The sequence below is a fragment of the Chryseobacterium hilariae genome (genome assembly GCF_051400735.1).
Lineage (GTDB): Bacteria > Bacteroidota > Bacteroidia > Flavobacteriales > Weeksellaceae > Chryseobacterium.
Genome location: NZ_JBLFFJ010000004.1, coordinates 1 through 57,671, shown reverse-complemented (window position 1 = coordinate 57,671; position 57,671 = coordinate 1). Strand labels below are relative to the sequence as shown.

General features: G+C 37.6%; 51 protein-coding genes (1 of these 51 running past the window's edge). 27 read left to right on the top strand and 24 right to left on the bottom strand.

Translation table 11 applies throughout. The annotated features are described in order from the left end of the window. Positions 1–466, top strand: partial view of a flexirubin biosynthesis putative acyl-CoA ligase FlxY gene (gene flxY, locus ACMGDK_RS12775; RefSeq protein ID WP_436808315.1) — the final stretch only. Its footprint begins 827 nt before the window's first position; 466 of the gene's 1,293 nt are visible here — the last part of the coding sequence; its start codon lies off the left edge, out of view; the stop codon is at positions 464–466. A 199-nt stretch (positions 467–665) separates the two neighbouring features. After that, positions 666–1,274 carry a hypothetical protein gene (locus tag ACMGDK_RS12770; RefSeq protein ID WP_436808314.1) on the top strand — a complete coding sequence of 203 codons (609 nt, stop codon included), beginning with the start codon at positions 666–668 and terminating at the stop codon, positions 1,272–1,274. Positions 1,275–1,311: 37 nt separating this feature from the next. Here the strand turns inward: ACMGDK_RS12770 and ACMGDK_RS12765 are convergent, their stop codons facing one another. After that, complete coding sequence (locus ACMGDK_RS12765; protein ID WP_436808313.1) at positions 1,312–2,562, bottom strand: NAD(P)/FAD-dependent oxidoreductase; 1,251 nt, start codon at positions 2,560–2,562, stop codon at positions 1,312–1,314. 97 nt (positions 2,563–2,659) lie between these two features. Here ACMGDK_RS12765 and flxA point away from each other — a divergent pair, with 97 nt between their 5' ends. The 8 genes from flxA to ACMGDK_RS12725 all read left to right on the top strand — a co-directional run bounded on the left by flxA (position 2,660) and on the right by ACMGDK_RS12725 (position 11,292). Beyond that, positions 2,660–4,180 (top strand): flexirubin biosynthesis tyrosine ammonia-lyase FlxA, encoded by a 1,521-nt coding sequence (flxA, locus tag ACMGDK_RS12760; RefSeq protein ID WP_436808312.1) that lies wholly within the window; start codon positions 2,660–2,662, stop codon positions 4,178–4,180. 77 nt (positions 4,181–4,257) lie between these two features. Beyond that, complete coding sequence (flxB, locus tag ACMGDK_RS12755) at positions 4,258–4,989, top strand: flexirubin biosynthesis SDR family reductase FlxB (protein ID WP_111958631.1); 732 nt, start codon at positions 4,258–4,260, stop codon at positions 4,987–4,989. Positions 4,990–5,082: 93 nt separating this feature from the next. Beyond that, positions 5,083–6,303 (top strand): beta-ketoacyl-[acyl-carrier-protein] synthase family protein, encoded by a 1,221-nt coding sequence (locus ACMGDK_RS12750; RefSeq protein WP_436808311.1) that lies wholly within the window; start codon positions 5,083–5,085, stop codon positions 6,301–6,303. Positions 6,304–6,307: 4 nt separating this feature from the next. After that, entirely contained in the window at positions 6,308–6,562 is a 255-nt protein-coding gene (locus tag ACMGDK_RS12745; protein ID WP_034727052.1) for an acyl carrier protein, read from the top strand. A gap of 124 nt (positions 6,563–6,686) precedes the next feature. After that, on the top strand, positions 6,687–7,571 hold the full coding sequence (locus tag ACMGDK_RS12740; RefSeq protein WP_436808310.1) for a lysophospholipid acyltransferase family protein: 885 nt from the start codon (positions 6,687–6,689) through the stop codon (positions 7,569–7,571). A gap of 154 nt (positions 7,572–7,725) precedes the next feature. After that, positions 7,726–9,261 carry a phytoene desaturase family protein gene (locus ACMGDK_RS12735; RefSeq protein WP_436808309.1) on the top strand — a complete coding sequence of 512 codons (1,536 nt, stop codon included), beginning with the start codon at positions 7,726–7,728 and terminating at the stop codon, positions 9,259–9,261. Beyond that, positions 9,248–10,930, top strand: coding sequence for a C45 family autoproteolytic acyltransferase/hydrolase (locus ACMGDK_RS12730; RefSeq protein WP_436808308.1), 1,683 nt, complete (start codon positions 9,248–9,250; stop codon positions 10,928–10,930). The genes ACMGDK_RS12735 and ACMGDK_RS12730 overlap by 14 nt, the downstream gene beginning before the upstream one ends. Next, positions 10,927–11,292, top strand: coding sequence for a DUF1648 domain-containing protein (locus tag ACMGDK_RS12725; protein WP_436808307.1), 366 nt, complete (start codon positions 10,927–10,929; stop codon positions 11,290–11,292). The genes ACMGDK_RS12730 and ACMGDK_RS12725 overlap by 4 nt, the downstream gene beginning before the upstream one ends. A 26-nt stretch (positions 11,293–11,318) precedes the next feature. Here the strand turns inward: ACMGDK_RS12725 and ACMGDK_RS12720 are convergent, their stop codons facing one another. From ACMGDK_RS12720 to DarG, 17 genes are all read right to left on the bottom strand, one after another. Then, positions 11,319–12,491 carry a DUF2062 domain-containing protein gene (locus ACMGDK_RS12720; RefSeq protein WP_436808306.1) on the bottom strand — a complete coding sequence of 391 codons (1,173 nt, stop codon included), beginning with the start codon at positions 12,489–12,491 and terminating at the stop codon, positions 11,319–11,321. 4 nt (positions 12,492–12,495) lie between these two features. Then, positions 12,496–12,972 carry a restriction endonuclease subunit S domain-containing protein gene (locus ACMGDK_RS12715; RefSeq protein ID WP_223557680.1) on the bottom strand — a complete coding sequence of 159 codons (477 nt, stop codon included), beginning with the start codon at positions 12,970–12,972 and terminating at the stop codon, positions 12,496–12,498. Continuing rightward, entirely contained in the window at positions 12,969–13,349 is a 381-nt protein-coding gene (locus ACMGDK_RS12710) for an ApeI family dehydratase (RefSeq protein WP_436808305.1), read from the bottom strand. The genes ACMGDK_RS12715 and ACMGDK_RS12710 overlap by 4 nt, the downstream gene beginning before the upstream one ends. A 4-nt stretch (positions 13,350–13,353) precedes the next feature. After that, positions 13,354–13,956, bottom strand: a complete 603-nt coding sequence (locus ACMGDK_RS12705) for a porin family protein (RefSeq protein ID WP_436808304.1) — start codon at positions 13,954–13,956, stop codon at positions 13,354–13,356. A gap of 1 nt (position 13,957) precedes the next feature. Continuing rightward, positions 13,958–14,599, bottom strand: coding sequence for a flexirubin biosynthesis protein LolB2 (gene lolB2 / locus ACMGDK_RS12700; RefSeq protein WP_436808303.1), 642 nt, complete (start codon positions 14,597–14,599; stop codon positions 13,958–13,960). Beyond that, a complete protein-coding gene (gene lolA2 / locus ACMGDK_RS12695; protein WP_436808302.1) occupies positions 14,565–15,191 on the bottom strand; it encodes a flexirubin biosynthesis/transport protein LolA2 in 627 nt (208 codons plus the stop codon). Before lolA2 ends, lolB2 begins: the two co-directional genes overlap by 35 nt. Beyond that, a complete protein-coding gene (locus tag ACMGDK_RS12690) occupies positions 15,184–15,939 on the bottom strand; it encodes a polysaccharide deacetylase family protein (RefSeq protein WP_436808301.1) in 756 nt (251 codons plus the stop codon). The genes lolA2 and ACMGDK_RS12690 overlap by 8 nt, the downstream gene beginning before the upstream one ends. Positions 15,940–15,999: 60 nt before the next feature. After that, the gene (locus ACMGDK_RS12685; RefSeq protein WP_436808300.1) at positions 16,000–17,061 is read right to left on the bottom strand and encodes a beta-ketoacyl synthase N-terminal-like domain-containing protein; all 1,062 of its coding nucleotides are present in this window, start codon (positions 17,059–17,061) and stop codon (positions 16,000–16,002) included. Continuing rightward, positions 17,058–18,257: a beta-ketoacyl-[acyl-carrier-protein] synthase family protein gene (locus tag ACMGDK_RS12680; protein WP_436808299.1), complete on the bottom strand. Its 1,200-nt coding sequence runs from the start codon at positions 18,255–18,257 to the stop codon at positions 17,058–17,060. The genes ACMGDK_RS12685 and ACMGDK_RS12680 overlap by 4 nt, the downstream gene beginning before the upstream one ends. Before the next feature lie 83 nt (positions 18,258–18,340). Then, the gene (locus ACMGDK_RS12675; RefSeq protein ID WP_111958661.1) at positions 18,341–18,598 is read right to left on the bottom strand and encodes a phosphopantetheine-binding protein; all 258 of its coding nucleotides are present in this window, start codon (positions 18,596–18,598) and stop codon (positions 18,341–18,343) included. A 114-nt stretch (positions 18,599–18,712) separates the two neighbouring features. Next, positions 18,713–19,255, bottom strand: a complete 543-nt coding sequence (locus ACMGDK_RS12670) for a 3-oxoacyl-ACP synthase (protein WP_436808298.1) — start codon at positions 19,253–19,255, stop codon at positions 18,713–18,715. A gap of 7 nt (positions 19,256–19,262) precedes the next feature. Next, positions 19,263–20,396, bottom strand: a complete 1,134-nt coding sequence (locus tag ACMGDK_RS12665) for a beta-ketoacyl synthase N-terminal-like domain-containing protein (protein ID WP_436808297.1) — start codon at positions 20,394–20,396, stop codon at positions 19,263–19,265. Then, entirely contained in the window at positions 20,396–20,821 is a 426-nt protein-coding gene (locus tag ACMGDK_RS12660; RefSeq protein WP_436808296.1) for an acyl-CoA thioesterase, read from the bottom strand. Before ACMGDK_RS12660 ends, ACMGDK_RS12665 begins: the two co-directional genes overlap by 1 nt. Continuing rightward, positions 20,811–22,079: an ABC transporter permease gene (locus ACMGDK_RS12655; protein ID WP_436808295.1), complete on the bottom strand. Its 1,269-nt coding sequence runs from the start codon at positions 22,077–22,079 to the stop codon at positions 20,811–20,813. The genes ACMGDK_RS12660 and ACMGDK_RS12655 overlap by 11 nt, the downstream gene beginning before the upstream one ends. Next, positions 22,066–22,824: an ABC transporter ATP-binding protein gene (locus ACMGDK_RS12650; RefSeq protein ID WP_436808294.1), complete on the bottom strand. Its 759-nt coding sequence runs from the start codon at positions 22,822–22,824 to the stop codon at positions 22,066–22,068. Before ACMGDK_RS12650 ends, ACMGDK_RS12655 begins: the two co-directional genes overlap by 14 nt. Before the next feature lies 1 nt (position 22,825). Next, positions 22,826–23,821, bottom strand: a complete 996-nt coding sequence (darH, locus tag ACMGDK_RS12645) for a BtrH-related acyltransferase DarH (protein ID WP_436808293.1) — start codon at positions 23,819–23,821, stop codon at positions 22,826–22,828. A gap of 65 nt (positions 23,822–23,886) precedes the next feature. After that, entirely contained in the window at positions 23,887–24,294 is a 408-nt protein-coding gene (DarG, locus tag ACMGDK_RS12640) for a flexirubin biosynthesis protein DarG (protein WP_436808292.1), read from the bottom strand. Positions 24,295–24,508: 214 nt separating this feature from the next. Between DarG and ACMGDK_RS12635 the strand changes: the two genes are divergently transcribed. Beyond that, positions 24,509–27,421, top strand: coding sequence for a M16 family metallopeptidase (locus ACMGDK_RS12635; RefSeq protein WP_436808291.1), 2,913 nt, complete (start codon positions 24,509–24,511; stop codon positions 27,419–27,421). Positions 27,422–27,494: 73 nt separating this feature from the next. On the opposite strand, the gene ACMGDK_RS12630 is transcribed toward ACMGDK_RS12635, so the two are convergent. The 6 genes from ACMGDK_RS12630 to ACMGDK_RS12605 all read right to left on the bottom strand — a co-directional run bounded on the left by ACMGDK_RS12630 (position 27,495) and on the right by ACMGDK_RS12605 (position 34,527). Next, entirely contained in the window at positions 27,495–27,764 is a 270-nt protein-coding gene (locus ACMGDK_RS12630) for a hypothetical protein (protein ID WP_223557668.1), read from the bottom strand. A 130-nt stretch (positions 27,765–27,894) separates the two neighbouring features. Next, positions 27,895–28,338, bottom strand: coding sequence for a hotdog family protein (locus ACMGDK_RS12625; RefSeq protein WP_436808290.1), 444 nt, complete (start codon positions 28,336–28,338; stop codon positions 27,895–27,897). Between the two features lie 5 nt (positions 28,339–28,343). Then, entirely contained in the window at positions 28,344–28,775 is a 432-nt protein-coding gene (locus tag ACMGDK_RS12620) for a hotdog family protein (protein ID WP_436808289.1), read from the bottom strand. Continuing rightward, complete coding sequence (darB, locus tag ACMGDK_RS12615) at positions 28,775–29,914, bottom strand: dialkylresorcinol biosynthesis protein DarB (RefSeq protein ID WP_436808288.1); 1,140 nt, start codon at positions 29,912–29,914, stop codon at positions 28,775–28,777. Before darB ends, ACMGDK_RS12620 begins: the two co-directional genes overlap by 1 nt. Before the next feature lies 1 nt (position 29,915). Next, on the bottom strand, positions 29,916–30,830 hold the full coding sequence (locus ACMGDK_RS12610; protein ID WP_436808287.1) for an EVE domain-containing protein: 915 nt from the start codon (positions 30,828–30,830) through the stop codon (positions 29,916–29,918). A gap of 43 nt (positions 30,831–30,873) precedes the next feature. After that, positions 30,874–34,527 (bottom strand): MMPL family transporter, encoded by a 3,654-nt coding sequence (locus tag ACMGDK_RS12605; RefSeq protein WP_436808286.1) that lies wholly within the window; start codon positions 34,525–34,527, stop codon positions 30,874–30,876. 328 nt (positions 34,528–34,855) lie between these two features. Between ACMGDK_RS12605 and ACMGDK_RS12600 the strand changes: the two genes are divergently transcribed. From ACMGDK_RS12600 to ACMGDK_RS12525, 16 genes are all read left to right on the top strand, one after another. Then, entirely contained in the window at positions 34,856–35,995 is a 1,140-nt protein-coding gene (locus tag ACMGDK_RS12600) for an EpsG family protein (RefSeq protein WP_436808285.1), read from the top strand. Positions 35,996–36,277: 282 nt separating this feature from the next. Beyond that, a complete protein-coding gene (locus tag ACMGDK_RS12595) occupies positions 36,278–39,706 on the top strand; it encodes a T9SS type A sorting domain-containing protein (protein WP_436808284.1) in 3,429 nt (1,142 codons plus the stop codon). Between the two features lie 265 nt (positions 39,707–39,971). Further along, positions 39,972–42,530: a type I DNA topoisomerase gene (gene topA, locus ACMGDK_RS12590; RefSeq protein ID WP_436808283.1), complete on the top strand. Its 2,559-nt coding sequence runs from the start codon at positions 39,972–39,974 to the stop codon at positions 42,528–42,530. 158 nt (positions 42,531–42,688) lie between these two features. Then, positions 42,689–43,756, top strand: a complete 1,068-nt coding sequence (locus ACMGDK_RS12585) for a formimidoylglutamase (RefSeq protein ID WP_436808282.1) — start codon at positions 42,689–42,691, stop codon at positions 43,754–43,756. A gap of 205 nt (positions 43,757–43,961) precedes the next feature. Beyond that, the gene (locus ACMGDK_RS12580) at positions 43,962–44,948 is read left to right on the top strand and encodes a glycosyltransferase family 2 protein (RefSeq protein ID WP_436808281.1); all 987 of its coding nucleotides are present in this window, start codon (positions 43,962–43,964) and stop codon (positions 44,946–44,948) included. 116 nt (positions 44,949–45,064) lie between these two features. Continuing rightward, positions 45,065–46,192 carry a glycosyltransferase family 4 protein gene (locus ACMGDK_RS12575; protein WP_436808280.1) on the top strand — a complete coding sequence of 376 codons (1,128 nt, stop codon included), beginning with the start codon at positions 45,065–45,067 and terminating at the stop codon, positions 46,190–46,192. 28 nt (positions 46,193–46,220) lie between these two features. Continuing rightward, positions 46,221–47,075, top strand: coding sequence for a polysaccharide biosynthesis/export family protein (locus ACMGDK_RS12570; protein WP_436808279.1), 855 nt, complete (start codon positions 46,221–46,223; stop codon positions 47,073–47,075). A gap of 2 nt (positions 47,076–47,077) precedes the next feature. Next, positions 47,078–49,576, top strand: a complete 2,499-nt coding sequence (locus ACMGDK_RS12565) for an exopolysaccharide transport family protein (RefSeq protein WP_436808278.1) — start codon at positions 47,078–47,080, stop codon at positions 49,574–49,576. A 213-nt stretch (positions 49,577–49,789) separates the two neighbouring features. Further along, positions 49,790–50,680, top strand: a complete 891-nt coding sequence (porG, locus tag ACMGDK_RS12560) for a type IX secretion system protein PorG (protein ID WP_436808277.1) — start codon at positions 49,790–49,792, stop codon at positions 50,678–50,680. Positions 50,681–50,685: 5 nt separating this feature from the next. Continuing rightward, entirely contained in the window at positions 50,686–51,435 is a 750-nt protein-coding gene (gene uppS / locus ACMGDK_RS12555) for an undecaprenyl pyrophosphate synthase (protein ID WP_436808276.1), read from the top strand. Positions 51,436–51,462: 27 nt separating this feature from the next. Then, positions 51,463–54,000, top strand: coding sequence for an outer membrane protein assembly factor BamA (bamA, locus tag ACMGDK_RS12550; RefSeq protein WP_436808275.1), 2,538 nt, complete (start codon positions 51,463–51,465; stop codon positions 53,998–54,000). A gap of 9 nt (positions 54,001–54,009) precedes the next feature. Next, positions 54,010–54,570, top strand: coding sequence for an OmpH/Skp family outer membrane protein (locus ACMGDK_RS12545; protein ID WP_436808274.1), 561 nt, complete (start codon positions 54,010–54,012; stop codon positions 54,568–54,570). A 67-nt stretch (positions 54,571–54,637) separates the two neighbouring features. Next, on the top strand, positions 54,638–55,141 hold the full coding sequence (locus ACMGDK_RS12540; RefSeq protein WP_436808273.1) for an OmpH/Skp family outer membrane protein: 504 nt from the start codon (positions 54,638–54,640) through the stop codon (positions 55,139–55,141). Between the two features lie 64 nt (positions 55,142–55,205). Beyond that, positions 55,206–55,691: an acyl-CoA thioesterase gene (locus ACMGDK_RS12535; RefSeq protein WP_436808272.1), complete on the top strand. Its 486-nt coding sequence runs from the start codon at positions 55,206–55,208 to the stop codon at positions 55,689–55,691. A 70-nt stretch (positions 55,692–55,761) separates the two neighbouring features. Next, positions 55,762–56,625 carry a dTDP-4-dehydrorhamnose reductase gene (rfbD, locus tag ACMGDK_RS12530; RefSeq protein WP_436808271.1) on the top strand — a complete coding sequence of 288 codons (864 nt, stop codon included), beginning with the start codon at positions 55,762–55,764 and terminating at the stop codon, positions 56,623–56,625. 1 nt (position 56,626) lies between these two features. Next, positions 56,627–57,310: a hypothetical protein gene (locus tag ACMGDK_RS12525; RefSeq protein ID WP_436808270.1), complete on the top strand. Its 684-nt coding sequence runs from the start codon at positions 56,627–56,629 to the stop codon at positions 57,308–57,310. Positions 57,311–57,671 lie beyond the last annotated feature (361 nt).

Here is a 57,671-nt window from a genome sequence, read left to right as displayed (position 1 = left end):
TGTGCAGGAAGGAGAGAACGGCGAGCTGACGATCACCACTTTAGGTGTTGAGGCTGTTCCTTTGCTGCGTTTTAAAACAGGAGATATTGTAAAAGCGCATTACGAGCCTTGCAGCTGTGGAAGAAATACCATGAGGCTTGGTCCCGTTGTCGGAAGAAAACAGCAGATGATCAAGTACAAAGGAACAACGCTGTATCCGCCTGCCATGAATGATATTCTAAATGATTTCAATACTATTTTATGCTATCAGATCGTGATTCAGTCTAATGAAATCGGATTGGATGAAATTATCATCAAACTAAGCACAGAACAGGATCAGGAAACCTTCGTTAATGAAGTTCGTGATCATTTCCGGGCTAAACTGAGGGTGAGCCCTAAAATTGAAATCGTAGATTTTGATATTCTGTCCAAAACTGTTTTTAATCCCAACAGCAGAAAGCCAATCACATTTATAGATTTAAGATAGTAAGAACAAAATTATGAAAAAAAAATTAGCAACCGGCGATAATGTGATAGAAGTTCCAGACCATCATGAAAGGATTGCAGAATGTATGCAAAGACTTTAGAAATGTTGGCTCTGAAAGCAAACCACTACAAAGAAAAAAAGTAATAATTGATTGCTTTTTTATAATATATTTGAAACTTTAATTTTTAAAGAAAATATAATGATGAAAAAACTATTATTTCTATTGTTGGTAGCCATTACAACAACAGCTTTTGCTCAGAATCAAATTAACTTTGAATCAGGAAACTTTGATTTCTTAAAAGACCAGACTGAAGTTAATGTTCAGCTGAAATTTGATAATGCTGTTTATCAGGAGAAAAATTTCACAGAAGCACAATATCTTGAAAACAGGGAAAAAGATATTGTCGCTAAAAAGAATGAAGCTGGTTGGAAAAACTGGATTTTTCAATGGGGGAAATTTAAAGCTTCAGAGTATTTGGATTATTTCTTTAAGGGAATTAACAGCAAATCGAAAAAAATAACTTTCAAAAATGATGTAAAGGCAAAATATACTTTAATTATTGATGCAAAGTGGATTTATGCAGGCTGGTACGGTGGAATGATCGGATCACAGGAAGCGAAATTAACATCGGACATGATGTTTGTGGAAACCGACAACCCTTCAAAGGTAGTTATGAAATTACATGCCGACAAAATTCAAGGAAAGAAGATGAATAAAGATTTTTCCTGGGAATACGGAAGAATTGCAGCAGCATATGAAGTTACGGGAAAGAAGTTAGGTGCGGAAATTAAAAAAACGATTAAATAAAACAAAAAGCGGTCTGAAAATTTTCAGACCGCTTTTTTTATGGTTGTTCCTGCTGCCTCTCCATTTTGATGAGGTTCGCAAGATTTTTAATAACTGTATCGTGCTTTTTTACAAAAGGATTGTCTTTATTCCAGACATAGCCTGCTAAAACCGCACATATTTTCCTTTTTACATCTTCATTTTCAGGCCTGTGGAAAAACAATTCCTGAAGATTTCCGGTATACCATTCCTTTACATAAGTCGTGAAAACATCTACTCCGTAAAGAATATAATCTGTGTATTCTTTCTGCCAGTCGATTTTTTCTCCGTTAAGCTGTCTTAAAGCCAATTTTGCTGCAAGCATTCCCGATTCTGTGGCAAATGCCATTCCCGATGAGAAAACAGGATCAAGGAACTCAGAAGCGTTTCCGGTAAGGGCATATCCGTCACCAAACAGCTGCTTTACCGAACAAGAATAATCTTTCAGGTGTCTTGGCTCAAAAATAAAATCTACATTGCCAAAACGTTTTACATAATAATCAGAAAGGGAAATAGCTTTCCTTAATGCTTCCGTTACATCCCCATTTTCAGATAATTTTTCAATATATTCTGTAGGGCCTACGATGCCGACACTCGTGTTTCCGTTAGAAAAAGGAATAACCCACAGCCAAACTTCAGTTTCAATGATATCAAAAGAAATTAAAGTTCCTTCCTGACCTTCTTCTCGGTTAATATCTTCTACATGAGAGAAAATAGCAGAATGCGGAGACAGTTTTGAAGGTTTTTCAAGATCAAGCAGTCTTGGCAGTACTCTTCCGTAGCCGCTTGAGTCGATCACAAATTTAGAATGGATCTCTTTCGTTTCACCATCTTTATTTCTTACGGTGGTTATAGAATCTGTACCATTGAATTGAATACCAATAACTTCCGTTTCGAATTCCAGATCAATGCCTTTATTGATAACTTCCTGAGCCAGAGTATTGTCAAAATCAGCTCTCGGAACCTGCCAGGTCCAGTCCCAGCCTTCCCCGAACTTGTCACTAAAATCAAAAATGCAGACTTCATTGCCTCGTAAAAAACGTGCTCCCAGCTTTTTTTCAAAGCCCATTTTATCCAAAGCCGGGAAAAGTCCGGCTTCATCAAAATGATCCATTACCCTGGGAATTAAGCTTTCACCAACAACGAGTCTGGGGAATTTTGTCTTCTCGACAACTTTCACGTTGACATTGTTCTTCTTTAAGTATGAAGAAGATACGCATCCGGAAGGCCCAGCACCGATTACGAGAACATCAACAAATTCTTTGCTCATCTTGATTTTTTATTTTAATAATAACTTCTATCTTTGCCGCAAAATTAGTGACAATTAATTAATATTTTACAAAATTAGCAACTATTACTTTTAATTGATGAAAATAAATAACTTTTTAGAACTGAAGGATTTTCAAAAAATTATCATTGAAAACGAAAAAATTGAACTGAATGAATCACTTTTGGACAGAGTGGAAGAAAGTTTTCAGTTTTTAAAGGAATTTTCGAAAAATAAAGTAATATATGGTGTCAATACCGGCTTCGGGCCGATGGCCCAGTTCAAAATAAGTGACGAAGATACCCACCAGCTTCAGTATAACCTGATCAGAAGCCACTCTTCGGGAATCGGAAACCCATTGCCTGCCCAGGAAGTAAAAGCCTGTATGCTGGCAAGACTCAATACACTTTCCCTTGGAAATTCAGGGGTACACCAGTCTGTTATTCATTTACTTAAAGAATTGATCAACAGAGATATTACACCGCTTATTTTTGAACACGGAGGAGTAGGTGCAAGTGGTGATTTAGTTCAGCTTGCCCACCTTGCTTTGGTTTTAATCGGGGAAGGTGAAGTTTTTTACAAAGGAGAAAGAAAAGCAACAAAAGAAGTTTTTGAGGCAGAAGGATTAGAACCGATCACAGTGGAAATCCGTGAAGGACTTGCCTTAATGAACGGAACTTCTGTAATGTCCGGAATAGGAATTGTTAATGCATATAAAGCCAATCAGTTAACGGATATTTCAATCAGGCTTTCCTGTGCGATTAATGAGATTGTTCAGGCTTATGATGACCATTTATCAGAAGCTTTGAACGGTACAAAAAAGCATTATGGTCAACAGAAAGTAGCCGAAAGAATGCGTGCTCATTTGGCAGACAGCAAACTGATCAGAAAAAGAGAGGACCATCTTTATACTCACTTTGAAGAGCAGGAAAAAGTATTTAAAGAAAAAGTTCAGGAATATTATTCATTAAGATGCGTTCCACAGATCTTAGGTCCTGTTTTGGATACTTTGGAATATACTGAGAATGTTCTTGAAAACGAGATCAATTCAGCGAATGACAATCCGATCATCAATGTAAAAGACAAGCATGTATACCACGGCGGAAATTTCCACGGAGATTATATTTCATTGGAAATGGATAAGCTGAAAATTGTTGTTACCAAACTTACGATGCTTGCAGAAAGGCAGTTGAACTACCTTTTAAATGCAAAGATCAACGAAATTTTGCCTCCTTTTGTAAATTTAGGTAAATTAGGCTTCAATTTCGGAATGCAGGGTGTTCAGTTCACGGCAACATCTACAACGGCGGAAAGTCAGATGCTTTCAAATTCCATGTATGTGCACAGTATACCTAACAATAATGATAATCAGGATATTGTAAGCATGGGAACCAATGCAGCAGTGATCTGCAGAAAAGTAATAGAGAACGCATTTGAAGTACTGGCTATTGAAGCCATTACCATCATCCAGGCTGTTGAATATCTTGGATTTCAGGATAAAGTTTCGTCTTCTACCAAAGAGCTGTACGACGAGATCAGAAAGATTATTCCTGCATTCTCTGATGATATGGTGATGTATCCGTATCTGGAGGAAGTGAAAAAGTATTTAAAGGCAATGTAATTATCAGTGATAATGAATTGTTATACACTTGAGGATTAAATTAACGGAAAAAACTAAAACTAAATAAACACTAACACATGAAATGTGCAATTGTCACAGGCGGCTCCAGGGGAATTGGAAGAGCGGTCTGTATAAAACTGGCGGAAGAAAAAAACTATCATATACTCATCAACTACGCTTCAAACGAGGCAGCGGCTAAAGAAACTTTGGCTAAAGTGCAGGAATTGGGAGCTACAGGAGAGATCCTTAAATTTGATGTAGCCAATGCTGAAGAAAGCTTGAATGTTTTGACGCAATGGCAGGATAATAATCCTGATGCTATTGTTGAGGTGATCGTGAACAACGCCGGAATTACAAGAGACGGATTATTCATGTGGATGCAGAGTGAAGATTGGAATAGTGTGATTAATACAAGTCTGAATGGTTTTTTCAACGTAACTAATTTCTTTATCCAGAAACTTCTTCGTAATAAATACGGAAGAATCATCAATATGGTTTCCGTTTCCGGAGTAAAAGGAACAGCGGGACAAACCAATTATTCTGCAGCAAAAGGAGCCTTAGTAGGTGCTACAAAAGCTTTGGCTCAGGAAGTTGCGAAAAGAAATATTACGGTAAATGCAGTAGCTCCGGGATTCATCAGAACAGATATGACCCAGGATTTTAATGAAGATGAGCTTAAAGCGATGATCCCGGCCAACAGATTTGGGGAAGCAGAAGAAGTGGCAGATTTAGTAGCGTTTTTAGCTTCAAGAAAAGCCTCATACATTACTGGGGAAATAGTAAATATAAACGGAGGAATCTACTCTTAACAATATAGCAATGTACCAGTGTAACAATGTTGTGAAATCTCAATAATATTATTACATTGTTAAACTAATACATTGTTAAATTAATAAAAACTCATGGAAAATAGGGTTGTAATTACCGGAATGGGAATTTATTCTTGCATCGGGACCTCTTTGGAAGAAGTCAGAGAATCCCTATATCAAGGAAAATCCGGTATTGCTTTAGTACAGGAAAGAAAAGAATTCGGGTTCAGGTCAGGCCTTACAGGAGTAGTGCCCAAACCGGATCTTAAAAACCTACTCAACAGACGTCAGCGTGTAAGCATGGGTGAGGAAAGCGAATATGCTTACCTTGCGACCAGTGATGCGCTTAAACAGGCCGGTATAGACCAGGATTTCCTGGACAGCCATGAAGTAGGCATTTTATATGGAAACGACAGCGTTTCTCAGGCAGTAGTAGAATCTATCGATATTGCCAGAGAAAAGAAAGATACCACATTGATGGGGTCGGGAGCGATCTTCAAATCAATGAACTCTACCGTAACGATGAACCTTTCAACTATCTTTAAGCTGAAAGGAATTAATCTTACCATCAGTGCAGCGTGTGCCAGCGGTTCACATTCATTAGGACTTGCTTATATGATGATCAGGAACGGTTTTCAGGATATGATCATCTGTGGAGGAGCCCAGGAAACCAACAAATATTCAATGGCGAGCTTTGACGGGCTCGGTGTTTTCTCTGTAAGGGAAGACGAACCAACAAAAGCATCAAGACCTTTTGATACCGGAAGAGACGGGCTTATCCCAAGCGGGGGAGCGGCCAGCCTAATGGTGGAAAGTTTAGAATCTGCACAGAAAAGGGGCGCGAATATCCTTGCAGAGATTGTGGGTTATGGTTTCTCTTCCAACGGAGGACATATCTCAACACCTAATGTGGACGGCCCGGCCTTAGCGATGGACAGAGCCTTAAAACAATCAGGATTAAAAGCAGAGGATATCGATTATATCAATGCTCATGCGACTTCCACACCCATTGGTGATGCCAATGAAGCTAAAGCGATACATGAGATCTTCGGAAGCAGCGTTCCCGTAAGTTCTACCAAGTCCATGACCGGTCATGAATGCTGGATGGCAGGCGCAAGTGAAGTCGTTTACTCAATCCTGATGATGCAGAATGATTTCGTTGCTCCGAACATTAATCTGGAAAACCCTGACGATGAGGCTAAAAAGATAAATTTGGTCTCAAAAACGAAAAATCAAAAAATTGACGTATTTTTGTCAAATTCTTTCGGATTTGGGGGAACCAACTCCGCATTAATAGTTAAAAAATTTGATTAAAAACATGGAAAGGGAAAAAATTGTTGACATCGTTAATGATTTCTTAGTAAACGAATTCGAAGTGGATGGTGATGAGATCAGCAATGATGCTAACCTGAAAAAGACGCTTGGACTTGACAGTCTGGACTATATCGATATGGTCGTGGTTATCGAATCTAATTTTGGAGTGAAATTAGGCGAAGCAGATTTCAAAAAAATGGTAACGTTTGATGATTTCTATACTACTATTGAACAAAAAATCGCTGAAAAAAACGCATAACTATCGAGTGAACTTTATTCTTTAACAATATACCAATGTAATAATGTAACAGTGTACCAATGGTGAATAAATGCAGTAATAGTATTGTTACATTGGTACACTGTTACATTGATAAATTAGACTTATGAACAAGTGGAAAGGTAAATCTAAAGGAACCATATTAGGATATAAAATATTCGTGTGGTGTATTAGAAATATCGGGATCCGGAGTTCATATGTCGTACTCTATTTCGTAGCTTCCTATTATTTTTTATTCCTGAAAAAAAGCAACCGCTACATCTTTTATTACTTTCAAAAAAGACTGGATTACGGATACTGGAAATCAAAAGCTTCCGTATTTAAAAGCTATTTTACTTTCGGAAAAGTACTGATTGATAAAACGGCAATTTCTGCCGGCTTAAGAGAAAAATATACCTACGAATTTGATGGTGTTGAAAATCTTACCAATCTTCTGGCTGAAAAAAAAGGAGGCGTTCTTATCAGTGCCCACATTGGGAATTTTGAAATAGCAGAACATTTCTTTGCCGATATTGATTTTGATTGTCAGATCAATCTCGTAACTACAGACCAGGAAGTGACGGTTATCAAGGAATACCTGGAAAGCGTTGCCGTAAAGCAGAGTAATATCAAGTTTATTTATGTCAAAGAGGATATGTCGCATATTTTTGAGATCAATCAGGCTTTGTCAAATAATGAGCTGATCTGCTTTACAGGAGATCGTTATTTTGAGGGTTCAAAATATTTAGAAGCCGATCTGCTCGGAAAAAGTGCAAAATTTCCGGCCGGTCCGTTCCTTATTGCTTCACGTTTAGGTGTTCCTGTGGTTTATGTGTATGTAATGAAAGAAAAAAATCTTCATTACCACTTATACGCAAGGGTTGCAAAAAATATTAAAAACCGTGATTCTCAGGGACTTCTCAATTCTTATGTTCAAAACCTTGAGACCATGATCAGAAAATATCCCCTTCAATGGTTCAATTATTTCGATTTTTGGGATGATATTGATTAATTTTTCTAATTTTATCCCTGAAAACTAATTAATAAACTCAAATTGTTAAATAAATTCAGGAATTGGATAGATGAACCTTTCATTCGGGTTCAGGTATTGCTTTGTAATCTCTGGATTTCTTAATTTTTGAAATAAAAACACAGCTTTTCTCCTTTTGAATAAAGAATACGACATACTTGTGATCGGCAGCGGATTGGGAGGTCTTGTTTCGGCTCTAATTTTGGCGAAAGAAGGTCTGAAAGTCTGTGTTCTGGAAAAAAATAACCAGTATGGAGGAAATCTGCAGACTTTTTCAAGGGAAAAGCTCATCTTCGATACAGGAGTTCATTATCTGGGCGGCCTTTCAAAAGGACAGAATCTCCATCATTTCTTTTCCTATCTTGAGATTATGGATGATCTGGAACTTCATCAAATGAATGAAGACGGCTACGATAAGATCTCTTTTGGTGAAGAAAATATCGAATATCCTCATGCACAGGGCTATGAAAATTTTATTGAACAGCTCGCAGCCTTTTTTCCCAACGAAAAACAAAATTTGGAAAGCTACTGCGAAGAGATTCAGTATGTTTGTGCACAGTTTCCGAGGTATCAGATAATCGGTAAAGACAGCTATAACGAAGAGATCCTCCACCTTAATACCAAAAGATTCATAGAGTCTGTGACTCCAGATAAAAAACTGCAGGCCGTATTGCTCGGTTCCAATTTTTTATATGGTGGAGATTCAGAAAATATACCTTTCTATGTTCATGCACTTACCGTAAACTCCTATATCCAGAGTGCTTACAAATGTGTTAGAGGAGGAAGTCAGATCACGAAATTATTGATTAAAAAACTTCGCCAATACGGTGCAGAAGTGCATAAACATTCCGAGGTTTCCGGATTTATTTTTAATGAAGCCGGAGTCCTGTCTTCCGTAAAAACAAAATCTGGAAAAGAATATGCGGCAAAGAAATTTATTTCAAACATAGAAATCCGTTCCTTCATTAAGCTGATTGGAGAAGAAAAGCTGAGAAAATCTTTTCTGAACCGGGTAATGAGCTGGGAACCTGTCTTATCATGCTTCAGTGTTTACCTGGTTTTAAAACCACAGTCACTTCCGAATTTTAATTATAATATTTACCATTATTCATCCGAAGAAATGGTCTGGAATGCATTCCGTTACAGTAAAGACAGCTGGCCGGAGACCTATATGCTTTCCTCCACACCCTCAAAGCATTATCCGGATTATGCAGAAAGCCTTACCGCGATTTCCTATATGGATTTTGATGAGGTTAAAGCCTGGGAGAAAACGGTAAATACTGTTGCTGAAGAACACGATAGAGGATTAAAGTATGAACATTTCAAGCTGGAAAAAGCAGAAAAAATGATTTCTGCATTAGAAAAGAAAATTCCAAACTTAAGGCATTCCATAAAAAGCATTTATACTTCATCGCCACTCTCTTACAGGGACTATATTGGCAGCTTTGAAGGAAATATGTACGGATACATGAAAAATTCGGATAATCCGCTTAAAACGATGGTCTCGCCCCGTACCAAGACCGAAAATCTGTTTCTGACAGGACAGTCTGTCAACATGCACGGAATTCTGGGGGTAACGATCGGGGCTTTTAATACCTGTGCTGAAATTCTCGGGAAAGAGATTGTAGATGAACGCCTGAAACAAATGATGAATACTCATGAAAAAAAATAACAGATCCGATATGGCGTTCCGGGGAATTCAATTGATCCTTTTCCTTTTCCTTATTTCCTGTGGAATCTCAAAATCGGTTCATCATATTCCGGATGTCAGCAGCTATACGCTGGAAACACCAAAGATCAATAAGATCAATGATTCTACGTTCAGCTTCAACCGGAATTATTTAACCAAAAATAAACAGCAGCTTTGGGAACTTTATATTAAAGGAAACCCATTGCAGCTCGGATATAATAACGGAGCTTTAACCCAAAGCCTGATGCAGCAGCAGGAAGAAATCTTCTTCTCTAAAGTGGAAGGTTTTGTTCCATCAAAATTTAAGCAGAAACTCCTTAGGGGATTTCTGAAATGGTACAACAGAAAAATGTACCTGAATGTAAGGGAAGACTATCGGGCAGAATTGTACGGACTCTCTCAGTATTCATCTGATAAATACAATTTTATCGCTCCGAAATACCTTCGGAACCTCTATCTTCACGGTGCTCACGATATCGGACATGCTATGCAGGATCTGGCTATGGTAGGCTGTACTTCACTGGCCGTCTGGAATGAAAATACAGAAGACGGAGAATTGTTGATTGGAAGAAACTTTGATTTTTATGTCGGGGACGATTTTGCCAAAAACAAGCTGATAGAATTTGTAGAGCCGGAAATCGGAATTCCATACATGTCCGTTAGCTGGCCGGGAATGATAGGTGTAGTTTCCGGGATGAATAAAGAAGGAGTAACTGTGACAATCAATGCCGGAAAATCTAGAATTCCTTTAACTGCCAAGACGCCGATCTCTCTTGTGACACGGGAAATTTTACAGTTTGCAAAAAATATTGACGAGGCCATCGCTATTGCCCAAAAAAGAAAGGTTTTCGTTTCCGAATCCATTCTGGTTGGAAGCGCTCATGATAAAAATGCAGTTATTATTGAGGTCTCTCCTGATAATTTTGGGGTTTACAAGGTGGAAAATACAAGCAGAGTGTTTTGTACCAACCACTTCCAGTCCGAAGCCTATAAAGGTGACAAAAGAAACCAGAAACAGATTATAGAAAGCCACTCCGAATACCGTTATGAAAAGCTTCAGGAGCTTCTCCAGGAAAAGAAAAAGCTCAACCCCGAAAAAATGGCGGCCATTTTACGGGATAAATCTGGTTTAAAAGACCAAAAGATTGGCTACGGAAATGAAAAAGCCATCAACCAGCTTCTGGCTCACCATGCGGTTATTTTCTCACCTGAAAAAAGGCTGGTGTGGGTTTCTTCAAATCCTTATCAGCTGGGAGAATTTGTCTGTTATGATCTGAATGAAATCTTTTCCGGAAAGAATTTGGAAGAAAGTTTAAAGGCAAAAACAACACTGAATATCGCCAGAGATCCTTTTGCAGATTCGGAAGAATTCAACAATTATGAAATATCTAAGATGTTAGGGTCAGAAGTGAGCAATGCTATAGACAACAAAAAGATGGCATTAAGTGATGATTTTATTCCTTATTACCAATCTATGAACCCGGATTATTGGCTGGTTTATTATCAGGCTGGAAAATATTATTTTGGCATCAATGAATTTTTAAAAGCTAAAACTGAATTTGAAAAAGCCCTGACCAAAGAAATTACCACAGTTCCGGACAGAGAAAATGTGGAAAAGTACCTGAAGAAAACTTTAAAAAAGCTAAAATGACCCGAAAAAACATAAAACTGCTGTTCTGCATTCCCTTTATCATAATTATTATTTACACAGTCTACCTGCTTACAAAGTACAGCTCTATTCCTGATGTTATCCCTATTCATGGATATGGAGGCAAGAATGATGGGTTCGGAAGCAAACTGTTTCTTTTTGCACCTATTGTATTGAACCTTGCTATTTTGATATTTATATGGATGATTATCAGTAAACCGGACAAGATCAGATTTACTTTTGAAGTGAAAGAAGAAGATCAAGAGAAAACCTATTATCAGTACCAGCTGGTTTTGACCATACTTGCAATATTTGTTACCCTGATTATGAGCCCGTTATCATTTTCGAATGTTGTCTTTAAATGATTATATACGAAAAGACTAACGGTTGATTAATTATTTTCCGGATTCAGTTTATTCAAAAACAAAAAAGAAGCGACTCCTGAAATAGCAGAAAAAGTGATACTTAAGATGAAGCTGCCGATAACATATTGCAGCAGATTGTTTTTGATCAGTTCAAAATTTAAATCCTGGCTTAGGATATTGCTGTCACCACTTACAAAGGGTGCACCAAGAAACAGAGAAGCTGCAATAATAAAAGGAATAAACGGGGGAAGACTGACGTTGGAGGCTATAAATGCCAGGACCTTGTTCAGCTTAAAAAGAACGGACAGAGAGATGACAAGCAATGTGTGAAATCCCCAGAAAGGAGAAAACCCTATAAAAACGCCGAGAGCGATTGAAAACGCTTTTGTACGGTTGCTGCCGTCACTTTCCAGGACATCCTCCTTTAAAAACCTTTTAAAGCTTTTTTTTTTGAAATTATTCACGAAGTTTCTCGGAATAATGTAAAGCAGTGTTATAACCACTAAAATAGTATTCAGAATACTGATGCGCGTGAAATCTTTAAAAGGCCTGAAATGTGAAACCCGTTCTGCCGGGTCATACAAAACTTTTATCGGGACATTTTTTACAGGAACATGCCTCCAGGCTGTCCTTACAATAATCTCGATTTCAAATTCAAATTTTGGGGTGAAATATTTCTTCGGAATTTTCAGTAAAGGATATAATCTATAGCCGGATTGGGTGTCCTCAAGTTTTATTCCGGTCTCAAACCAGAACCAGAAATTCGAGAACCTGTTCCCGAAACTGCTTTTTTTAGGAATTCCGTCCTGCTCCATATTCCGGTTACCAATCAGAAGTACATCCTTATCTTCTTTAAGCAGCGCTTCTACAAATACAGGAATATCATCGGGATAATGCTGCCCGTCAGAATCAATGGTGATGGCATAGTGATAGCCCAGTTCTTTTGCCTTTCTGAAACCTGTTTTAAGCCCGTTTCCCTTTCCTTTGTTCTCAGGCAGAGAGATCACGGTTATCTGGGAGTATTGGGCTAATATTTGTGGAGTAGTATCTGTAGACCCGTCATTAACTGCAATAATGCTATCGGTGTAGTCCAGAACACCGTCTATCACTCTTTTCAGAGTTTTTTCATTGTTGTAAGTAGGTATTAAAATACAGATTTTCTTTTCAGAAATTGCATTTTGTACTTCAGGAAGGGTCATTGTTTTATTTTATAGTAGCTCTTTCAGTATCTGTAAAGGACTTGGACTGCATCGCAAACTTTTTTACATAACTTTTCAGGGTTGCGTTCTGCTTACTGTAGTTATTGATAAGGAAGGCTTTATCATCTTTCATGCTGCCTCTGTACCCCACTATTTTCGGGATATTTTCCTGAACGCTCAACCTGATCACTCGAAGTTCTATATTATTCGGATTATTTTTGATAATGCTTTCAAGGCTGGTAGCACCATTTTTTACAAGAGCTTTCCTGTTGTTTTTGGTAATCTTTGCTTCCATGATCTTTGCAGCAGCTTTATAGGCGCTGGTTACGGCATCCGAACCGGATTGTTTTTCTGCAAGATTGATGAATGCTTCTGTATTGGCATTAGACTGGTTAGCTTTTGCGTAGCTGCTTCTTAGGGCTTCTAAATCACTTTGAAAGAAAAAAATAAAAGCAGTTATGAGGGATAAGAAAAGTTTCATGAAAGTATTTTTTTATAGCTTACAGACATTTTTAATGCAATAGTCTCGCCAAAAGAGGTTGCATTTTTTACTTTAACATCCTCTTCATCTTCAGTAATATCCAGCTGAAGCTTCAAATCCGGGGTTTCATAAGGATTGATAATAGCCATAAATTTTACATTCGAAGCTGTTTTTAAGAATAACTTAGAGCCGGTGAATTCTTCCGTCAGCTCTTTTACGATCTGCATCATACAGACACCAGGCGTTACCGGATTACCCGGAAAATGGCCTTTAAAAATATCATGATCTTTATTCAGATGAATATAAGCGGTAAAACTTCCGTTTTCTGCCTTTTCATAAGATTCTAAAATATAAAAGTCTGTAAGGATGGTCTGCATGATCTTATTTTTTCAGATTAAATGTATAATAAAGCCCTGTCTGGAAAACAACATTAGAATGATTTCTATTGTAGCTGTCCACAGGGATAAAGCCTTTTTTTACCCTGGCTTCGATACCAAAGTTTTTAGTAATGTCATACCCTAAGCCTGCTGTAATTCCCAGGTCGATCTCGTTTTCAGGATCAAAATTCTTTTTGTCTACCACAAATTCCAAAGTAGGCCCAACATGTACATTGAACTGGTTGAAATAGAATTTATTGATAAGCTGCAATCCCAGATAAGATACAGAAAGCGTTTTCCCGTCCCAGTTGTTCACATTTGTGCTTATTTTAGCTCCCTGCCTGGAATAATTGATCTCCGGCTGTAAAGCATAAAACTTGGCGAGACGGATATTTCCTATAAAGCCGATATAAAAATCTGTTTTCGTTTTATAATCCAGATAAGGCTCAGCAGCGTTGGGAAATTCTTCCAGATAATAATAATTGAATTCTTCACTGTTCGAAAAATGGGAAAAATTGGCTCCCGCTCTGATTCCCGGAGTAAAAGTTACCTGTGAAAAAGACAGGCTCGAAATAAAGGCTGTGACTAAAAATAGAATTTTTTTCATGTTAATTCTGTTCGGTTTCGGTTATTTGAAATAGTTTTATATTGATCTTAAAATCCTTATGTTGCAGGTTTAAGCTATCCGCGAAGATATGTTTTTTTGCCTCAAAAGTAAAATCGATTTTTTCCTTATTGTTTTTTGTGTACACAATTTCCTTTAACAGTCCGTTTTCTTTATTGAAGAACAGATAATAGGCTTTATGATCAGCCTTTGACAGATAAATTTTAGAATCGTCATTTTCAAACGATTCACTCACCGGGTATTGTTTTTTCAGCAATTCGCGGAAGTCATTTTTTAAAAAATTGATAACGATCTTTTTATCCAGATCCGGCAGAACATAATTCAGTTTAAAATTATTCTCAGAGATCTCGAAATCAATTAATTTATTTCCAAAATCTGAAGTCATAGCTACACGGTGAGTTGTTTCATTAAGCTTTTTAATGATCAGAATACCACTTACATGATTCTTATAAATGTCCATCTGGCATTTATAAACATAATCTTCATGAGAAGAAAAATATAAATTTTCAACTGTTTTTTGAGAACTCTGAATCGGTTTTGCGTCTGTAAGTTTGTAGCTTTTGCAGGAAACAAGCAGCAAAACAAGGAGACTACAAACTAAACTCTGAAGCTGCGATCGTTGCATTGATCCTGGTATTTTTGAAAACAATATTGGTAGTATCCCCCGAAGCTTCCGTCATATTTACCTGCGAAACCGTAGACTGATTTTTAGGAAAATGCAACTCGATCTGTTTGATGTATTTTAACAGCTGAGCCGATTTTGGGATAAATTTTGCCACATTGGAGCTTCCGTTTTTGTAATAGGAAACAGTAAATTCAGGATCGCTGAACATTTTCCCGTTTGAGCTTCCTACAATCAGCTTATTGATCTTTTCAAATGTCTTACTCTTGGCATCAACAGATGACTTCTTGCCCTGATCGTTGATGAAAATTTTATTGTCCTTAAAGACAATGCTGTACTGGTACGGTTTTGTGTATTTCCAGCTTAGCATATTCGGAGTTTTCAATGACATTTTCCCGTAAGTGACAATGTTTTTATCCAGAAAATCCATTTTTTTGGTCTGGGTGAAATCACTTTGCATTGTTTTGATTTGCTGGGTTTCAGAAGAAACTTTGGTGACAAATGCTTTTGCTTCTGCTCCTGACATCGCAGTCATCTGTGCAGAAATGAAGCCTGAAATTAATAAAAATGCCCCAAAAGCAATATTTTTAATCATTTTTCTTTGATTTTGTAATTGAATCGACCGTAAAAGTCGAATATTTTTTTTCCTTTAAAAATAACAATAAATCGGCCAATACGTGATAAGTCTTTTCAGAAGTGTCGTGCAGAAGGATGATACTTCCTTTTTTCAGCCCTTTTGTTATTCTTTTATAGATCTTCTTTTTATCATCTATTACCATATCCAGTGAACGGACATTCCAGCCTATGCTTTTTTTATGGGTTCTTTTAATAGCTTTGGCTATACTTGGATTGGTAACACCGAAAGGAGGCCGGTATAAATCAGTTTTTATATTCCCGGCTTTTGCCATTATTTCATCACATTTTTCGATTTCCTCTGTCATTTTTGAAGCAGATAAGAAACCTGTATTGTTGGAATGGGAAAAAGTGTGATTTCCGACGGTATGCCCTTCAGCAATAATTCTTTGAAATGTTTCAGGATATTTTTCGATCTGTTTTCCGATGCAAAAAAAGGTAGCTTTCACCTGATGTTCTTTTAGCAGATCTAAAAAACGAGGGGTAAGTTCAGTTGGTCCGTCATCAAAAGTCAGGGCAACTTCATTGATTTTCGTTCTTTTATGAGTAATGCTGTTGACAAAATATCCAAGCTCTATATCAAAAGATCCCCAGGCTACAACTGCAGAAAATGCCAGGAAACAAGCTACATAAACCCAAAAACTCCCATGAAATGCATAAATAAATGCATTGCAGAAAAGATAAAATAGAATGAATGGGTAATGCTTCATCTTTTGTTATTTTGAATTTTGGTAATAACAAATTTACAAATTCATTCTTACCCTTTCACCTTAAGCTCTTTCCAACAGCATAAGACTGTGATCGCTTCCTGCCAGATGATTATAAAGAAGAATATTTTTAATTTCTGTCTTTTTCTCTGAATTGATCATCATAATTTCCGGAATCTGCTGTTCTTTCAGAATATGACAGGCCATAAAGGTGGAAAACCCACTTGCCGTATTGAATTCTCCGCTCAGATGTTTGTAATACAGCAAAGCTGAATTTTGAAATGCCTCCATTGCTTTTGTATAGTACGTATCAGATGCTGCATCGCTGCTGAAACCTAAGATCACCACGTCAATGTCTTCATGTTTCAAATCATTTTTGGCTAAAAAATCTGTTATAAAAGATGGTGTTTCTTCCAGATCCAATCTGTTGATCATCTGAATGTCTTTGAGTTGAGCGTAAGAATTTTCAGTTTTATCTTCTCCTAAAACAAAGAAAGCCGCACCTTCACCCCAGATCACACCATCCGTCTCCGAATGTAAATAATCAGCAGGAAGATCCTTTTCTTTTTTTATAGTATTGTTTAGGCAGTAAAGCTCCATAGTTCTGTTAGTCTGCTCATCTGCAGCACCTACAAGAACATTGTCAGCTTCGCCATCATTAATCTGAAGTTTGGCATCCAGGAATGAAAATTCCAGAGATGAAGAGGTATTGACATAGGTGAAATTGTACGCATGGCACTGAAGTCCAAGCGCAATCTGCCCTGCAACGGTATTATGAGTAGACTGAATAAAGAATGTTGGAGTTAAAAACTCTTCCCTGTTTTCAATGACATTTTTCAGAAACTTTTCAGAATCCTGTGAACATCCCATCCCGGTTCCCACAATAATGGCGTCCGGCTGTCCAATTCCGGCTTCCTTTAAAGCATAATGCGAAGCTACGGAGCTCATTTTTACAGCCTTAGACATTCTTCTGCTCATCGCAGGCGGAATGAATTCTTTATAATTAGGTTCTACAGCTTTTAAAATCTGAGCAGATTGATCAACCTTAAGATCCTGGAAGAAATTTTCTTTTAAAGTGTCCTGTACTGAGATACAGGATGCACTGTTGATGTAAACTGCACTCATGATTTTGAGAAAATTAAGGTAGAACAGTTGCCGCCGAATCCGAATGAATTGGAAAGAACATGGTTTATATTTTTCTCCTTCAATTCTGTAACCGGAGTTAAATCAAATTCTGCCATTTTCGTTTTGAAATTCAGGTTCGGGAAAATCACGCTATGCTGCATTGCCAAAATAGAAAATACCGCTTCAATTCCCGCCGCTGCTGCCAGAGTATGCCCGGTAAAAGCCTTGGTGGAACTGAATTCAGGAACATTATTTTCACCGAAAATCCTGATCATGGCAACTCCTTCTGAAAGATCATTATTAGGAGTAGCGGTTCCGTGAACATTGATATAATCGATATCTTCTTTTGCCAGGCCGGATACTTTAAATGCCTGCTGCATAGCCAGAAATGCACCTTGTCCGTTTTCTGATGACGCAGTCTGGTGATGGGCATCATTTGCATTACCATAACCGGAAAGATAAGCGAGTACTTTTTTATTTTCTTTTTTCACGATTTCATCAGACTCCAGAACGATAAAAGCAGCAGCTTCTCCCAGATTCAGACCTTTTCTGTCGTTATCAAAAGGAGTATTGTAAGAATCTGTAAGGATCATCAGGGTATTGAACCCGTTTAAAGTAAATTTTGAAAGCGAATCCGTTCCTCCTACGATAACACGGTCCAAAACTCCGCTTTTAATCAGTTTGACTCCCATCATAATAGCATTGGCAGCCGAAGAGCATGCCGTACTGATCGTAGAAACCATGCCTTTTAAGCCCAGATAATCAGCAATTGCTAATGAGGAATTTCCCGCATCATGAGCATCGATGTATTTTTGCTTTTCAGGAAAGTCTTCGTAGGAGTAGAAATACCTTTCAGTGATATCCATGCCAGCAACACTGGTGGAAGAGATCAGTCCGGTTTTGTATTCATTAATATTTGAAATCCCGGCAGATTCTACTGCTTCTCTTGCGGCAATCATGCCCAATAAAGATGTTCTCGTCACATTATTGTCTTCAGGCAGCTGAAGTTTCCGGACAAGCTCTTCATTAGACCATTTTATCTCGCCTGTTTTTATGGATCCGGCATGGCGGGTTTCAAACATTTTAATGTCTGAAATTCCGTGTTTTCCGGATTTTAACGAAATAAAATTTTCCTCTACGTTGTTTCCGATAGAGGAAATGATGCCCATTCCTGTTATGGCAATTTTTCGACTCATTTTATTTTATAATGTAATGTATCAATCTACCAGTTACCAATATTATTACACTGGTAGATTGATACATCGCTAGATTGAATACATTACTTTGTTCTGTTCTCTTCAATAAATGCAGCCATTGTATCGATAGACTGGAAAATTTCCTTTCCTTTTTTAGGATCGGCTAATTTTATTCCATAGTCTTTATCAAGCAGAACAATCAGTTCCAGAGCATCGATAGAATCAAGGCCCAAACCACCTCCGAATAACGGATCCGTATCTTTGATCTCTTCTACAGAAACATCTTCAAGGTTAAGGACTTCAATAATTTTGTGTTTCAATTCTGTTTTTAAGTTTTCCATAATTATTTTAATTAATGCAGCAATTTATCAATTTACCAGTGTAACAATGATCAGATTGTAAGGATTGTTACATTGCCAGACTGTTGTATTGTTACATTTATGTTATTACATTTTTTATAAGGTTAGCAAATATACAAAAGCTTTGTAATTTTCCTGATAAAGTTCTGTCCAACCACAAAGAACTTTTTCCGCTTTTCCGGATAACAAGATTTGTTCCGCATAGTCGGTTAAAAAATTTTCATCAAATTCATCTAAAACGAAAAAAGCATTCTCTGTCTGCATTTTATGTCTGATACTGATCTCACCTACACATATGTTAGGCAGGGTATAGACAAATACAGCAGGGCTTGGGAAATAATTTTCCTGCGAATTGATGCTTTCCTGGTATTTAAAATCTGTGTCCAGGCTTGATGACCTATTGGCCAGAACCACTGCGGTCCTGCTGTGGTCTTCATTATTTAAAATCATTTCTGCAGCGAGAAAAGCAAGCTTGCTCAGATTATCCATTTTATGAAACTTGGGGTAATTGAGTTCTAGGCTTTTATAGGCATCTTTTGCAAAGTCGTGAAATGTTTCCGCCTGGCTTTCAAAAACAGGATTTCCGTTAACGGTTATTTTTGAATGTTCTATAATACAGCTTTCAGTTTTCTTCATCATTCTCATTTTAACATTTTTCTAAAACAATAGCCGCATTGCATCCGCCAAAGCCTGAAGCTGTTTTTAAGATATATTGAATTATTGCAGAATGGTTTTCTTGAATAATATTCAAAGGTTGAGAAATTCCCATTTCCTCAAAATTTTTAGACGGAATCAGAATCCCGTGACGGGCGCTTTCCATAGATATAATGCTTTCGAGAAGTCCGGATGCACCGAGACAGTGTCCGTAATAACCCTTCATGCTGTTTAATGGGGCATTTTGAAGCTCCATTCTGTTGAAAGCAATCGCTTCCATTTCGTCATTGTAGATTGTGGCGGTTCCATGGGCAGAAATAAAATCAATCTTTTCCGATGTGACGTTTGCTTCTATCATTGCATTTTTTATACTGGCATACAGCCCGTCTCCTGTTCTGGAAGGTCCGGAAATATGATTGGCATCATTTACTGCGGAATCTCCTGAGATTTTAAACCTAAACTTTTCGTTTTCGTTCAAGATAGAAGTAATATAGACCGCTGCTGTGGCTTCTCCGATATTGATTCCGTTTCTGTTTTTATCATAAGGCTTGCAGGGCTCTGGTCCAATGGCCTGGAAAGAATTGAATCCGGAAATGACAAACTCCGAAACCTCATCGCCGGCAATCACAAAAGCATCTTTATATTTCCCTGCCTGGATCATACTTTTAGCAACAGCAATCGCCATTACTCCTGAAACGCAGGCGTTGGAAACCACGATGGGTTTTGTTTTAAACCCAAAATAATCAGTAATTTTCTGTGCTAAATTTGAAAGATAGACACCTTCCGGTAATTCCGTCTGATTTTTTAATAAACTGATGTTTCCTTTGGTTGTTGATAAAATAAAAGCGGTTTCTTCTGTAATTTCATGCTTTTCAACCAGAGGTTTAAGGCTCAGAAGAAACATTTTCTCCAGTCTTGTAAAATCCGGGCTGTCGAAATTATTTTTAAATTCTTCCTCCAGCTTTTCAGTATTTATAATTGAGGCGTAAAAAGCTTCCTGGCTTTTGACAACTTTATGTAATGCTACGCCTGATTTCCCTTCCACCAGATTATTCCAGTTGGAAGAAACATCAAATCCTAAAGGAGTAACGCAGTTATAATCTGTAATATAAGTTTCCTTCTTCATTATAATCCCATTTTATCTTTCCATGCCTGAAAAAATTCAGGATTATACAGGCATAAACTTCCGTTGCCGTCTAAGAACACCTGAATGGTTTCTCCACTGCATACCAATTGATGTTCCTGGTTGAAAAGCTCATAAGTATAGATCAATTTTGCGGATGCTGAATTGACAAAAGTGGTGACAATCTTAAATGTTTCACCATACTTTAATGGCAGAAAATGCTCACATGTACTTTTTACGATAGGCGTCACGTAGCCTTCTCTCTGAATATCAAGATAGGTCAGGCCGTGTTCTCTTCCGAAAGCTTCTCTTCCGTCTTCAAAATATACAATGTAATGCCCATGCCAGACAATGCCCAGCGGATCTGTCTCATTGAATCTTACCCTTACTTCTTCCGTACAGGTTAATATGTTTTCTTTAGACTGCATTTTGTTTTCGTTCGTAAAAAATAGAAATAGCTACCATGGCAATATAGAATGCAAAAAGGAATGCGAGTTCTTTAGCAATTCCTCCGATACCGCTGTTTCTTAAAATAATATCATAATAAGCATTCAGTCCCCAGTTCATAGGAGAGAACTTGGCTACAGTCTGCATAAATTCAGGCATTAAGAATACGGGAACCCATATTCCTCCGATCGCGGCCAATACCACTACTGAAGTGGCTCCAAAAGGAGCAGACTGTTCCTGGGTGTCGGCAATTGTTCCCAATAAAACACCAAATCCGATGGCTGCCAGTCCTGAAAATAAGGTGACCGCAAGAAGATGGAACATTTTTCCAGAGACATCAAATGCCGGAAGATCCATATATGGGAAAAGATAGATACCTACGGCTACCATCAGTAAAAACTGAATAATACAGATGATCAGATAAGTGAATGTTTTCCCCAGAATATGAACAAAATAAGGGGTAGGGCTGATTCTTGCTCTTACGCTTGTGCCCTGGCTTTTTTCTTTAACTAAATTAATAGAAAGTGGAACTACAATGAAGAAGATCGCAAAAAGTGTCCAAGCAGGGACATTGTGCTGAACAGAGTTCGGCATCACATCCATAGTTCCTTTTTTCGGGGTGATTTCTTTGAAGCTGATGAGGTTTTTGTTCTCCTCAAGGTTCTGCTCAGTTCCCAGCTGATCCTGAAATGCTTTGTAAATCTTCTTATTTTCGATCTCAAAGATCATTTTATTCACGGAATTCATGACTGAGTTTTTAAATCCTGCATTGGTAGCCGGATCAAAGTACAGATGAATTTCTTTTGCTCTCACAGCTGTTTTTTTAACGGCTGCAGAATCTCCTTCCAATCCAAACGAGCTTACTATCGTCTGAACTTTGGAATCAATATTTGAATTTAAATCTTTCGTTAAATTTTCAGGAATAACGATGGCCATCTGGTAATCTCCGGAAAATACGGCTTCCTGTGCAGATTTTTCGTTATAATTGGTTAGCAGCTGGAATGTTTTACTGGTTTCCAGTTCCTGTTTTATACTTTTTGAGACCTCAGATTTGTCATTGTCAATGAAAATAATCGGAATTTTCGAGCCTTCCAGGTTTTTGAAAGTAGAATCCTGAATTAAAGTAATCGTTACAATTAACAGCAACGGCATGACGAAAATAATGACAATTCCCCCAATATCTCTCTTCAGGAGAAGGATTTCCTTCACGAAGCTTCTCCAAAGTTTATACAACAACATCTCTTAGTTCTTTTCCTGTTAATGATATGAAAACGTCTTCCAGGTTTTCAGCGTTTGCGATTTGTGACACCAATTCTTCCGGTGTTCCTATGGCATGGATTCTTCCCCGGTCGATAATAGCAATCTTTGTACAGAATTCTTCCGCTTCGGAAAGGTGGTGAGAGGTGTAAATGATACACGTTCCGTTTTTATTCAGCTCCTGCAGGAAGTCGATGATTACCTTTTTAGACTGAACGTCAACACCTACGGTCGGTTCATCCAGAAACAATACCTTCGGATTGTGAAGCGTTCCCGCGATAAGGTTGCAGCGGCGTTTCATTCCTCCGGAAAACTGTTCTACCTGTTTATCTGCAAACTTAGAAAGGCCCATGATCTCTAAGGATTCATCGATTACTTTTTTAAGTTCTTTATGTTTTAAACCGTACAGACTTCCATAAAACATTAAGTTTTCTTTAGCAGTAAGGGTGGGATAAAGCGCATATTCCTGAGGGACGATGCCAATAATCTGTTTGATTTTAAAGCTGTCCTTATGAGGAGACAGACCGTTGATGGTAAACTGCCCCGAAGTGGGTTTGATCAAGCCTGAAAGCATAGAGATCAAGGTGGTTTTTCCGGCTCCGTTCGGGCCAAGAATTCCATAGATCTCGTTTTTTTCTATATTCAGCGAGATGTCGTTGACAGAAAACTCTTCGGAGTTTTTATATTTTTTATAGAGATTTTTAATCTCAATCATATGTTCTGCCATATCAGATTGCTTTTCTCAGTTTTTTATAAAAAGCTTCTTCCAGGTCAGCAATGTGAAGCATGGATTTTGAAAGGTTGTTGTAGATGTCGCTTTTCGAGTTTCTGTTTTTGTAAACACGGGCAATATCCACGGCAAAGTCTCTCCATAAATCACCGATGGCGGTAATCTCTTTTGAAAGCTCTTTTAATTCATCATTTTTAAGAATTACTGAGGCTTCCTGAAGAAATGCACCATAAATAAATCGGAAGCCACCTCCGCCTGTACCGATCTCCTCCTGCATTCTGATCAGCTGGCCGAGATAGTGGTTGGTCACTTTAGTTCCTTTCTTTTCAGCCCATTTGGGAATGCTTCTGGCTACCCATCTCATAGCTTTTACACCGATAAGCGGAACCGGAGCCAGCATATTTTTACAGGTATCTTTAATTCCTTTTCTGATGGCTTCTTCAATATTCACATTTTCCGGAATGTAAGTAGGGTAATACATATGTCCTTTCGGTGGTAGTGCACCTTTGGCATATCTTACCTTTTCCAGTTCAGCTTCTGAAAGGGTAGTGGTATAATCCATTACCGGGTCGCTGATCAGGAATCTCCCGTCCTCTTTTCCATATACCACAAGATTGTGGGCATTGAAGTGGAATTTATATTCTTCAGGGAAATAGGTAAGGTTAAAGACACCTACCTGAAGGCCTGTAGGAATATTCTGATTTAAGTTTCTTTCTAAAGCGGACTGTGCCTCTTTAGGATTGGAAAATTTTTCTCTTTTGATTTTAATCCCCAAACGTTTTGCGGCTTTGCTGAAAATAGCACCTGGCATTGGTCTATAGCTAAAGCCCGGAGCGAAATTCACTTTCAAAAACGGCAGATAGACAAAAAACAGTCCGGAACCGATCCCGAAGATCATTGGTTCACTCAGCTTTAAGCCTTTATTAAGTAACAGATTGGAGGCAACACCGTTTTCGCAATGTGCGGTCTGATGGTGTTCGAAGTTAAGTTTCATTTGCTGCTTTTATTCTTTTTCATTGGCGAAATGAAATTCTGCATATATCTTTATGCTTCATTTCTTTATTTTTTTCCGTCAAAGTTCTTTAATTCATCCACTGAGATCCCGAATGCATCTGCATATTTTTTCAGTACGGATTGGTTTAGTGTTTTAAATACTTTTGGTTTTGCGTGTCTTCTCACTCTCCACTGCCACATTCCGACATAGGAAGCGAGAACACCTAAGTCCATTTTATTCAATTCCATGAAATAAATAATAGGACTTACTAAATTATTGGCAACATTTTGTCTGGCCTCCTCAATTCTTTCATGAATAAGTTCCATGGATTCATCAAGGGCCGCTTTTTTAGCTTCCCAGCCAATGCTGTTTGCCGTTGTATAATTATCATTTTCGTCCGTCACATACAAGACTTCGGTCATGTTTGCTGACTTCAGATTACTTTCATCCTGAGGCAGGTCTTGTTTTTTCATGTAAACCGTATTATTCTTTTTAATCAGTTGGCTAAAATAGTGAAAATACATTATATGTAAATCATATTACATTATAATGCCAGAACGGGCTTTATTTAAAGATAATTTCAAATTTTAATATAAAAAAAACATAATCCGCAGTTTACTGTAACAAGTGCATGATGAATGTAGACTTATTAGATTCTATGAAATTTGATTTAAATAAATAAAACTTATGAAGAAATTTTTTATTTCTGTTTCACTTTTCTGCATGCTGCATGCTATGGCGCAGAAATTTGATACTCAAAAGGTAACGGACAGCCAGGGATATACTTACGAAACCGTTAAGAATGACCAGTCCGGTGTCAGGGTATATACCTTGAAGAACGGACTGAAGGTTTATCTGGCAAAGAATGATGATGCCCCGAGAATTCAAACTTATATTCCGGTAAGAACGGGATCTAATAACGACCCAAGCGACAATACAGGTCTTGCACATTATCTTGAGCATATGGTTTTTAAAGGAACTTCTCATCTGGGAACTCAGGACTGGGCAAAAGAAAAAGCATTGCTGCAGCAGATCTCCGACCTTTACGAGCAACACAAAGCAGAAAAGGATCCTGAGAAGAAAAAACTGCTCTATAAGAAAATAGATGAGGTTTCTCAGGAAGCTTCCAAGTATGCAATTGCCAATGAATATGATAAAGCAATCTCTTCATTGGGAGCAACGGGAACGAATGCCCACACATGGCTTGATGAAACAGTTTATAAGAACAATATCCCATCCAACGAGCTTGAAAAATGGCTGAAAGTGGAAAAAGAACGTTTTTCTGAACTGGTATTGCGCCTTTTCCATACCGAATTGGAAGCTGTATATGAAGAATATAACAGAGCCCAGGATAACGACGGCCGTCTTGTAAACTATGCAATGATGGAAGCACTTTTTCCAAAGCATCCGAACGGACAACAGACAACGATTGGGACTTCAGAACACCTGAAAAGTCCTTCAATGGTTGCTATTCATAAGTATTTTGATACATATTATGTACCTAATAATATGGCTGTTGTTTTGGTAGGAGACCTGGATTTTGATAAAACCATTAAAATGGTAGATCAGTATTTTGGATCGTTCAAGTACAAAGAGCTGCCAATGAAAAAAATGGTGTCGGAACAGCCGATGGAAAGTATTGTGACGAGAACAGTTAAAAGCCCGAGCACACCGAGAATGACTCTGGCCTGGAGATCAGATTCCAATGGAACTCAGAATGCGAGATTGGCAGATGTGGTTGCGGAAATCTTAAGTAACAGTGGAGATGCAGGTCTGATAGATCTGAATATGAATCAAACGCAAAAAGTATTAGGTGCAGGAGCTTATGAATCGGCTTTTAAAACTTATGGTGCTTTTACCATGTCTGTAACTCCGAAAGAGGGACAGAGCTTTGATGATGCTAAAAAGCTATTGCTGGATCAGTTGGATTTAGTGAAAAAAGGACAGTTCCCGGATTGGATGCTGAAAGCGATCGTCAATGATAAGAAAGTACAGCGTATGAAGGCGTGGGAAACTGCTGACGGCTTGGCTACAACCCTGTATGGAACTTATATTAATGAGAGAACATGGCAGGAGGAATTAGATGACATTAATCAATATGAAAAAATTACAAAAGCAGATGTTATCAAGTTTGCAAATGAATTTTTCAAAGATAACTATGTGGTCGTTTATAAAGAAAAAGGAGTGAATGATAAACTTGTTCGTGTACAGAATCCGGGAATTACGCCGATTAAGCTGAACAGAGAAGCGCAGTCTCCTTTCCTTAAAGATATTTTAAGCAGTAAAGTAGGTGAGACCAAGCCGGAATTTATCGATTATAAAGCAGCGATCCAGACTTCCCAGATTAAAGATAAGAAGGTAAGCTTTGTAAAGAATAAATATAATGACGTAGCACAGATCAGCTATATTTTCCCTTTCGGAACGGATAATGACAAAGAGCTTTCGGTTGCGGTGACTCTTTTTGAATATCTGGGAACGGATAAATATACTCCTGAGCAGCTGAAAGGTGAATTTTATAAGCTGGGAATCTCTTACAGTTTCAGAACATCCAACGATCAGGTAATCATTACGTTGAGCGGTCTTGAAGCTAATATGAAGAAAGGTGCTGAACTGATGAATCACTGGCTTACGAATGTAAAAGCAGACAAAGAGACCTATGCAAAGACTGTAAAAACCATATTGGAGGCAAGAGCTGCCGGTAAAAAGGATAAAACAAGAATCATGGCTGCTCTTACGAACTATGCTAAATACGGAAAGAATTCCAGAATGACGGATATTGTTTCCAAAGAACGTCTTGAGAGCATTGATGCAACTGAACTGACTAAGAAAATCAAAGTACTGAATCAGTCCCCGTATGAGATCTTCCTTTACGGACAGAATCAGTCAGGTTTAGAAAAAGCAGTTAAGCCATATATTGCAGAAACCAGCGTTCAGCCGGCAAAAGCTAAGGAATATCCGGAGCCTGCTGCGGAAGGAAAAGTATATTTCACAAACTATGACATGGTTCAGATGGAAATGTCTAAAGTAGCCAAAGGAGGTAATGTGGACTTGAGTAACTTCGGAAAAGCGAATGTTTTCAATGAGTATTTTGGAAGAGGTCTGTCTTCTATCGTCTTCCAGGAAATCAGAGAAAGTAAGTCACTGGCTTATTCTGCTTATGTTTCTTATGCGAATGCAACAGAGAAAGGACATGCGAACTATATCACGAATTATATAGGAACTCAGGCTAATAAACTTCCATTAGCAGTAAATGCGATGAATGATCTTATGGCATCCCTGCCACAGATTCCTGCACAGTTTGAGAATTCAAAAGGTTCAGCATTGAAGCAGATTGCATCCAACAGAATCAACAGAACAAGTATTTTCTTTAACCAGATGGCACTGAAAAAGCTTGGCGTTGATTATGATATCAGAAAAGATATTTATTCTGAAATTCAAGGGCTGACGCTGCCACAGCTTACCAGTTTCTATGATACTGAGATCAAGCCCGTAAAATACAATACAGCGATCATCGGTAAAAAAGAAAACCTGAATATGGAATCCATCAATAAAATGGGAACATTCCAGGAGGTATCTCTTGAAGAGATCTTCGGGTACTAACCTTTATGAAACCAATTTTTTAAGCGGGGCAGTGATGCTCCGCTTTTTTGTTTAAATTAATCTGAAAGCAGCTTTATTTCCTCTTGGTGTAATTCAGTTTCACCAGCAAATATATTTCTGTTTTCTCAAGATCATTACACCATGTCCGCTCTGACACTACAGCATTTTCGTAGAGATAAAGATCTTCCATATTATTGACATATTCCAGTCTTTCGGATGTCCGGTACTTAAAAAATGAAATAAGGTTCACTTCATCACCAACCTGTGGAGCAACCGGAAATTCAACAGAATTTTCAAAATCGAATTCAATGTCATACGAATAGAATCTTACCTTTACGCTCATAATATATTTTATTTCATCAAATATATCGAAAAATAAAGGGGATAAACTATGAGGTATTTTGCTTAATAAGTGTATAAAGAAAAAACCAACCCGGATAAGGGCTGGTTTGATATTTTTAAATAAATGATTCTTAAGATTTCACTTCCTGGATAAACAGATTGATCTCTGCTCTGATCAGCAATTCATCATTACTGAAGGTCTCGCAGAAAATATTACAGATATTTTCATACTGGGAGATCAGTGATGCCTTTGAAATGATCTTATCTCCTGTTTTTGGAAGGGCAAATACTTCAATTTTTTTGATGTTGGTAATAAATCCGATTACTTTTGTGTCTGCGTCTATATTTTCGAAGAAGCTCTGTCCCAGAATAGATGAGCAGGTCTGGGCAAGATTTTCAATCAGGCCGGCTTCTGCCAACTCATTGTTGTGGACAAAGATATTATCCTCTTTTATCTCAAAGGAAGTCACAACCTTTTCTTTGGTCAATTCCAGAATATAATCTGCCATCAGCATCGGTACGCGGTGCGGCAGAAAGTTATGCATATTGATGAGGTGCTCTTCCTTGATTTCCATTACATTTATTTTACGGCAGTTTTCATTTGGGATTTTGCAATGATCAAGCCATTCAGCTTCGTGACAATATCCACCAGCGTTACTCCCATCACTTCATTAAGGATGGTTACTTCCGAGATCAGCCGGTCTCCTGCTTTAGGCAGGGTTTCCGCATCAAAAGATTTAATGGCTCCGATATATCCGGTAGGAGCCTCTTTTCCTAAAAGATAATATTTGTAGCCTGTATGTAAAGCAACGCTCTGTGCCTGATGTTCGATAAGGCCGGAAGCCTGGAAAATTCCATCCTGAAGAAAAAGATTATCTTCTTTTATTTCAAATCCTGAAACAAGTTGATCATCAGAGTATTCCGTAAGCTCATGAACCATGACGAACGGAAAACGCTGCGGGATAAGGCTTTCCACAAAATCCTGATCAGATGTCGGCAGTTGGTGTTTCATTAGCAAACTGTTAATAAGGCACAAGAGTAGGCGAACCTTCCACTTTCAGGAACACATAACAATACCTTCTCACCTTTTTTCAGTGTTCCGGAATTCATTAATTCTTCCAGTGCGATGAAAATAGAGCCAGCCCCGATGTTTCCTACTTCAGAAAGGTTATAGAACCACTTTTCTGCAGGGAAATCCATACCTTTTTTAGCAAACTCCTCTCTTAAACCGTCTTTAAAGTAACCTGAAGAAATATGGGCCAGGACGTGATCTATTTTCGCCGGGTCCAGATTATGTTTATCAAAAGAAGATCTTAAGCTTTCTGCTCCTTTTACAAGAATATATTTATCCAGGATTTTAGTGTCCTGCTTAATAGCAAAGATTGATTCTTTCAGCCATTCATCGGACGGGTAGTCTGCCCATGATTTAAGGCTTCCGTCTTCCTGCTTATCACATCCTGCATACATACAGGCTTCGATTTCGTGAGCGTAAGAATAAAAATCAATGAATTCTATTTTTAAATTGATTCCGTTTTCTCTGGGCTTATTTTGAAGAAGGAATGCCCCGGCTCCGTCAGAAAGCATCCATCTCAGGAATTCTCTCTTAAAGGCAATGATAGGTCTTTCTTCCAGTAATTTTAAGTTTTCTGCTTCATGGTTGAATTTGTCTGCGGTCATCCAGGCAGACATTCTTTCTGAGCCTACACAAACAGCATTATCCTGTACACCGGCTTTTACGGAAAGGAATCCGTAGTTCAGTGCATTCATTCCTGAGTTGCAAAGACCTGTAGCGGTATTAATTTCAATAGATTTTCCAATATTCAGCTCGCCATGAACCATAGAAGCATGTGAAGGCTGCATCTGGTCCGGAGAAGTGGTTCCTACAGACAACAGCTTCATATCTTCCTTTTTGAAATTCTCATCGAACAATCCTTCAACAGCTTTTGCTGTAATCTGTGCATTGGTATGGGTAGGATTTCCTTCTTTATCCAAAGCATAGTATCTTGTTGTGATCTTGTTATTTCTTAAAATCAATGATTTTGCTTTAGAGGGAGCGCCGTTTATCAGACCAAGATAAGTCTCCATTTCATCATTTGATACCGGGTTATTGGGTAAGTATGTTGATGCTTTTGTTATAAATACGTCGTACATTCTATTTTAAATTAATTCCTTGTAAATATGTTTTTTGTTTTTGTCTTTTAGACCAAAATATAGGGGTTGTCAGTAAGTGTAAAACTAAGACGACAGGTGAAATAATCCATATCGCAGCCATCAAATATACCTTAAAGAATTTTATCAGCAATGGGCGTTTCTCTTTTTTCTTAATAATAAGGTTGGACCATACGGTGAAGATCTTGTTGCCCACTTTTTCTACTCTTACTAAGAAAGGGCGGATTTCTACAGCGCCGTTCTTTACCAGATCAGGCTGAAGACCGGACAGGTTTCCGCTGCTGAAATGCTTTTCTATAATGTTTCCATACTTTACAGAGCCCGAAATTTCTTCATCCGAAATCCCTGCAGCAGGAAGCATTCCTGATTTTTCTTTCTGTCCTGTAGTCAGCCAGCGTAAGATCGTCAGTACACTTGTGTAATTGTCATGTCTGTCTACTAAAGCGATATTTCCTACCAGTTTAGCCCCAAGGTCTCTTAAATATACCTTAAGTTTTTCCTGAGAAAGCATCCACATATTTCTGGTTCCTGAAACCGTAACCACATCTGTGTCTTTCAGAATTTTTTCTGCAAAACCACTCTTTAGGAATGAAATGACAGGGATAGATGGTGTAAGATACCATACCTGATATCCGAATAAAATGAGGTCGTACTTTTTATTCAGGATCTCCTCAGAAGGCGGGAAGATCTCTTTGGGGATCTGGAGATAAGATTCGGGAAAAGTATTGAAAAAAACGTCACCCGGCCAAGGAAACGGAAAATCCTCCTTCAGCTGAATATTATAATAGGTAACGTCATATTCCTCCTTTTTGGCTTCAAAAGGTTGGGCCATATTCTTCACAATGTCCTCCAGCTGGCCGGTTTGCGAATAATAAATGATGAGTATGTTTTTTTTCATTAATATTCTTTAGCGGTTACAAAAATATGCTTTTCATATTTATTTAGTGTTTTTTGAATATTTTTATTGCCTGTGAATTAAATTCCTGTGAATAATCTGGATGGCTTAGTCCTTTAGATATGGGGTTCAGGAATATAATAGTCTCCGGAAGCCTGTTCAATGTACTGATGTCAAAATTGTTGTCTGAAACCAGAAGTATATGAATATTTTTATTGATTTCCGAAAAATCATTAATATAATTCAGCTTTCTTCTTTTGACCAGATACGTCTGTTTTGCTGTTTGTCTTCTTTCATCATTTTCAATGAACGAGAAAATTCTTCTTTCTGCCTGATAAAGGGTAAGCAGGATATCCTTCTGCCCGAAATCATCTGCAATATGCAGGATAGATGCATCTTTCGGAATATGTTTGTTCAGTTCGAAATAAACGGATTTGTTGGCATTAAAATCATCTTTTATTTCTTTTACCACTTCACTGTCTTTATAGAGATAGCTTAAGAATAATTTTTTCCTGAAATAATTTTCATCTTCCAGTTCATTTCGCAGCTTTGCAAATTCCTGTCTGAAGTATGCATTGATTTTTTTTGTTCTTTCAGAATAGTTTTCCCCGAAACTCAGATCATCTTTGCTTATTCTTTCCCCCACTTTTACGGTAATGCTTCCGTCATAGATAATGAAGTCTCCTTTTGGCAATACTTCAGAATTTCCATGAATGTACAGTGGGAGAATATCCAGTCCGAACTGTTCTGCAAGATAGAATGCTCCTTTGTGGAACCTTTTTACATCATTTGTATAAGAGCGTTCTGCTTCAGGAAAGACAACCAGCGAATATCCCTGCTCAATTTTTTCTTTCAGTTTTTCCATTCCGTTCTCTATTCCCTGGGAAACCGGATAAAAGCCAAGTGCTCTTACCAGTCTTCCAAAAACAGGAGAGTCATATACCCAGTCATTAACCAGATAGATGATTTTATGGGTCGCCATGGCAATGGCAAGCGTATCCAGGAAAGAAGTATGGTTGGCGATGATCACTGCCGGTCTGCTGAAATCTTCCGCAGGATTTTTGATCACTCTTTTCTTTACAAATGGAGTGATGTACAGTACAGATGTTAAAAATTTAGCTAAAATTAATTTAATGATATCTAAAGTTCTTCCTTTTGATCTTTTAATAAATACACTTCCGATAAGAGAGAAGACGAATCCTCCCAAACCGTAGTAAAAGAATGATATGATGCACCTTAGGAACAGCCTGAAAGTAATAGGGGAAAGTCCTTTTTTTGCCCTGTTTGTAATCACTAATCTGAACCAGAAAGGATAGAGCGTTGAGGTAATGATGATCACGGAGAACATCCCGATAAGTGCAACCAATGCCAATGAGTGTAATGCAGGATGCTTTGCAAAGATCAAAGAGCCGATTGATAAAATGGTCGTGAAAACTGCAAGAATAATAGAAGTCCTGTAAGTTGGAAGCTCATTTTTTCCTGTAGTATGCTCCTTTTGCATGGCTTTCGTCAGAAAAATACTGAAATCGTCTCCCACTCCAAAAACCAATGTACAGACTACCGTGCTGAAAATATTTAATTCCAATCCTAAAAAATACAGGATTCCCGCTGTTACGATCCCTGTCAGTACAATAGGAAACATAGTGAGAACAGTAAGCTCAAAATTTCTGAAGAAAACAATAATGGTCAAGATAATGGCCAGAAGAGAATAGTTGATCAGGGTACTGAAATCCCTTTTCAGCAGTCCCAAAAAGTTTTCATTCATTTGCTGGCGGTCAATAGCGAGAGCATCGTGGTTCTTTTCCACATCTTTTATGAAGGCGTCTCTTTTCTTGTCGTCCACTTTTACAACATTGGAAACTGTATAAAATCCGTTTTCATTGCTCAGGAACTCAGAGATCTGCAATGCTTTTACTTTCTCATAATCCCGGAGGCTTAATGTTGTGTAGTTCTTATTTAAAATATCATTGAAATTGTCAAAAGCATTGCTGTTGAATCCAAATTGATTTCCGCTGTTCATCAGTTCGGAAACAGTTCGGTTTTTTTTATCTCCATCCCAGAATTTATTCCAGATTTCAATCCTTTGTTTCTGATCTTTTTCAGAAAGGACAACATTTCCAAGTGAATTATAGCTCAGGATCTTTCCTTCCTTCTTTTCCTTCTCAAGAAAATGGCTCAGCCGGGAGTTTCTTGTCAGTGCCTCTTCCTCTGAATCTCCATAAGAAATGGTGTAAATGGATTTTGATGTGATATCAGAAAGTTTCTGAAGTTTGGCCTCGCTTATTTTTAATTCTTTCGGAATATAATTCAGGTCACCAATATCCTCATTGAATCCTACATGCCTGAAACCGAACAGGCAGGCAATAATAATGATAGAGCAGCCTATGATCAGAGGTTTGTTTTTCTCGTAAGGATAAGAACCGATCCTGTCGATAAAATTAATGTTGTGCTTACCTTCTTTCTGTTTAGGCTTATAAAGCTGGGGCACGATAATCAATGCGGTAATGGAAGAGAAAATAACTGTAATCGCAGCAAAGAGACCGAGATCTTTCAGAGCTTCAGAACGTACAAATACCAGGCATAAAAAAGAAACAGCAGTCGTGGCGCTGCTCAGTATAATCGGTTGTGTGATCTCTTTGTACAGCTCTTCTATATTATTGTTGTGCTTGTAATGGGTAAGAATATGGAGCGCATAATCTATGGTGATTCCGATAAGGATGGCACCCACACTCAGAGAAATAGCTGAGATCCTGTCTTTTATAAAATAAAGAATCAGCAGGGCCAGTAATACCGAAAATACAGTCGGAAGAAACACAATAATAGGTGTAAAGAAATTCCTGAAATAATAGATCAGCAGAACCAGCAGCACAGTCATGGAGATCATGACTGTATTCTGAATGTCTTTTTTAATCTGCTGGGCATTGGCCACAGCAATTACCGGAGACCCGAAATAGCTGAGCTCTGTTTTTCCTTTAAACTGCTTATTAACACTGTCTTTTATTTGGTTGAGCTGATTGACGAATGCCTCATTGTTTTTGGTGTCATTACTTTTGTTTTTAGGATCTATGAAAAGCAAAAGGTTTTTTCCGTCTTTCGTCACCACATAATTATCTTCAAGTTTGAAATCCTTGCTGATGTTTAAAGCATTCAGTTTTTTGATTCCTAAATAAGTAATTCCCAAAGGGTCTTTTTTAATGAATTCCTTTGTTACAAGACTTGTCGGCGAAACCAAAGAAACATAATTATTCTCTACCTGTTTAGCTATGCTGTCTTTTTGAAGTTTTCTTTCAATTTCCCTGTAATCATTTTCATCAAGGAAAAGAGGCAGGTTCTGGTTGACAAAATCAAATGTTTCCGAGATTTCACTGTCGTTCACTTTTCCCTGCACAGAGCCTATATATTTTTTCAGAGGCTCAATCTTTTGCAGGAAATTATCGGCCGTTTCAGAAAGCTGAAAGTTATCTTCATTGGATTTTTTCTCTATGATCACAATAATTTTATCTGAAAAATTCAGCTGCTTAAGAACTTTTGCGGTAAGATCGGACTTTTCATTTTTAGGAATTATCTGGTTGATATCCTCTTCAAAGTTAATTTTTGAAGCAAAAAAACCGCATAATACAGCTATTCCTAAAGCGAGAATTGCTGAAAGAAGCCTGTTTTTAGAAATCAGATAATATAAAAATATAAAGAAACGATGCATTACATTATGAAATCAAGTCTGCAAATTTAATTTTTTCAATATTAGTTCAAAACATTTCGGCTATAAGTTTGTCTGAAAATCAACAAAATATTCTAGGCAGAATAAAAAAATATTCTACTTTTGCAGAAGTTCCCTCTTGAAATATATTTTAAACCAATATTATTACTAAAGAAATAAGAATCTGTTTTAGATATGTTGAAAAAAAATGATGAAAAAATAAACGGATTGCTATTGACGAGCATTCCTTTTCTACCGTCTGCACTATCTTGTTACAGGTTTGCATTTTCTTTGCGTGTACTGCACTGGTTACAAAAAACATTAGACTAGCATGAGTTTATTACATCCATATTTCATCGTTGCAATTGCATACATGCTTTTCTTTAGTGTACAGGAAGTTTTCGGAAAAAGAGTAGAAAAAAAATGGCTTTGGTTTTTGGGGGTCTATCTTATTTTACTGGCTGGCTTCAGGGATAATGTAGGTCCGGATTACGGAAGTTATAAAGCAATTTATATTTATTCTGATACAAAAAGCTATTTTAGTATTTTTATGAAAATGCTCCACATGGAAGGTCCTGAGTATTTGGAAGTGGAGTGGCTGTATACACTCATTAACAAGATATTGCTGAATGTCTTTAATGCGCCCTTCTATGTGCTTACCCTCGTTATTGCTATCTGTGCTGTTTTTTTCAAAATAGAATACACAGAGGATAATACTTTTTACCCCTTTACATTTACCCTGTTCATGTTTATCCCTTACTTTTTTGTTGGGGAAAGCGGACAGATCAGGCAGAACCTGGGGACATTCATTGTTTATTTTGCGGTGCGCTATATTAAAGAACGGAAATTATGGCATTATCTCTTTTTTATATTTCTGGGTTCAGGTATACATACCGTTTGCTATCTTTTTCTCCCGATGTATTGGCTGGTCCGTATTCCATTAAGTAAAACCGTAATGCTTGTTCTGATCATCATCTCCATATTTCTTTCGCCATTTGAGGTATACCGGGTCTTTGGAAGCTTTTTAGACAGTATGGCCTCAGATAATATTCTGGTGAATGGATTGAACGGATATATGAATGAATATTCAGAAAGACTGAATGGGGGATTTGGAATTCCCGAAGCCATGATGATGATTTTGACGTTCTTTCTTTTTGCATTTGACACTAAGATGAAAGAGCTGTATCCATATTATGAATACCATAGAGCCTATGCCGTTTTGGGGATATGCCTTTATTTTATTTTCAGAAACAATCCGGTATTCTCATCCAGGCTTGTAGGGGCGTTTATCGGATTTTCTTATGTGTTGATCCCCAATACAATGTATGTAGTTTCAAGTGGTGTGAAAAAAATGATTTACGCTTTTATCATTGCACTTGTTATTTTTAACTTTGTTGTTTTCTCTTCCTTCCTAAATATCAAAGCGGGAAGATTTACTATTGAGCTTTATAAGAACCACATTCTTCCATAGGACTTATTTATTGATTATATTTTATAAAGGCAGCTCTGAAGCTGTCTTTTTTATTCTACCTTCTTTTCTCTATTCTTAAACAGTGATTCCCCTCATAAAATATATCAATTGGAAAAATTACTTTTGTATTCTGAAGTGCTGTTTTCTCATTTATAATCTTTTAATGATGATTTATTGATAAATTAATTAATGTATGCTTTTGTTATTTGTATTATTAATTATTTATTATTGATAAAGGCTTAAAAGTTGTATTTTCCTGTAATAGCACACAACTCTAAGGATATGAAAAATCTAGTTAAAAATTTTGCGGCAATTTTTTGCTTAGTGTCGATTTGTACCTACTCCAAGAATAGTAGTGGATTAAAAGGAAATCTTCCGTATGGATGTACAGAAAAAACAGTATCTGTAAAAGATACTTTGACGAAGCCTGCTGGCAGGATGGCGGCAGTCTTGGACTGGACAAAAGCTCCCAACAGTTATATTTTTGATCCCAGCCAAAACAGTGAAGGTTTGTTGGTTCCGGTAAGAAAAGCTTATGCTATGTGGCAGGGTGACGGATATATTAAAGGAGAAGGAATTCCTTCCGGTAACCTGACAGCAGAAGTATTGTGGGAAGATACCCACGGCCTGATTAAATCAGGGGAGAGATACTCGCTGGAAATTTTAGGTTCCGATGAAAATGCCAAAATAAAAGTTCCCATCAACAAAGCAAAAAAAGGGAATGCTGTCGTTGCTTTCAGAGTAAACAGCGAAATCTACTGGAGCTGGCATATTTGGGTAACCGATGATCCTACTAACGGATCAACTTACAAAAGCTTTGATAATATTACAAGAGCCAGACAGGATGGAACGGTTGAGCGGATTCCTGATTCCGAGTGGGGATGGATGGACCGTAATCTTGGAGCTTTAAGCAGCTCTATTACTTCTTCAGACTGGAACAGAAGTATAGGGTTGCTCTATCAATGGGGAAGAAAAGATCCCATTCCGCCTTTGGTAACAAGAGGAAATGATTTTTATGAGGTGTCAGGATCTATAGGAAGGATAAGACACAGGGGCGCGAAAAATTTTACCGGAGCTTTAAATATTGATAACCTCACGAAATATGTTCCGCTTGCAAGTGCAGAGGTGACCAATAACATCAGGCTTTCTGTGAAAAATCCGTTAAGTCTGATCTATGTGAACAAAGACGACAACAGCGGTCAGGCTTATTACAATAACAACCCCAATCTTCCGGTTAACTGGTTTGGAAATGCTGCCGGAATTCCGGATAGCAGGCTTTCAGAGCTTAATCTTTGGTCTGATAATTCCCGGGGATTGATCGGGACAGGGTATAATAATAATGCCAGCGCAAAGCCTTACTGGAGTAAATCTCCCTATGATCCATGTCCCAACGGATGGAGAATTCCTTCAATGCTGGTAGCGAATTTAGGCTCACAGTCCTATATAGATGATATCAGACTTGATTTTTCTCCTTTCGGGGTCAAAACCAATATGGCTAAAAATGTTTTCGAAGAAAATAAATACCATATTATTAAGCCTACAGATACAGGAGTTCCGTCATTCATGACAGGGTTTAAGGTATATCCAAACTTTGGCTTTGACCTTTCCAGTGCTGGCGGAAATGATATGGGGGTTTTTCCGGGAACAGGACAGCTGATCAGGAATGCCCACCTGGGGCAGTATACCGACCAGCATCATGTTGCCTTATGGACAGCAACAATGGCCAGGCATTTTGATACTTCCCCGGCGGTCATTACCAGAGGGCTTTTTATGATTCCTGATAAAGGTCAGGCGGATATGCCAGATCCCAATTATCCCAATATTAAAGGAAGATATTTTTATATGCCTATGTCAGGAATGTATACTTCTGAAGCCAATGGATGCCGGTGCATCAAAGATCCTCTTTATATCGTAGATGATTATAATTTTCCCTCCGAATATCTAGCGCCTAAAACAGAATACAGAGAAGGGATCAATAATCCTAATACCTATCAGGCTGTTAAAAATACAAAGTCTTTTACTGTAGAAATTCCAGTGAGCAAAGCCTTTGCAGTGCAAAGCCAGCTTTTGAATAACCAGGAAATATTAGATTCTCCTAATTTTAATAATTTAAAAGTAAATGTACTTTGGACTACTAACACTGCTTTGATTAATAAGGTATCAGTCATCAATCCAGCCCCGGCTTCACTTCAAAGTCTCAGTGACTCAAAGATTTCGGTGGTCATTAACCCAAGCCAGAGTGGAAATGCTGTAGTAACACTGCACAACGGAAGTATTTCTTCCCCGGTATACTGGAGCTGGCATATATGGATAACAGATTCTGCTCTGGGATCTTATAATTACAGGACAGAGCTTCCTGTGGCTGAGGCAGTCAACTATGTGAACTATGTGAGCAAAGCAGATGTTGTGCTTCAGACAGAATTTATGGACAGGAATCTGGGAGCGATAGATGCATTTCCGATAGTTGTTAATGCGATGACGCCAACGGCCGCAGAGCTTGCAAAAATAAGAGCTTCTACAGGACTGCATTATCAATGGGGAAGAAAAGACCCGATTCCTACCTTTCAGTATGCCGACAACAGAGCTTCCTTTAATGTGTTTTTAGGAACAGTATCAAATAACGGAACAATAGCTTATACTACACTAACGCCTGCTGTTTATAATAATATGTCAGGAAGCTATATTGTTCCTTATAATACCTATGCAGCTTCAACTGTTCAGAGTGCGGATAAGCCCGCAGAGAAAATAGCAAAAGTACTGTCTTACTCTGTGAAGAATCCTTTGGTATACATGATTCCAAGTTCTTTTGCGCCTTATAACAGTGCAGCGCCTAATTATACCAACGGAACAGACTGGCTTTCAAACGAGCCGAATCTTGCTGCTGACAGATGGGGTAGAGGAGGCAAAAAATCACCTTTTGACCCTTGCCCGGAAGGTTGGAGAATTCCGGATCTTACCAATGTAGCATTGATTGCCAATCAGGATTTCGGACAGTCACCCTGGTATAAAAAAGACAAAAAAATAGCCACTTTTTATAGTGTCAGTACAGATTATGCTGGATATAGAGTAAGGAATCCCTCCACGACTTCTACCATAGGGTATATGCTTATCGGTCCATCCTATATACTTGGTAATTTCCCGGATTCAGGTTCACGAGGATACAGGAGTGTTCTGGCTAATCAGTCTCCGCAGGGGACATTCAATACGGTCAATTTTCAATATCCGGGTGTATGGACAGGAGCTTTGACAGCAAACTATCTGGGAAGATCGGTCAATGTTTTATTTGACGCAGCTTCTACTGCCAACCGGTTTGTGGCATTTAATGATAATAACGACCCATATTTAGGAACGAGCTGCCGATGTGTGAGAATAAAGTATGATAGTCAGGGAAATGAAGCGGGGCCTATTCCTGAATTACAGGTTACAGCTCTCACTTTAGGAAAAGAAGCTGCAGTTTCAAATACTGCTGAGATGAAAGAAATAATAAATGAAAACAAAATATCATTATTTCCAAATCCGGTAAAGGATGTTCTGTATATTAACACTTCGGATAAAGCAAGCTATTATTACCAGCTCTACAATGTTTCTGGACAGCTGGTAAAATCCGGCAAGTTTGAAAACGGAAAAACAGATCTGTCAAACCTCAGTTCAGGAGTATATTTAGTGAGAATTAACAATTCTGAAGAAATTGTGAAAATTATTAAACAGTAAATTAAAAAAAGCAGTACAAAGGCAGAGCAGGATTCCCTGTTCTGCTTTTATACATATGCTTGTATCTATCACAGTTGATGAAAAATTCTATATCATCTATTTTACAGAGGCTGAATTTTAAGCTAAACAGTACGCCTTAAAGGACTTGATGTCTTTAAAAATGCCCTCAGGAACGTATGTTAAACACATCTAAATATTAAATTAAACTGTTTTAACAAAATGTATATAATAAAAAAGCTTTACTTTTGCAAAAAAATTTTTTAGAATGTCGAAAAATTTAGTAATCGTAGAGTCACCGGCAAAAGCAAAAACTATTCAGAAATATTTGGGGAAAGATTTTGAAGTGAAATCAAGTTTCGGACACATCCGCGACCTTCCCAAAAAAGGAATGGGAATAGACCTTGCCACATTCAGTCCTGATTATGAAGTTTCGGCTGACAAAAAGAAGCTGGTAACCGAATTAAAGGCTGCCGTAAAGAAAGCCGAAATGGTATGGCTGGCTTCCGATGAAGACCGCGAGGGAGAAGCTATTGCATGGCACCTGGCGGACGAATTGAAACTGAAACCTGAAAACAGAAAAAGAATTGTTTTCCACGAGATTACTAAAAATGCCATTCTAAAAGCCATTGAAAATCCCAGGGATATTGACCAGAATCTTGTGAATGCCCAGCAGGCAAGAAGAGTGTTGGATAGGATCGTAGGTTTTGAAATGTCTCCGGTTCTCTGGAAAAAAGTAAAACCGGGTCTTTCTGCAGGAAGGGTACAGTCTGTGGCCGTAAGATTAATCGTAGAAAGAGAAAAAGAGATCCGCGAGTTTGTTCCGAAAGCAAGCTTCAAGCTGGACGGGATCTTCTTAAATAAAGCAGAGCAGGAAATTGCTGCCAAGCTTAAAAAAGACTTCGAAAAAGAAGAAGACGCAGAAAAATTCCTTGAAAAAGCAAAAACTACAGAATTTAAAGTTCTTAACGTTGAAACAAAACCGGGAACACGTTCTGCATCCGCACCATTTACCACTTCCACCCTACAGCAGGAAGCCTCTTCAAGATTAGGATATAACGTAACCAATACGATGCGTCTTGCACAGAGACTGTATGAAGAAGGATACATTACCTATATGAGAACCGACTCCGTGAACCTTTCCCAGGAAGCAATCGAAGGCGCGAAAAAGCAGATCACTTCAGAATATGGAGCTGAATATTCTTCACCAAGAAATTATACTACAAAATCTGCCTCTGCACAGGAAGCTCACGAAGCGATCCGTCCGACTGATTTTGCGGTGAAAAGTATCGGTGATGCTCAGTTGAACAGATTATACCAATTAATATACAGAAGAACACTGGCTTCCCAGATGGCTAATGCTAAAATTGAGAAGACTGTGATCGAAATTGGAAATGCATCACTGCCCCAGCATTTTGAAGCGCAGGGTGAGGTAATCATTTTTGATGGTTTCCTAAAAGCTTACGGAATTGTAAAGACAGAAGACGATGATGAGGAAAACAACGAAAAGCTTCTGCCTAAGGTAAGTGTTGGTGAAATTTTAAGCTACAAAAAAATCACCGCTTCAGAGAAATTTACAAGACCAAGCGCAAGATATACGGAAGCCGGACTGGTAAAAAAGCTGGAAGAATTGGGAATTGGACGTCCGTCTACTTATGCACCGACGATCCAGACCATTCAGAACAGAGAATATGTAGACAAAAGAGAGATTGATCCTCAAACCCGTGAAGTGGTTAAGATGTCTCTTACAAAAGATAAGATCAAAAAAGAAGTTCTTGAAGAAAAATTCGGGGGTGACAAAAATAAATTTGTACCGACAGATATCGGTGAGGTTGTTAATGATTTCCTGACAGATAATTTCAAAGAAATCCTGGACTATGGCTTCACAGCAAGAGTAGAAGAAAGTTTTGACGAAATTGCGAACGGAGATCAGAAGTGGAAAGAAATGATGACCAATTTCTACTCAAAATTCCACCCGAGAATTGAAGATGTAGAAGAAAATGCAGATAGAGCTAATGGTGACAGGCTTCTTGGAGTAGATCCTAAGACCGGTAAAAATGTTCATGCAAGAATCGGAAGATTCGGAGCGATGATTCAGATCGGTGAAACGGAAGATGAAGAAAAGCCAATCTTTGCATCATTAATGACCGGGCAGAATATTGCAACCATCTCTTTGGCTGAAGCACTGGAGCTTTTCAAATTGCCGTTTGAGCTTAATGAATTTGAAGGTCAGGCTGTTTCTGTAGGGGTGGGAAGATTCGGACCTTATGTGAAGTGGGGAGAAACGTTTATCAGTATTCCGAAAGGTGAAGATCCTCTTTCTGTAAGCCAGGCGCGTGCAGAAGAAATCATCAACGAAAAGAAAAAAGCTGATGCGCCGATCGCTACTTATAAAGGAGATCCGGTAACCAAAGGAACAGGAAGATTCGGACCGTTTATTAAATACAAAGATATTTTTGTAAATGTTCCAAAAAAATATAACTTCGATAATCTTTCACAAAGTGACATCAACGAATTAATAGATGCCAAGCTGGAAAAAGAAGCCAACCGATATATCCAGCAGTGGGAAAAAGAAAAAATTTCTATTGAAAACGGAAGATGGGGCCCATTCGTTAAATTCGGAAAAGCCATGTTCAAGATCCCGAAGAAAAAAGATGATACAAAATATGAAGCCGAAGAGCTGAAGGATGTATCTCTGGATGAGGTGAAAAAATGGATCACAGACCAGGATAAAAATGCCTTTGCAGAGAAAAAGAAGCCGGCCGCAAAAAAAACTGCAGCCAAGAAAACAGCTACAGCAAAAAAGCCAGCTGCTAAAAAGAAGTAATATTAAAATAATTATACAAAGCCGTTAACAATATGTGTTAACGGCTTTTTTTATCAACAAAAGTTGCCACGGCATATGGACTTGCTCTGGTTTTTTTGTATGTTTGCTCGGTAAAGCAATTAGTCAATTAACCTATTCCCAAGTTTTCAGATTAAAATATGGATTTTGAAGATTTTATTATTTCACCAAGAAATTTCAAAACAGAAAGCTGGCAGATCGGCAGCAGAATTACAAAAGATATAAAAGAAGACAGCATTGTTCTTCTCTTTGTTTCAGATTACAGAGGAGCGGGCGGTGATGCGGAAGTACAGGATTTTACAGCGGTAAGAAAGGAGTTTTATAAACTTTCGCAGCTAGATTTTGAAGTTCCTGTCGTGGATCTTGGAGATCTGGTTTCCGGAAAATCAGTTCAGGATTCCCATTATATTCTGCAGGAGGTTTTGTCGGCGTGTCATTACAAAAGAGCCCTTCCTGTGATTATCGGCGGATCCAATGATTTTGCTTTCTCATTATTTTCGACATTGAATTTTCATAAGAAAAACATTAATTATACCCAGATCAGCAATATTATTTCTCTACAACAGGGTGAAACAATCAATGAGCATACTTTTTTGGGGAAAATTTTAGGTTCCAAGAATTTCTCCATCAAAAACTATCATCATCTGGGTTACCAGAAACACCTGAACGAAGCAGATTCAATAAGACTGATCAAAGACGTTGAGTTTGATATCATCCGTCTTGCTGAAATGATGAATTCCACCGAAAAAACAGAGCCTTTCTTCAGGAAAACAGATTTGGTAACCTTAAACTGCGATGCTGTTGAAAGCTTCAGTGAGCCTTTTTCCATGAACCCTCAGGTCAACGGATTGAATCGAAGAGAGATCTGCGCCTATATGAAAGAAATAGGTTTGAGTGAGAATTTAAAATCTGTAGGAATTTTTAATTACAATATTTATTCTGAAAGTCAGCTGAATCACCAGCTGCTGGCACAGATGATCTGGTACCTGATCGAAGGAATCAATATCCAGCGGTCTCATCCCAAAGAAAGGCATTACGAACTGTTCTATGTTTTGATTGATGATAACCAATATGCTTTCAAAAGGGATACTTTCAGCAATCTATGGTATTTTGGAGAAGATGAAAATATTGAAAACTGTATTCCATGTTCTAAGAAAGACTTTGAAGAAGCAAAAAGAGGAATGCTTAATCCCAGGCTGACTTTTTAATGATGCATAAAGATGAAAAATTAATGTCAAATATTGTTTGTAACCGGTGCCCAGCTTCATTTATTATTGAATAATAAGTTTAGGCAGGTGAGGAGAGTTATTTTTCCTCCAAAACCGGAAAACAAACTGTAGATCGACCAAGAAGATCTACGAAAGCCTTTTTAAGATGTAGCAAAAGGAATTGTTTAATTTTAGAAAACACAAAATGAAGGTTTCAATTATAGTTCCCGTATATAATGTAGAAAATTACCTGGCAAAATGCCTGGATTCCCTCATTGGCCAGACTCTTCAGGATATCGAGATTTTGGTCATTAATGATGGCAGCAAAGACCGATCAGAACTTGTTATTGAAGAATACGCACGGAAATTTCCGGATAAAATAAAAGCTTTCAACAAAGAGAACGGAGGTCTGAGTGATGCCAGAAATTTTGGTATCGAAAGAGCTTCGGGAGACTATATAGGTTTTGTAGATAGCGATGATTATGTCATGGAAACGATGTTCGAAGAAATGTTGCAGCTGGCGGAAAAACATCAGGCTAAAATGGTTATCTGCAACATCCAGAAAGTAGATCAGCACGGAAAAATAACTCAGAAACTCGCTCAGATTCCCAATATGTCCGAAAAAATAGAGCTTGAAGATCATTTTTCTGTTTTTTCAGACCTCAGTTACTTTGCCTGCAACAAGCTGTTTAAAAAAGAGCTCTTTGATCAGAAGAGATTTAAAAAAGGAGCCCATTTCGAAGATATTCAGCTGATACCGCAGCTGCTTCTGGAATGTAAAACTTTGGCCCAGACACAGAATTTTCATTATCAGTATCTGGAGCGCACGGATTCTATTACAAAAACCCACACAGAAAAAGGACTTGATATCCTGAATGCCGTAAAAGATGTGGAAAAGGTATTTGAAAAATCCGGATATTCCCATAAAAGAAAAGAGCTTAGAAACTTTCAGATTTTTGAAGGAGTATATTCTTTTTTGGCCTACCTAGCTTTTGTAAAAGACAGTGGCACATTTTATAAAATGGACGGTGAACTGGCGGTTTTTATGAAGGAAAGGAAAATAAAAATTCGAGATATATTAAACTATAATCGTTTTGGTAAGAATTATCTTTTATCTTTGCCATTGAAAAAAAAGATATTTTATCTGTTATTTTTTGCAGGACAAAAGAAGCTGATAAGAAAATTGTTATAACACAAATGATAAGTACAATTATTTCAGTCATTTTATAAAACATTGAAATTTAGCACCTTGCGGAGGTGTTTGGCGGGTTTTATTAGAGATGTTGATGATGTGCTTGATAAAAAAAAATGAAGAATTTTGAATTGTTCTTAAGCGAATCAGGAATTTCTATTTTTTACGTGAAAATAGGGTTGGGTTTTCTATTCTCTTTTTTAATTACCTTTTTCTCTATTCCTACCATCATTAAGATCTCCAGAAGAAAGAATCTTATGGATGAGCCGGGCATAAGAAGTTCGCATCTCAGAAAAATCCCCAATCTTGGCGGGATAGCCATCTTTTATTCAATCGGAATCTGCGCATCCATATTTGCGTATGAACTTTTTGACCTTTACAAGTTTTTATTTGCTTCGTTAATTATCCTTCTGTACATAGGGGTAATGGACGATATTGTTGTGATGAGAGCCTATAAGAAGCTTGTGGCCCAGATCATAGTATCTGCATTGGCTGTAATAGGGTCCGATATTAGAATCAGAAGCTTGTTCGGGATATTTGGAATCTATGAAATGAGCTATTTCATAAGTGTGCTGTTCAGTATCATTACTTTTATTATCCTCATCAATGCTTTCAATCTTATTGACGGAATAGATGGGCTTGCCGGAGGATATTCTGTGATCTGCAGCGCCCTTTTCGGAATAAGCTATTACAGGTTGGGAGACTATAATTTTCCTTTGGTTGTCTTATCGGTTGTCATTATAGGTACTGTACTGGCATTTCTATACTATAATTTATCTAATTACAGAACCAATAAAATATTTATGGGAGATACGGGATCTATGCTTCTCGGTTTCCTTTTGGCGTTTACCTCGATCTGCTTTATTGATATCTTCATAGACAGAGAGCTTCCCAACGTGCCCAGATATCATCTGCAATCTGCACCGGCAGTGGCCGTTGCTATTCTTATTCTGCCGATTGTGGATACTTTAAACGTCATTATTGTAAGGTTGTGCAATAAAAAATCACCTTTTGATGCGGATAAAAACCACATTCATCACAAGTTGCTGAAACTAGACCTTACCCATAGGCGCTCCACATTTTACATTATTGTTTATTATCTGATGATTGTAGGTGTGGCCTATTATTTAAGACATATCAATATAAATCTCCTTCTTTTGATCATTGTTTTATTAGGTTTTTTTGGAGCTTATCTTCCAGATCTTATATATCATTTACGAAATAATAAGAAAATAAGAATTTAATTTTTACTTTTGCAAATAACATCCCAATATGATGAAGAACTTGAAATATTTATTTTTATTATTGCCCTTTTTTATTACATCCTGCATCACCAAAAAAGATGTAAGGTATATGCAGCCAAGCGAAAGCCTGGTGATTAATGAGGAAGGACTTATTCCCTACAATATTCCTACTTACAGAATTACAAAGAATGACATTCTTACCCTTAATATTGTAACCACTCCCAAGGGAGATGCTGCGCAATTTTATTCATCTTTGAATTCCTCCGGAGGAGCAGGAGGATCGAATAACTCTGGAATAGGTATAGGTGGCGCCGGTAGCTCTAGCGTCGGTGGAAATATAAACTTTTATTTTAACGGATTGAAGGTAGATTCCAAAGGAGATATTAATGTATTCGGAATAGGATTTGTTAAAGCCGAAGGAAGAACGCTGGAAGATATTACTCAGGAGCTTCAGGAAAAAGTAAATGAAAACTTTCAGGAAGGAAAAGCTGAAGTAAGGCTCAATACAAACGGAATCACCTATTATATTCTGGGAGATGTGGAAACTACAGGTCTTTCAGGAGAAAAAGTGGCGCACAAAAATACGCTTACCATTACAGAGGCATTAGCTATTAACGGAGGTTTGAACAGAACGATTGACCGTACAAATATCGTTATCCACAGAAAATTGCCCGAAGGAATAAAAAAGGCAAAAATAGACCTTACCCGCGAAGATATCATGAATTCTCCGTACTATTACGTACAGAATGGTGACGAGATCTATCTGAATACCAGAGGAAAAAGCTTAAACGGATTCGGAAAAGACCCTGTACAGACTTTAACAACTGGGGTATCGGTGATTACTACAGCATTATCAATTTATCTGCTTCTTAAAAACCTTTAACCATGATTCCAGATAAAGACACCAAAATAGGGAAGAACGAATCCCAGAAGGAAAAGTACGGATCGTTTGCATTATTTGATATTGAGCATTTTGTAAGAAGAATACTCAAAAACTGGTATTGGTTTGTGTTTATGCTGTTTATCGGCTACATTATTTCATGGGTATACAGCAAATATTATGCACAGAGCATTTATGCATCAAATCTTTCTCTGAGCGTATCCAATAATACCTCCAGCTATTTTACCCCAAGCCAGTCTGTCAATTTGATCTGGGGACAGAGCGGAAATCAGGACGGAGTTTATCTGAAAAAAATGCTATTATCAAGATCTCACAACGAGTTTCTGGTAAAAGAGCTTGATCTTTTTGTTAATTATTCCACAAAAGGATTAATTAAGTCAACCTATATTGATAAAACAGATTCTCCTATCTTTTTGCAGATTGATAGAAAACATCTTCAGCAGACTGATTATCCCATCACCCTTATTCCAAAAGGCGGAGACTCTTATGAAGTGGTCCTTCCGGAAGAAGGGCAGTCTACCAATTTATATAATTACGAAACGGAAGGATTTCAGTCCATAAATGGATATAGCAGACCCGCTAATAAGATTGTAAAAATCAACGAATGGTACAACTCCCCGAATCTTAGATTCAGACTGCTTAAGAATACAGGGACTCCTAAAATAAAATTTGAAAATATTATTGTAAAGCTTAGCTCTGTAAATCAAAGTGTTAATGATATTGTATCTACAATAGGAGTTGAATTTGACAAAGAAATCGGGACCATTATGATTATCACCAAAAAAGGTTTTAATCTTAACAGTACTGTTAATTTCTTAAACAAATCTGTAGCCGAGCTTCAGAAGAAAAGGCTGGCAGACAAAAATATAGTCAACAAGAATACAGACATTTATCTTCAGAGTAATATAAATGATATCCGTAAAAAACTGGATTCAAGTGCAGCGGTGCTGAATTATCTGAAAACTTCTGAAAAACTTTATAATATCAAAGACAGAGACGAAAAGTCTTTAGACAAAATAAAAGACCTTGAAGCGAAAAAAGCAGATATTATAAGCAAAATCAGCTCACTGAATAATATCAAAAATACACTGCAGGCCAGGGATTTTGATAAAATGATCAGTACCAATGCAGCAGGTTTTGAAGATGGCTTCTTTACAGCTTCTGTAGCAGAGCTCAAAGCTTTATATATGAAGAAAAGAGAGATGGCAACCATCTATAAGCCAAACTCTGAGCCTATGAAAGAAATAGACAGGCTTATTAATGAGGCAAGAACGGGCTCATCCGGTTCTTTACGAAATTATTATACGAAATATTATGATGAAATCAATAAAATAGACCGTCAGGTAGCAGAAGCCAATTCAGACCTTACCTCATATCCTGAAAAAGAAAGAAAATATCTAGATGCAGAAAGAGGGTACAGTATGATTGAGGCGACCTATAACAGCCTTCTGAACAGGCAGAATGATGCACAGATGAGAGTGGCTACCAACCAGTCTGATATTACAGTAATAGATCCTGCGAAGAATTTGGGACAGTCACCGATTGGACCTAATGTGAAAGCAATAAAATCAGGGATTATGTTTAGCTTATTGCTGCTTCCATTACTATTCATTCTGATCGGGGCAGTGCTGGACAACAAGATTCGAAACATCAAAGAACTGTTGAGTGCAACAAAAATTCCGCTCCTTGGTGTTATCGGCAACAACAGCAACGAAAATATGCTTACCGTTTTGGAACAGCCTAAATCATCCGTATCAGAGGCGTTCAGAGGAATCAGAGCCAGCATGAGATTCCTGATGGAAAACAACAAAGAAGATGGTAAAGGGAAAACTATTTTGATTACTTCTTCCATCGGTGGAGAAGGAAAAACATATATTTCCATCAACCTGGCTTCAGTGATAGGGTTAAGTGATAAAAAAACAATCCTGCTTGGGATGGACCTTAGAAAGCCTAAGATCTTTGGGGATTTTAAAATTGATAATAAATATGGTATCTCCAATTACCTGACAGGAGAAGTAGAAATAGAACAGATCATCAACAAAACCAGGATTCCGAATCTGGATGTGGCGACTTCCGGACCGATTCCTCCAAACCCTTCAGAGCTTTTGATGAGCGACAGAAATATCGGGTTTTTAGAAGAACTGAAAGAAAAATATGATTTCATCATCATCGATTCACCGCCGGTAGGTTTAGTGGCAGATTCTTATGAGTTGATGAAACATTCTGATGCTAATATTTATATAGTCCGCCACGAATATACCGAGAAGTATATGCTGAAGATGATCACTGAGAAATACCATAACGGAGAGATTGATCATTTAGGGCTTATATATAATGACTATAATAAGAAACAGGGGTATGGATATGGTTACGGATATGGCTACGGATATGGCTACGGCTATTTTGATGAAGATAAAAATTATAAAGAGCCATTATTAATAAAAATACGAAATAAGGTCCAAACAATATTTAATAAAAAATAGCGTTTTAAACCCTCAGCAAATGGGGGTTTTTTTATACATTCAGTATTGGTAATCTAAGGAAAAAAGAATATTTTTGGCACTTTGCCGTTTACTTTATAACAAATTATGTTTTTTTGTTTATTTTTAACTATACATTAAGAATATCATTAATATAAAAATGTTTTATATTTGCAAAAATTAAATTTTAAAATAACCATAAATCCATATTCTTTTATGAATAAAAAATTATTGTTTAGCTTTCTTGCCTTCCTTGGAGTGGTAAGTGTTAAAGCACAAAGAAACGAATTGGGAGTTCGTCTGGGTATGAGTAACCTTGTTGGGGACATAGGAAGGACCAATTATATTTTACAAAAGCCATTGGATTTAGACAGAATGTCAGATTGGGGTTTCCCATTCTATGGTGGTTTATTATATAGATTTAATTTTAACCCGCACCAGACTGTTAGATTGGACTTGGGATACAACCAGATCCAGTTTAGTGATAAAGCTGCGAAAGAAGAATATAGAGTGAATAGAAATTCATACGGAAAAAATAACGTATACGAAGCAAGCTTAATGTTTGAATACAACTTTTTTCCTGTCAATAATGAGCAGGTAAGTATGGTGAGCCCTTACATCTTTGGTGGTATCGGTGCTTTGATGTTTGATGCTCCTAAAGCTAACCTTGTAAATGATTTTAGAAGAGATGCGGATGGAGTGGCTCAGGCTCCTCTTAATGAACTGGACTTTAAATCAACTCCGGAATACTCATTAGGAAAAAAAGTAACAATGCATATCCCTTTTGGGGTAGGTTTAAAGTATAAGTTCAATCATAATTGGGCTATATTTGCAGAAGCTACATTTAGATATACGCTGACGGATCAGCTTGATCATAGTAAAATACTTTCTAAAGATGTAACGTCCAGCTTTAATGCAGATATTTTGGACCCCACTACAGGCGGTTCACTGTTACAGTCAGGAAACTATTATGCGGTCTCTAAAGAAAGAGAGCAAGAACTTATTAACAAAAGAAATATAGGAGATGAAAGGTCTAAGGACTGGATGAATACTTTTAGTTTAGGACTTACCTATTCATTCGGAAGACCTCCATGCTACTGTGATTAACTAATATGTCGTTGATTAAAGATAAAATAAATTCTCAGAATTTACCGAAACACGTCGCCATCATTATGGATGGCAATGGAAGATGGGCAAAAACACGTGGCGAAGAAAGAACCTTCGGCCACAAGAATGCCATTAATGCAGTAAGAAATGCCATTAATGCCTGTAATGAGATTGATATACCTTATTTAACACTGTATACATTTTCTTCTGAAAACTGGAGCCGTCCCGCAGATGAAGTAAGTACACTGATGAATCTGCTGGTAGAAACCTTATTGCTGGAGGCCGAAGAGATCTTTAGCAAAGGACTCAGAATGCATGTTATAGGAAACCTGGAAAAGCTTCCTTCTCTCGTGAGAGAACAGCTGGAACGTGTGGTAGAACTTACAAAAGAAAACACAAAAGGCAATTTAGTGCTGGCAATAAGCTACGGCTCACAGAATGAAATATTAGATGCCGTAAAAAACATCAGTTCCGATGTAAAAGAAGGAAAAGTTGATATTGAGAATATTGATGAAAAACTATTCGAAAATTACCTTTATACAAAAGACTTTCCTCCTGTAGACCTGCTGATCAGAACCAGCGGGGAAACCAGAATAAGCAACTTCCTGCTTTGGCAGATTGCTTATGCCGAACTACAGTTTTTAAATGTCTTGTGGCCGGATTTTACAAAAGATATCTTCTTCCAGTGTATTGTTGATTATCAGAATAAAGAAAGAAGATACGGCTTAACTGGCGAACAGATAAATGCCCAATAAATTTAAAGAAAAGAAAGACTCGATAAAATGAAGTTTAGACTATTACCCATCATAATGTTTGCTGCTTCGGCACATTTTTATGGACAAGTAACTCCTCAGGACAGCACTAAAGTTAATAATGCTGTACACGCAGAAAATGAAGCAGGAACTTACACTCTTAAAGACATTGTTGTAGATGGGGTAAAAAAATATACGCCGGCACAAATCTTAAGATTTACTGGCTTAACTAAAGGAGAAGCTGTAGATATTCCGGGACAGAAAATCAGCAATGCTGTTAAAAAGCTTTGGGATACCCAGTCTTTTTCAGAAGTTGAAGTTTATGTTCAGAGTATTGAAGGGCAGACCGTAATTTTGAGATTCTACCTTGAAGATCTTAAAGAACTTGGAGAAGTAAAATTCACAGGTAAAGGGATCGGTAAATCTAAAAACGAAAAACTCACAAAGGACAACAATCTAAAACCTGGAACGAAAATCACCCAAAACCTGATTTCTAGCCTTAAAACTAAGGTTCCTCAGGATTACGTGAAAAAGGGCTTTGCTGATGCTAAAATTACCATTCAGGACAAAGTGAATGCAAATGATCCATCCATGGTAGACTGGACCATCAATGTAGAGAAGGGTAAAAGAATAAAAATTGACCATATCGAATTTGAGGGCAACCCAAGCGTTACAGATACAAAGCTTAGAAAAAAAGCCTTCAAAGAAACCAAACAGAGAAGATTTGGTATCGGAGGTATCCTGAAATCTTCAAAATTCATTGAAGAAAAATACCAGGAAGACAAACAGAGTCTTATCAGCTACTATAACTCTTTAGGATATAGAGATGCCAAGATTGTTTCAGATTCCGTATGGAGAAACAAGAGAAATAATTATGAAATCAATGTAAAACTTAACGAAGGTAAAAAGTATTATATCGGTGATATTACATTCACCGGAAATACCGTTTATTCTACAGAATATTTACAGAGATTATTAGGATATAAGAAAGGAGATATCTACGATGCCGTAGGTTTCAATAAAAAAGTAGGAGAAGACGGAGGTAAAGAGGATGACTCGGATATCAAATCTGTGTACATGAATAACGGTTACCTTTTCTCTAACGTAACACCGGTAGAAAAATCCGTATCAGGAGATGCTGTAAACCTGGAGATCAGAATTAATGAAGGAGAGCAGGCTACATGGAATAAAGTTACATGGCAGGGAAATACAACTACCCATGACCATGTTGTGCTCAGAGCCCTAAGAACAAAACCGGGAGAGCTTTTCAAAAAGACAGAAATTAAAAGAACCTACTTCGATTTAGCAGGAATGTCCTTCTTTGATCCACAGCAGGTAGGACAGGATATCCAGCCGAATCAGCAGGATAATACCGTAGATATCAACTGGAAACTGGTAGAGAAAGGTTCTTCTCAGGTACAGCTACAGGCTGGTTATGGAGGTAACAGCTTTATCGGGACACTAGGACTTACGTTCAATAACTTCTCTTTAAAGAACTTCCTTAAATTCAAAGACTTTAAACCGGTACCTCAGGGAGATGGACAGACTTTGTCTATTCAGGCTCAGGCAGGACAGTATTTCCAAAACTATGGTATTTCATTTACAGAGCCTTGGTTATTCGGAACAAAACCGACTGCCCTTTCAGTAAGTTTAAACACTTCCAGAGTAAAATATAATGACAGTAACGGGCTTGATCAAAAGCTTAACATCTTCTCGGCCTCAGTAGGTCTGAACAGATTGCTGAACTGGCCGGATGACTACTTCTCATTATACACAGGAATCCAGTTCCAGAAATATAAATTCAGTAACTATCCGTTCCAGTTTGGAGATACTACAGAATACTATGGTGATGCCAATAACTTAAGTCTTAACTTAGGTTTAAGCAGAAACTCTGCAGGTATTGACCCTATCTTCCCGACAATGGGTTCAAATATTGAAGTTTCTGCGAAAATGACCGCACCTTACTCATTGTTCAGCAATAAAGATTACTCTACCATGTCACCGGTTGACAAATACAAGTGGATGGAATTCTATAAAATAAAGTTCAAGGCTGATGTATATAATGAGGTTGCAGGAAAACTTGTACTGAGATCTTCTGCTGAAATGGGATTCATGGATGGGTATAACAAAAAACTTGGTGCTCCGCCATTCGAAAGATTCTATGTAGGTGGTACAGGCCTATTTGGAGGTAGATATGACGGACGTGAATTGATTCCATTGAGAGGATATGAAAATGCTTCAACATACGGAGGAGAAATAGATGATATTACTCAAAGAGGAGGAGGTACAATCTATAACAGATTTACACTGGAATTAAGATACCCGATCTCAATGAACCAAACAGCCAAAATCTATGCACTTACCTTTGCAGAAGGTGGTAACGTATGGAACTCCTGGAGTACATACAACCCATTCCAGCTGAAAAGATCTGTGGGAGTTGGTGTAAGAGTTTATATGGGAGCTTTTGGTTTGATCGGATTTGACTTTGCTTACGGATTTGACAAAACTGTTTCCGGAACAGAGCCATCTGGATGGAAAACACACTTCCTGATGAACCAATCATTATAATTCATATATATGAAGAACTTTAAAATCATTTTCACATCTGTATTGTTCCTGCTTTTCGGCCTTTCAAACGCCCAGAAAGTTGGAATAGTAGATACGGGCTATATTTTAGATAAACTGCCTCAATACAAAGAAGCAGAAGCAAGATTGAACGCTCAGATCGATACATGGCAGTCAGAACTTCAAAATCTGCAGTCAGAATACGAAAGAAAGAAATCAGCATTTGAAAGTGAAAAAGTCCTGTTGATAGGAGATCAGTTAAAGCTTAGAGAAAAAGAGGTAATGGATCTTGAAAAAAATATCAAAACGACTACCAGCCTGCGTTTCGGAGCTAACGGTGAAATTACCAAGCTGAGAACAAACCTGGTTGTACCATTTCAGGATCAGATCTGGACAGCTGTCAAAACAATGGCTGAGAAAAATGGATTGGGCACGGTTCTTGATAAATCCGATAACAATGTGCTATTCCTTCTGCCAAGATATGATTACACAGAAAAAGTATTAACCATCTTATTAAAAGGATCCACTGCATCTGATAAGAAGGAAAAAACCAGCAGTAAAAGTAAAAAGTAAAATTTTAAATTAACTTTTACTTAAAATTAAAATCTAAAAACAAATTAAATTATTTATTTTACCAATTATGAAAAAATTAAGTGTATTATTTGCCGCGGTAATAATGGTTGTATCGGTAAGTATGGCAAAAGCTCAGAAATTAGCTACTGTAGATTTAATGGGAGTTCTTAATGCAATGCCTGAAAAGAAAAAAGCAGATACTGACATAAAAGCTTTCTTAGATGCAAAACAAGCGGAAATCAAGAAAAAAACAGATGCTGCTCAAACTAAATTTCAGCAATATCAAACTGAAGCTCCTAAAAAAACTGCCGAAGAAAACACTGCTAGAGAAGCAGAAATGAAAAAGTTAGGAGAAGAAATCCAACAGATGCAGGAGAAGGCTCAAAAAGATCTTCAGGCTAAGCAGGATGTTGCTTTCGGACCAATCGAAAAAAAGCTGAACGATGCAATCGAGAAAGTAGCTAAAGCTAGCGGATACGAGTTCATCATGGATGCGAATGCTGGTGCATTAGTGTACAAGGCTGGTGCAGATGCTACAGCTGCTGTTAAAAAAGAATTAGGAATCAACTAATAAAATTAACAAAGTTTTATAAATTAACCGCCTCTTTTAAAGGCGGTTTTTTTATTTTTGCGCTATGGAAAAAGAAGTATCAACGACCGTAAAAGTAAGGTTCAGCGATTGTGATCCGATAGGACATTTGAATAATGTAAAATATTTAGACTATATGTTCAATGCCAGAGAAGATCATGTAGAAACATTTTATGGATTCACATACGAGGAATATACCAAAAAGACCGGATGTACATGGATTGCCATTCAAAATGAGATCGCCTATTTAAAAGAAGTAAGATACAATACTCAGGTTGTGATCAGCAGTAAGACCATAGAAGTTCAGGACAGGACGGCTAAAGTGGAAATACTCATGAAAAGCCTGGATGAAAAAACAGTTCATGCTGTACTGTGGGTTACAGTGATCTATTTCAATCTTAAAACCAGAAGATCAGAAATTCATCCCCAAGACATAAGGGAGACCTTTGGGAAGTTCTATGTAGATCTTGATCAGAAAGATTTCCAGCCTAGAGTGAAATTCTTAAGATCTCAGAACGCAAAAAATTCGTAATCAGGTGATGCCGGGAAATAACCTGTTTGTAGACCGGTTTACAGTATATCTTAAAAATAATAAATTATAGATGAAAAAAATAGCAGTAATAGGAAGTAATGGTCAGTTGGGGAACTGTATCAGAAAAATTGCTCCTGATTTTGAAAATACCTATGAATTCATATTTACAGATTCCCAGATCCTGAATATTACGGATGAAGATGAAGTTAATGATTTCTTCTATGATAATAAGCCAGACTACTGCATCAATGCTTCGGCATATACCGCAGTTGACTTAGCCGAAAAAGAAGAAGATAAGGCATTTGCTGTCAATGCTGATGGAGTAGCCTATCTTGCTCAAGCCTGTGCAGATCATAAATGCATCCTTATCCATGTTTCCACCGATTATGTATTCGATGGAGATACAAACCTTTCCTACTCAGAAGATGATTTTACCAATCCAACCGGAGTATATGGTCAGTCAAAAAGAAAAGGCGAAGAGCTGGCTCTGGAAATTAATCCCAAAACTATTATTCTGAGAACCTCTTGGCTGTATTCGGAGTTCAATAAGAATTTCGTTAAAACAATGCTGAATCTCTTCTCTCAAAAAGAAGAACTTGGAATTGTAGCCGATCAGTTTGGACAGCCTACCAATGCAAATGATCTTGCAGAAGCAATCATGGATATTATTGGAACCCAAAACAAAACCTTCGGTATTTTTCATTTCTCAAATTATCCGGAAACAACATGGTTTGAATTCGCCAAAAAAATCGCTGAATTTTCAAACTCTTCAGTAAAATTGAATCCTCTTACAACAGAACAATATCCTACTCCCGCCAAAAGACCGGCCAGAAGTACAATGTCGTTAGATAAGATAGAAGAAATATATAAAATAGAACTTAGACACTGGGAAAACAGTCTTGAAGAATCTGTTAAAATATTAACACAACAATAATATGATCAAGAACCTGGCAGTTGCCATTTCCATATTTTGCGTCCATCTGTGCAATGCGCAGAATGTATACCTTTCAAAAGTTGAGAAAACCAACGATAATACAGATAAATTCCTGTATAAAAAAACAGAGACTGCAATGGATGCCGAATATCTGGGAGAAATTGAAGTTCAGGGATTTTCCAGAGATGATGCGGCTGTTTTTTCCTTAATATATAAAAAAGCAAAAGAAATAGGAGCAAACACCTTTTCATTGAAGCCCTTTGAAAATATAGATGGTACTCCTCAGGATCTCAATCCGTCTAACTACAGGATTGCCTTATATTATACTCCCAAAGAAAAGCTGATTAATCAGAACGGAAAACTTTATGTCTTTGCTTCCTCCGATAAAGATCAGAAGATTAATATTAATAAGAAAGACTACCTACTTGCGCCTAGATCTTATATCACTCTAGATATTATTCCGGGAGAAGTGTATACCCTGTCAACAAAGAAGCTTTTAGGCTCTACTATTAAGGTTCAGCCTAAAACAAATGAGGAAAACCTGTACTTTCAGATTTCTTCGCTAAAAATAAAATCAGATACTTCCGGAACAGGTGGTTTAAATTTGAAATCCGGCGATATTATCGGATTGGAAAAATCTTATGCAGAGTTTTTAAGCCTTATCTACATCCAAAATAAACCATAATAATCCTTATTGACAACTGTAGAGGAAAAAATTAAACGGAAGTTTAAAATTTTTCTCCCTGCATACCAGTAGTTTATGATTTTATATTACATAATTGTAAATTTTATGTTAAATAAGTTTGTTTTGCGTTTGAATAAGTTGTTATCTTTGCCCCACTGAAAAACGCTAGTTGTTCAGCAGCGCAGGAGAGCTTTTAGATAAGCATAACTATTTAGAAAAAGCTTACTTGATATGGAGAAAGAGCTTTACAATATTTTAATAAATAAAAGTTGTGGGTTTTAATTTTTTTTTTGTATCTTTGCAGTCCGGTTAAACGGGGCGCAGGAGTGAGTAAAGATTGGAGTGATAGAAGGGGTTAAGG

What these genes read in the sequence shown, in the direction of transcription:
- ACMGDK_RS12635 (WP_436808291.1), top strand. Translation starts at nt 24,509, where the DNA reads ATGAAGAAATTTTTTATTTCTGTTTCACTTTTCTGCATGCTGCATGCT.
- flxA (WP_436808312.1), top strand. Translation starts at nt 2,660, where the DNA reads ATGAAAATAAATAACTTTTTAGAACTGAAGGATTTTCAAAAAATTATC.
- topA (WP_436808283.1), top strand. Translation starts at nt 39,972, where the DNA reads ATGTCGAAAAATTTAGTAATCGTAGAGTCACCGGCAAAAGCAAAAACT.
- ACMGDK_RS12740 (WP_436808310.1), top strand. Translation starts at nt 6,687, where the DNA reads ATGAACAAGTGGAAAGGTAAATCTAAAGGAACCATATTAGGATATAAA.
- ACMGDK_RS12655 (WP_436808295.1), bottom strand. Translation starts at nt 22,079, where the DNA reads ATGTTGTTGTATAAACTTTGGAGAAGCTTCGTGAAGGAAATCCTTCTC.
- porG (WP_436808277.1), top strand. Translation starts at nt 49,790, where the DNA reads ATGAATAAAAAATTATTGTTTAGCTTTCTTGCCTTCCTTGGAGTGGTA.
- ACMGDK_RS12570 (WP_436808279.1), top strand. Translation starts at nt 46,221, where the DNA reads ATGATGAAGAACTTGAAATATTTATTTTTATTATTGCCCTTTTTTATT.
- ACMGDK_RS12595 (WP_436808284.1), top strand. Translation starts at nt 36,278, where the DNA reads ATGAAAAATCTAGTTAAAAATTTTGCGGCAATTTTTTGCTTAGTGTCG.
- ACMGDK_RS12765 (WP_436808313.1), bottom strand. Translation starts at nt 2,562, where the DNA reads ATGAGCAAAGAATTTGTTGATGTTCTCGTAATCGGTGCTGGGCCTTCC.
- ACMGDK_RS12610 (WP_436808287.1), bottom strand. Translation starts at nt 30,830, where the DNA reads ATGAAAAAAAACATACTCATCATTTATTATTCGCAAACCGGCCAGCTG.
- flxB (WP_111958631.1), top strand. Translation starts at nt 4,258, where the DNA reads ATGAAATGTGCAATTGTCACAGGCGGCTCCAGGGGAATTGGAAGAGCG.
- ACMGDK_RS12685 (WP_436808300.1), bottom strand. Translation starts at nt 17,061, where the DNA reads ATGAGTGCAGTTTACATCAACAGTGCATCCTGTATCTCAGTACAGGAC.
- ACMGDK_RS12665 (WP_436808297.1), bottom strand. Translation starts at nt 20,396, where the DNA reads ATGAAGAAGGAAACTTATATTACAGATTATAACTGCGTTACTCCTTTA.
- ACMGDK_RS12540 (WP_436808273.1), top strand. Translation starts at nt 54,638, where the DNA reads ATGAAAAAATTAAGTGTATTATTTGCCGCGGTAATAATGGTTGTATCG.
- ACMGDK_RS12565 (WP_436808278.1), top strand. Translation starts at nt 47,078, where the DNA reads ATGATTCCAGATAAAGACACCAAAATAGGGAAGAACGAATCCCAGAAG.
- ACMGDK_RS12630 (WP_223557668.1), bottom strand. Translation starts at nt 27,764, where the DNA reads ATGAGCGTAAAGGTAAGATTCTATTCGTATGACATTGAATTCGATTTT.
- uppS (WP_436808276.1), top strand. Translation starts at nt 50,686, where the DNA reads ATGTCGTTGATTAAAGATAAAATAAATTCTCAGAATTTACCGAAACAC.
- ACMGDK_RS12650 (WP_436808294.1), bottom strand. Translation starts at nt 22,824, where the DNA reads ATGGCAGAACATATGATTGAGATTAAAAATCTCTATAAAAAATATAAA.
- ACMGDK_RS12575 (WP_436808280.1), top strand. Translation starts at nt 45,065, where the DNA reads ATGAAGAATTTTGAATTGTTCTTAAGCGAATCAGGAATTTCTATTTTT.
- ACMGDK_RS12720 (WP_436808306.1), bottom strand. Translation starts at nt 12,491, where the DNA reads ATGACCCTTCCTGAAGTACAAAATGCAATTTCTGAAAAGAAAATCTGT.
- ACMGDK_RS12525 (WP_436808270.1), top strand. Translation starts at nt 56,627, where the DNA reads ATGATCAAGAACCTGGCAGTTGCCATTTCCATATTTTGCGTCCATCTG.
- ACMGDK_RS12600 (WP_436808285.1), top strand. Translation starts at nt 34,856, where the DNA reads ATGAGTTTATTACATCCATATTTCATCGTTGCAATTGCATACATGCTT.
- ACMGDK_RS12545 (WP_436808274.1), top strand. Translation starts at nt 54,010, where the DNA reads ATGAAGAACTTTAAAATCATTTTCACATCTGTATTGTTCCTGCTTTTC.
- DarG (WP_436808292.1), bottom strand. Translation starts at nt 24,294, where the DNA reads ATGAAAAAACAAGACCTGCCTCAGGATGAAAGTAATCTGAAGTCAGCA.
- ACMGDK_RS12670 (WP_436808298.1), bottom strand. Translation starts at nt 19,255, where the DNA reads ATGATGAAGAAAACTGAAAGCTGTATTATAGAACATTCAAAAATAACC.
- ACMGDK_RS12580 (WP_436808281.1), top strand. Translation starts at nt 43,962, where the DNA reads ATGAAGGTTTCAATTATAGTTCCCGTATATAATGTAGAAAATTACCTG.
- ACMGDK_RS12710 (WP_436808305.1), bottom strand. Translation starts at nt 13,349, where the DNA reads ATGCAGACCATCCTTACAGACTTTTATATTTTAGAATCTTATGAAAAG.
- darB (WP_436808288.1), bottom strand. Translation starts at nt 29,914, where the DNA reads ATGTACGACGTATTTATAACAAAAGCATCAACATACTTACCCAATAAC.
- rfbD (WP_436808271.1), top strand. Translation starts at nt 55,762, where the DNA reads ATGAAAAAAATAGCAGTAATAGGAAGTAATGGTCAGTTGGGGAACTGT.
- ACMGDK_RS12680 (WP_436808299.1), bottom strand. Translation starts at nt 18,257, where the DNA reads ATGAGTCGAAAAATTGCCATAACAGGAATGGGCATCATTTCCTCTATC.
- ACMGDK_RS12745 (WP_034727052.1), top strand. Translation starts at nt 6,308, where the DNA reads ATGGAAAGGGAAAAAATTGTTGACATCGTTAATGATTTCTTAGTAAAC.
- lolA2 (WP_436808302.1), bottom strand. Translation starts at nt 15,191, where the DNA reads ATGATTAAAAATATTGCTTTTGGGGCATTTTTATTAATTTCAGGCTTC.
- ACMGDK_RS12730 (WP_436808308.1), top strand. Translation starts at nt 9,248, where the DNA reads ATGAAAAAAAATAACAGATCCGATATGGCGTTCCGGGGAATTCAATTG.
- ACMGDK_RS12535 (WP_436808272.1), top strand. Translation starts at nt 55,206, where the DNA reads ATGGAAAAAGAAGTATCAACGACCGTAAAAGTAAGGTTCAGCGATTGT.
- ACMGDK_RS12620 (WP_436808289.1), bottom strand. Translation starts at nt 28,775, where the DNA reads ATGAAACACCAACTGCCGACATCTGATCAGGATTTTGTGGAAAGCCTT.
- ACMGDK_RS12675 (WP_111958661.1), bottom strand. Translation starts at nt 18,598, where the DNA reads ATGGAAAACTTAAAAACAGAATTGAAACACAAAATTATTGAAGTCCTT.
- ACMGDK_RS12715 (WP_223557680.1), bottom strand. Translation starts at nt 12,972, where the DNA reads ATGAAACTTTTCTTATCCCTCATAACTGCTTTTATTTTTTTCTTTCAA.
- ACMGDK_RS12585 (WP_436808282.1), top strand. Translation starts at nt 42,689, where the DNA reads ATGGATTTTGAAGATTTTATTATTTCACCAAGAAATTTCAAAACAGAA.
- ACMGDK_RS12725 (WP_436808307.1), top strand. Translation starts at nt 10,927, where the DNA reads ATGACCCGAAAAAACATAAAACTGCTGTTCTGCATTCCCTTTATCATA.
- ACMGDK_RS12705 (WP_436808304.1), bottom strand. Translation starts at nt 13,956, where the DNA reads ATGAAAAAAATTCTATTTTTAGTCACAGCCTTTATTTCGAGCCTGTCT.
- ACMGDK_RS12690 (WP_436808301.1), bottom strand. Translation starts at nt 15,939, where the DNA reads ATGAAGCATTACCCATTCATTCTATTTTATCTTTTCTGCAATGCATTT.
- ACMGDK_RS12770 (WP_436808314.1), top strand. Translation starts at nt 666, where the DNA reads ATGATGAAAAAACTATTATTTCTATTGTTGGTAGCCATTACAACAACA.
- ACMGDK_RS12750 (WP_436808311.1), top strand. Translation starts at nt 5,083, where the DNA reads ATGGAAAATAGGGTTGTAATTACCGGAATGGGAATTTATTCTTGCATC.
- ACMGDK_RS12605 (WP_436808286.1), bottom strand. Translation starts at nt 34,527, where the DNA reads ATGCATCGTTTCTTTATATTTTTATATTATCTGATTTCTAAAAACAGG.
- lolB2 (WP_436808303.1), bottom strand. Translation starts at nt 14,599, where the DNA reads ATGCAACGATCGCAGCTTCAGAGTTTAGTTTGTAGTCTCCTTGTTTTG.
- darH (WP_436808293.1), bottom strand. Translation starts at nt 23,821, where the DNA reads ATGAAACTTAACTTCGAACACCATCAGACCGCACATTGCGAAAACGGT.
- ACMGDK_RS12625 (WP_436808290.1), bottom strand. Translation starts at nt 28,338, where the DNA reads ATGGAAATCAAGGAAGAGCACCTCATCAATATGCATAACTTTCTGCCG.
- ACMGDK_RS12660 (WP_436808296.1), bottom strand. Translation starts at nt 20,821, where the DNA reads ATGCAGTCTAAAGAAAACATATTAACCTGTACGGAAGAAGTAAGGGTA.
- bamA (WP_436808275.1), top strand. Translation starts at nt 51,463, where the DNA reads ATGAAGTTTAGACTATTACCCATCATAATGTTTGCTGCTTCGGCACAT.